At 51.5% G+C, this 57,671-nt stretch carries 48 protein-coding genes, 1 pseudogene, 1 riboswitch and 1 other annotated feature (1 of these 51 running past the window's edge); of the genes and pseudogenes, 37 read left to right on the forward strand and 12 right to left on the reverse strand.

Annotation, left to right across the window (positions count from 1 at the left end; genetic code table 11):
* The 3 genes and pseudogenes from HMPREF1141_RS15190 to HMPREF1141_RS15200 all read left to right on the forward strand — a co-directional run.
* Positions 1-603, forward strand: a pseudogene (locus tag HMPREF1141_RS15190) (calcium/proton exchanger); the annotation flags it as partial.
* Between the two features lie 478 nt (positions 604-1,081).
* Positions 1,082-1,894, forward strand: a complete 813-nt coding sequence (locus HMPREF1141_RS15195) for an enoyl-CoA hydratase/isomerase family protein (protein WP_009066187.1) — start codon at positions 1,082-1,084, stop codon at positions 1,892-1,894.
* A gap of 363 nt (positions 1,895-2,257) precedes the next feature.
* On the forward strand, positions 2,258-2,959 hold the full coding sequence (locus HMPREF1141_RS15200) for a hypothetical protein (RefSeq protein ID WP_009066145.1): 702 nt from the start codon (positions 2,258-2,260) through the stop codon (positions 2,957-2,959).
* Between the two features lie 48 nt (positions 2,960-3,007).
* Here HMPREF1141_RS15200 and HMPREF1141_RS15205 read toward each other — a convergent pair whose 3' ends face one another.
* Positions 3,008-4,255: a hypothetical protein gene (locus HMPREF1141_RS15205; RefSeq protein WP_009066151.1), complete on the reverse strand. Its 1,248-nt coding sequence runs from the start codon at positions 4,253-4,255 to the stop codon at positions 3,008-3,010.
* 101 nt (positions 4,256-4,356) lie between these two features.
* Here HMPREF1141_RS15205 and HMPREF1141_RS15210 point away from each other — a divergent pair, with 101 nt between their 5' ends.
* The 11 genes from HMPREF1141_RS15210 (at position 4,357) to HMPREF1141_RS15265 (ending at position 14,259) form a co-directional block, all read left to right on the forward strand.
* A complete protein-coding gene (locus HMPREF1141_RS15210; protein ID WP_009066196.1) occupies positions 4,357-6,687 on the forward strand; it encodes a xanthine dehydrogenase family protein molybdopterin-binding subunit in 2,331 nt (776 codons plus the stop codon).
* On the forward strand, positions 6,684-7,523 hold the full coding sequence (locus tag HMPREF1141_RS15215; protein ID WP_009066218.1) for an FAD binding domain-containing protein: 840 nt from the start codon (positions 6,684-6,686) through the stop codon (positions 7,521-7,523). The genes HMPREF1141_RS15210 and HMPREF1141_RS15215 overlap by 4 nt, the downstream gene beginning before the upstream one ends.
* Positions 7,510-7,998, forward strand: coding sequence for a (2Fe-2S)-binding protein (locus HMPREF1141_RS15220; protein WP_009066214.1), 489 nt, complete (start codon positions 7,510-7,512; stop codon positions 7,996-7,998). Before HMPREF1141_RS15215 ends, HMPREF1141_RS15220 begins: the two co-directional genes overlap by 14 nt.
* Before the next feature lie 124 nt (positions 7,999-8,122).
* The gene (locus HMPREF1141_RS15225; protein ID WP_081488029.1) at positions 8,123-9,022 is read left to right on the forward strand and encodes a YIEGIA domain-containing protein; all 900 of its coding nucleotides are present in this window, start codon (positions 8,123-8,125) and stop codon (positions 9,020-9,022) included.
* A gap of 14 nt (positions 9,023-9,036) precedes the next feature.
* Complete coding sequence (locus tag HMPREF1141_RS15230) at positions 9,037-9,237, forward strand: hypothetical protein (protein WP_242824619.1); 201 nt, start codon at positions 9,037-9,039, stop codon at positions 9,235-9,237.
* A gap of 76 nt (positions 9,238-9,313) precedes the next feature.
* A complete protein-coding gene (locus HMPREF1141_RS15235) occupies positions 9,314-9,820 on the forward strand; it encodes a DsbA family protein (RefSeq protein ID WP_009066177.1) in 507 nt (168 codons plus the stop codon).
* A gap of 159 nt (positions 9,821-9,979) precedes the next feature.
* Positions 9,980-10,094, forward strand: a riboswitch (FMN riboswitch).
* A gap of 145 nt (positions 10,095-10,239) precedes the next feature.
* Positions 10,240-11,340, forward strand: coding sequence for a bifunctional diaminohydroxyphosphoribosylaminopyrimidine deaminase/5-amino-6-(5-phosphoribosylamino)uracil reductase RibD (ribD, locus tag HMPREF1141_RS15245; RefSeq protein WP_009066137.1), 1,101 nt, complete (start codon positions 10,240-10,242; stop codon positions 11,338-11,340).
* Positions 11,322-11,960 carry a riboflavin synthase gene (locus HMPREF1141_RS15250; RefSeq protein WP_035317280.1) on the forward strand — a complete coding sequence of 213 codons (639 nt, stop codon included), beginning with the start codon at positions 11,322-11,324 and terminating at the stop codon, positions 11,958-11,960. The genes ribD and HMPREF1141_RS15250 overlap by 19 nt, the downstream gene beginning before the upstream one ends.
* A 12-nt stretch (positions 11,961-11,972) precedes the next feature.
* The gene (locus HMPREF1141_RS15255) at positions 11,973-13,172 is read left to right on the forward strand and encodes a bifunctional 3,4-dihydroxy-2-butanone-4-phosphate synthase/GTP cyclohydrolase II (RefSeq protein WP_009066237.1); all 1,200 of its coding nucleotides are present in this window, start codon (positions 11,973-11,975) and stop codon (positions 13,170-13,172) included.
* Positions 13,173-13,196: 24 nt separating this feature from the next.
* Entirely contained in the window at positions 13,197-13,664 is a 468-nt protein-coding gene (gene ribE, locus HMPREF1141_RS15260) for a 6,7-dimethyl-8-ribityllumazine synthase (protein ID WP_009066166.1), read from the forward strand.
* Positions 13,665-13,992: 328 nt separating this feature from the next.
* Entirely contained in the window at positions 13,993-14,259 is a 267-nt protein-coding gene (locus HMPREF1141_RS15265) for a hypothetical protein (protein WP_009066202.1), read from the forward strand.
* Positions 14,260-14,498: 239 nt separating this feature from the next.
* Here HMPREF1141_RS15265 and HMPREF1141_RS15270 read toward each other — a convergent pair whose 3' ends face one another.
* Positions 14,499-15,596 (reverse strand): hypothetical protein, encoded by a 1,098-nt coding sequence (locus tag HMPREF1141_RS15270; protein WP_009066164.1) that lies wholly within the window; start codon positions 15,594-15,596, stop codon positions 14,499-14,501.
* Between the two features lie 278 nt (positions 15,597-15,874).
* On the opposite strand from HMPREF1141_RS15270, the gene HMPREF1141_RS15275 reads away from it, so the two are divergent.
* The 3 genes from HMPREF1141_RS15275 to HMPREF1141_RS15285 all read left to right on the forward strand — a co-directional run bounded on the left by HMPREF1141_RS15275 (position 15,875) and on the right by HMPREF1141_RS15285 (position 19,263).
* Positions 15,875-16,111, forward strand: a complete 237-nt coding sequence (locus HMPREF1141_RS15275) for a hypothetical protein (protein ID WP_035317282.1) — start codon at positions 15,875-15,877, stop codon at positions 16,109-16,111.
* Positions 16,112-16,277: 166 nt separating this feature from the next.
* Positions 16,278-16,616 (forward strand): four-helix bundle copper-binding protein, encoded by a 339-nt coding sequence (locus tag HMPREF1141_RS15280; protein ID WP_009066149.1) that lies wholly within the window; start codon positions 16,278-16,280, stop codon positions 16,614-16,616.
* A 232-nt stretch (positions 16,617-16,848) separates the two neighbouring features.
* Positions 16,849-16,914 (forward strand) — a sequence feature (sodium ion sensor (DUF1646 type); this cis-regulatory element may regulate processes involved in with the transportation of sodium ions).
* Between the two features lie 264 nt (positions 16,915-17,178).
* On the forward strand, positions 17,179-19,263 hold the full coding sequence (locus tag HMPREF1141_RS15285; protein ID WP_009066118.1) for a sodium-translocating pyrophosphatase: 2,085 nt from the start codon (positions 17,179-17,181) through the stop codon (positions 19,261-19,263).
* 93 nt (positions 19,264-19,356) lie between these two features.
* Here the strand turns inward: HMPREF1141_RS15285 and HMPREF1141_RS15290 are convergent, their stop codons facing one another.
* The 8 genes from HMPREF1141_RS15290 to HMPREF1141_RS15325 form a co-directional block, all read right to left on the reverse strand.
* Positions 19,357-20,175 (reverse strand): protein-glutamine gamma-glutamyltransferase, encoded by an 819-nt coding sequence (locus HMPREF1141_RS15290; protein WP_009066198.1) that lies wholly within the window; start codon positions 20,173-20,175, stop codon positions 19,357-19,359.
* Positions 20,172-21,164 carry a hypothetical protein gene (locus tag HMPREF1141_RS15295; RefSeq protein WP_155863674.1) on the reverse strand — a complete coding sequence of 331 codons (993 nt, stop codon included), beginning with the start codon at positions 21,162-21,164 and terminating at the stop codon, positions 20,172-20,174. Before HMPREF1141_RS15295 ends, HMPREF1141_RS15290 begins: the two co-directional genes overlap by 4 nt.
* Positions 21,165-21,406: 242 nt before the next feature.
* Positions 21,407-22,315 (reverse strand): AraC family transcriptional regulator, encoded by a 909-nt coding sequence (locus tag HMPREF1141_RS15300; protein ID WP_009066152.1) that lies wholly within the window; start codon positions 22,313-22,315, stop codon positions 21,407-21,409.
* A 201-nt stretch (positions 22,316-22,516) separates the two neighbouring features.
* Positions 22,517-23,623 carry a type I phosphomannose isomerase catalytic subunit gene (locus tag HMPREF1141_RS15305; protein WP_009066181.1) on the reverse strand — a complete coding sequence of 369 codons (1,107 nt, stop codon included), beginning with the start codon at positions 23,621-23,623 and terminating at the stop codon, positions 22,517-22,519.
* Positions 23,624-23,638: 15 nt separating this feature from the next.
* Positions 23,639-24,376, reverse strand: a complete 738-nt coding sequence (locus tag HMPREF1141_RS15310; protein WP_009066223.1) for a hypothetical protein — start codon at positions 24,374-24,376, stop codon at positions 23,639-23,641.
* Entirely contained in the window at positions 24,373-26,619 is a 2,247-nt protein-coding gene (locus HMPREF1141_RS15315) for a pyruvate formate lyase family protein (RefSeq protein ID WP_242824620.1), read from the reverse strand. Before HMPREF1141_RS15315 ends, HMPREF1141_RS15310 begins: the two co-directional genes overlap by 4 nt.
* 44 nt (positions 26,620-26,663) lie before the next feature.
* Positions 26,664-27,563, reverse strand: a complete 900-nt coding sequence (locus tag HMPREF1141_RS15320) for a glycyl-radical enzyme activating protein (protein WP_009066170.1) — start codon at positions 27,561-27,563, stop codon at positions 26,664-26,666.
* Between the two features lie 314 nt (positions 27,564-27,877).
* Positions 27,878-29,023 carry a substrate-binding domain-containing protein gene (locus tag HMPREF1141_RS15325; RefSeq protein ID WP_009066143.1) on the reverse strand — a complete coding sequence of 382 codons (1,146 nt, stop codon included), beginning with the start codon at positions 29,021-29,023 and terminating at the stop codon, positions 27,878-27,880.
* A 178-nt stretch (positions 29,024-29,201) separates the two neighbouring features.
* Here HMPREF1141_RS15325 and HMPREF1141_RS15330 point away from each other — a divergent pair, with 178 nt between their 5' ends.
* The 6 genes from HMPREF1141_RS15330 to HMPREF1141_RS15360 all read left to right on the forward strand — a co-directional run bounded on the left by HMPREF1141_RS15330 (position 29,202) and on the right by HMPREF1141_RS15360 (position 36,347).
* Positions 29,202-29,999, forward strand: a complete 798-nt coding sequence (locus tag HMPREF1141_RS15330; RefSeq protein ID WP_009066147.1) for a sugar phosphate isomerase/epimerase family protein — start codon at positions 29,202-29,204, stop codon at positions 29,997-29,999.
* Between the two features lie 73 nt (positions 30,000-30,072).
* A complete protein-coding gene (locus tag HMPREF1141_RS15335; RefSeq protein ID WP_009066169.1) occupies positions 30,073-31,080 on the forward strand; it encodes a Gfo/Idh/MocA family oxidoreductase in 1,008 nt (335 codons plus the stop codon).
* Positions 31,081-31,776: 696 nt separating this feature from the next.
* Positions 31,777-32,952 carry a site-specific integrase gene (locus tag HMPREF1141_RS15345; RefSeq protein ID WP_009066216.1) on the forward strand — a complete coding sequence of 392 codons (1,176 nt, stop codon included), beginning with the start codon at positions 31,777-31,779 and terminating at the stop codon, positions 32,950-32,952.
* Between the two features lie 351 nt (positions 32,953-33,303).
* Entirely contained in the window at positions 33,304-35,055 is a 1,752-nt protein-coding gene (locus tag HMPREF1141_RS15350; protein WP_009066203.1) for a HAMP domain-containing methyl-accepting chemotaxis protein, read from the forward strand.
* 61 nt (positions 35,056-35,116) lie between these two features.
* The gene (locus HMPREF1141_RS15355; RefSeq protein WP_009066252.1) at positions 35,117-35,629 is read left to right on the forward strand and encodes a chemotaxis protein CheW; all 513 of its coding nucleotides are present in this window, start codon (positions 35,117-35,119) and stop codon (positions 35,627-35,629) included.
* A gap of 88 nt (positions 35,630-35,717) precedes the next feature.
* Positions 35,718-36,347, forward strand: a complete 630-nt coding sequence (locus tag HMPREF1141_RS15360; RefSeq protein ID WP_009066205.1) for an HD domain-containing phosphohydrolase — start codon at positions 35,718-35,720, stop codon at positions 36,345-36,347.
* Positions 36,348-36,491: 144 nt separating this feature from the next.
* Here the strand turns inward: HMPREF1141_RS15360 and HMPREF1141_RS15365 are convergent, their stop codons facing one another.
* On the reverse strand, positions 36,492-38,435 hold the full coding sequence (locus tag HMPREF1141_RS15365) for a methyl-accepting chemotaxis protein (RefSeq protein ID WP_009066225.1): 1,944 nt from the start codon (positions 38,433-38,435) through the stop codon (positions 36,492-36,494).
* A gap of 565 nt (positions 38,436-39,000) precedes the next feature.
* Between HMPREF1141_RS15365 and HMPREF1141_RS15370 the strand changes: the two genes are divergently transcribed.
* Positions 39,001-39,945, forward strand: coding sequence for an AEC family transporter (locus HMPREF1141_RS15370; RefSeq protein ID WP_009066157.1), 945 nt, complete (start codon positions 39,001-39,003; stop codon positions 39,943-39,945).
* 156 nt (positions 39,946-40,101) lie between these two features.
* On the opposite strand, the gene HMPREF1141_RS15375 is transcribed toward HMPREF1141_RS15370, so the two are convergent.
* Entirely contained in the window at positions 40,102-40,992 is an 891-nt protein-coding gene (locus HMPREF1141_RS15375) for a LysR family transcriptional regulator (protein ID WP_009066239.1), read from the reverse strand.
* 123 nt (positions 40,993-41,115) lie between these two features.
* Here HMPREF1141_RS15375 and HMPREF1141_RS15380 point away from each other — a divergent pair, with 123 nt between their 5' ends.
* The 13 genes from HMPREF1141_RS15380 to HMPREF1141_RS15440 form a co-directional block, all read left to right on the forward strand.
* Positions 41,116-42,468, forward strand: coding sequence for an MATE family efflux transporter (locus HMPREF1141_RS15380; RefSeq protein WP_009066246.1), 1,353 nt, complete (start codon positions 41,116-41,118; stop codon positions 42,466-42,468).
* 398 nt (positions 42,469-42,866) lie between these two features.
* Positions 42,867-43,352 carry a methylglyoxal synthase gene (locus HMPREF1141_RS15385; RefSeq protein ID WP_009066111.1) on the forward strand — a complete coding sequence of 162 codons (486 nt, stop codon included), beginning with the start codon at positions 42,867-42,869 and terminating at the stop codon, positions 43,350-43,352.
* Between the two features lie 19 nt (positions 43,353-43,371).
* Positions 43,372-43,605: a PTS sugar transporter gene (locus HMPREF1141_RS15390; RefSeq protein WP_009066160.1), complete on the forward strand. Its 234-nt coding sequence runs from the start codon at positions 43,372-43,374 to the stop codon at positions 43,603-43,605.
* 304 nt (positions 43,606-43,909) lie between these two features.
* Positions 43,910-45,373, forward strand: a complete 1,464-nt coding sequence (locus HMPREF1141_RS15395) for a UDP-N-acetylmuramoyl-L-alanyl-D-glutamate--2,6-diaminopimelate ligase (protein ID WP_009066250.1) — start codon at positions 43,910-43,912, stop codon at positions 45,371-45,373.
* The gene (gene murF / locus HMPREF1141_RS15400; RefSeq protein ID WP_242824621.1) at positions 45,370-46,785 is read left to right on the forward strand and encodes a UDP-N-acetylmuramoyl-tripeptide--D-alanyl-D-alanine ligase; all 1,416 of its coding nucleotides are present in this window, start codon (positions 45,370-45,372) and stop codon (positions 46,783-46,785) included. Before HMPREF1141_RS15395 ends, murF begins: the two co-directional genes overlap by 4 nt.
* Before the next feature lie 1,205 nt (positions 46,786-47,990).
* Positions 47,991-49,619 carry an ATP-binding protein gene (locus HMPREF1141_RS15405; RefSeq protein WP_009066206.1) on the forward strand — a complete coding sequence of 543 codons (1,629 nt, stop codon included), beginning with the start codon at positions 47,991-47,993 and terminating at the stop codon, positions 49,617-49,619.
* Positions 49,597-50,286, forward strand: a complete 690-nt coding sequence (locus HMPREF1141_RS15410; RefSeq protein WP_009066219.1) for a response regulator — start codon at positions 49,597-49,599, stop codon at positions 50,284-50,286. The genes HMPREF1141_RS15405 and HMPREF1141_RS15410 overlap by 23 nt, the downstream gene beginning before the upstream one ends.
* 271 nt (positions 50,287-50,557) lie before the next feature.
* Entirely contained in the window at positions 50,558-51,760 is a 1,203-nt protein-coding gene (locus HMPREF1141_RS15415; RefSeq protein WP_009066183.1) for a sodium/glutamate symporter, read from the forward strand.
* Positions 51,761-52,339: 579 nt separating this feature from the next.
* Positions 52,340-53,335, forward strand: coding sequence for a TAXI family TRAP transporter solute-binding subunit (locus tag HMPREF1141_RS15420; RefSeq protein ID WP_009066139.1), 996 nt, complete (start codon positions 52,340-52,342; stop codon positions 53,333-53,335).
* Between the two features lie 647 nt (positions 53,336-53,982).
* Positions 53,983-55,176, forward strand: coding sequence for a glycine betaine/L-proline ABC transporter ATP-binding protein (locus tag HMPREF1141_RS15425; RefSeq protein ID WP_009066188.1), 1,194 nt, complete (start codon positions 53,983-53,985; stop codon positions 55,174-55,176).
* Positions 55,169-55,999, forward strand: coding sequence for a proline/glycine betaine ABC transporter permease (locus HMPREF1141_RS15430; protein ID WP_009066253.1), 831 nt, complete (start codon positions 55,169-55,171; stop codon positions 55,997-55,999). The genes HMPREF1141_RS15425 and HMPREF1141_RS15430 overlap by 8 nt, the downstream gene beginning before the upstream one ends.
* Positions 56,000-56,107: 108 nt before the next feature.
* A complete protein-coding gene (locus HMPREF1141_RS15435) occupies positions 56,108-56,983 on the forward strand; it encodes a glycine betaine ABC transporter substrate-binding protein (RefSeq protein WP_009066120.1) in 876 nt (291 codons plus the stop codon).
* Positions 56,984-57,259: 276 nt separating this feature from the next.
* A protein-coding gene (locus HMPREF1141_RS15440) for a glycine betaine ABC transporter substrate-binding protein (protein WP_009066130.1) crosses the window boundary here: on the forward strand, positions 57,260-57,671 show its 5' end (the start). 464 nt of this gene lie beyond the right edge of the window; 412 of the gene's 876 nt are visible here — the first part of the coding sequence; the start codon lies at positions 57,260-57,262; the stop codon falls past the right edge of the window.

Genomic DNA, 57,671 nt, shown 5'->3' on the forward strand with positions numbered 1-57,671 from the left:
AACGCGGTAAAGGAATTCAGTCTTGCGCTGGCGATCGTCATGCTTGTGCTGTACATATTGGGGCTGATTTTCTCTTTGATTACGCACAGGGATATCTTTTTAGAGGATACCGACGACGGTGAGGAAGAGGAAGAACCGGAATGGTCATTGAAAAAGGGTGTCGTCATTATGGCCGCGGCGGCGGTGACCGTGGCTGTGATGAGTGAAATCCTGGTCAGTACTGTGGAGGGTGCCGCAGAGCAGTTCGGTCTGGGGGAAGCGTTCATCGGCATCATCCTGATCCCCATACTGGGGAACGTGGCGGAGCATGCTTCTGCGTGCCTTATGGCGATCAAGGGGAAGATCAACATCAGCATCGAGATCGCGGTCGGTTCCAGCATGCAGATCGCGCTGTTCGTAACGCCGCTCATGGTCATCTGGAGCGCGATTCTCGGGAATACGATGGAATATGTCTATACCTCGATGGAGCTGCTCGGGATTGTCATCAGCGTCATCCTCACCGCCACGGTGTTTATGGATCACAAGGTCAACTGGCTGGAGGGCGCAGAGCTCATGGTCGCCTATATTGTTTTAGCCGGGGCCTTTCTGGTGTTTGGAACTTAAATATCCTCAAAGAACTGTTCACTTTTTCATTTCAACTGTATAGCCGGGCATCATTTTTACAACCAGACAGGCCCGTTTGCGCCCATTGCCGATTCATAGAAAAGGGTGAGAAATTGATAGGAAAAAGTATCTTACTAATTTTTTTTAAAAAGTGAACCGAGCCTGAAATCTTTTTATGTTTTAAATCTTTTTCGATATTGACATAAATTGGAATTGAATGTAATCTTATTTTTACTAACATTTTCTTTCTATAATAAGGAAAACCATGAGTGTGCCGAACAATAAAAAGCTTTCCATTTTGTAAAAACAAATTAATAGCAGGCCGAGAAAACTGGAAAAAAGATATGCAGAAGTCACTCGAACAATTTGAATCGACAATAGCGCACGGAGTTCTTCTGAAAGGTGAAAATACTAGGGAGCACTTGCTTTATCTAACTGCATATGCCAATACTGCCAATGGGAAGAGAGGTACAACCAGATGCCGGATTTCATTTATGAGGTAAAGGATCATTTGGCACGCATTACCATGAACCGCCCAGAGCATCTCAATTGTTTCAGTGAGGAGATGATTCAACTCTGGACAGCTGCACTGGAGGATATCCGTGATCGGGATGATATTTACGTCGTTCTTCTGTCGGGAAACGGAAAGGCGTTTTGCGCAGGGGGGGATGTAAAGGCCATGGCGGCCGGGGAAGGCTTCTTTGAGAGTAATGACGATATTACTTCCACTGCGCTTGCCCGAAAAAACGTTCTTTGGAGGGGGATTCAGCGCATCCCGCTGATTCTGGAGGAAATCGACAAACCGGTTATCGCGAAGATTCATGGTTCTGCTGTGGGGGCAGGATTGGATATGGCCCTGATGTGCGACATCCGCATTGCTTCGGAAAGCGCGTCGTTTTCAGAAAGTTATTTCAACGTTGGAATCGTGCCTGGCGACGGCGGCGCCTACTTTTTGCCGCGCCTAGTGGGGCGGGACAAAGCGCTTGATCTGTTTTTGACTGCACGGGTGCTCAAGGGCGCTGAAGCGGAAAGAATCGGCCTTGTTACACATGTTGTGCCCGATGACCAGCTGGATGACTATGTTGAACAGTATATTCAGAGGCTGATGGATGCGCCGCAGCAGGCCATGCGGCTGACAAAACGCGCGATTGACCAGAGCGAGCAGAGCACGCTGCGCTCCTCACTGGATTTGGTATCTTCCTTCATGGGAATTGTGACCGAGCTGGATGATTACCGCACGCGGACGGCTGCTCTGGTGGAGCGCCTGAATCAAAAGTCCAGCAAAAAATAATTATCGGTTCGTAAAACAATGTATTGTACTTATATCGAAGAACCCGGCTTGCACTATTGCGCAGGCCGGGTTCTTCGTCTTCGGGCGGAAGTAAGAGCAGATTAGTGCGTGATCTGTTCTTACTTTTAAATTTTGAAACAAATATACAAAAAGGGAGTCTTTGCAAAAGAACATCACCCTATGATAGGAACGATCATTTGGTAATACAGAACGCCGCCCCTGTTCATATCATTTGTTCTTCAAATGAGCTGAAATAAGTGGGATCGATGTCATAATCGGCCTCGTTGAAAAATAAATATTCTTTTTCAAATATTTTTTTATAGAATTTCATATATTTATTAAAAAAATATGGAGGAGAGAATTTTGGAACGAAAAGAGAACGGAAAAAACGATTTGTACTACATATTCCTATGGGGCGCTTTGTGGGGGATATTTGAAGCTACGGTAGGATATTTACTGCATTTGATATCATTTAGTATGAGCTGGCTCGTATGGTACCCTGTCGCGTGCTTTTTTATGGCGAACGTATACCGCGTCACCAATAAAATATCCTCGATTATATGGGTAGGAATCTTATGCTCGTCAATCAAACTGCTGAACCTGATGCTGCCGGGGCGTATCGATAAAGTCATCAATCCGGCTATTTCTATTGTTTTTGAAGCTCTGGCAATGGCTGCAATCATTTATGTGTTCCAGAGAATGAAAAGTGGAAAATCGAGCAATATCCTTCAAAACGCGGGTATGATTCTTCTCATGAACATCGGCTGGCGGTTATTGTACACCGTATATTTGCTGTTCATCGTTCCTGACTGGATACGCGAAGTTTCAGTAGTGGCCGATACAGGGAAATTCATCACGTTCTTTGTGGTGCAAAACCTGATGACAAGTATTTTGATTACAATCGGATACTACTTTAGAAGTTTCCTTTTCAAACCCATCCGGCTGATTGAAAAAAAGATAGAATCTTCTTCAAACCGCATTCCTCTCCGTCTAAGGCCCGTGATCAGAAGCAGTACCATTTGTATATTGCTTGTTGCAAACATCGCTCTTGAATTGTTCCTTTGAAAAAAGCTCCATCCTCAATTGAGGATGGAGCTTTTTTCTTACTTGTATTTATACGGCAGGAGTACGAGCAATCTCGGTATTATCTTTTGTGTTGTCTATCAGTCCTTGAACGGGATTCGGTTTTGATTCCGCGCGGTAATCGACGTTGAATTTGTTTTGATGCTGTACAATCACATTGTGGCTTGCTACCGCATTCACATCGCTGTTTACGCGATTCTGGTAAATAAAAAACTCGTGATTCTGCGGGAGCTGATCAACAGGTACAAAATTTTCTCTGTTTGCGGTCAGGCAAATCTGATCCTTCAGCACCTGCCGGACATAGTCCCTGGTATCGTGAATTTGTAAGAGCTTCGGAAATTCTCCGCCGGGAATGACTTGCTGCCAGTCTTTCTTTTCATATTGATTTAACAGCTCCACCGCCTTGTGCAGATGCGAGATTTCCTGCTCCAGATGAAGCTCCCATATCGATTTGACATTGGGGTCCAGTTCATCCTGATAGAAAGAATAGTACAGGTAACATTCCGTGTATTCATGCAGCAGCAGGTTTTCAAGCCAAGTGGCGTTCGGGTCGAGCAACGAGCCATACTGGCTGACGTGCTGTTCCTCGATCATTGCAATTTCCAAATAAAGCTGCCGGCCCAAATCGTTGTAATAGGTGTTGCCGACATTCATATAAAAGTTCATGGTCTGCTGCTCGCCGGCCGTAATGATCAGCGTGTTCAGCATCGTGCGGATATCCGCCGTTTTAAAGTCGACAGGATGCTTGACGGATTCATACGGGAACCGGTGTTCAGCGATTGTCGGGCGCCCCGGGGTGATATCCACATAGCTTTTCACCAGCTGCTGGGCGGGTATCTGGGAATCCAGATCAAGAAGATTGGAGTAGCGGTATAAGTGATCAAAATCTTCTAAAAGGGCAAAGTCCAGGGCTTGTTTTACGTAGCTGTTCGGCTCATTTTGTGCCAGCCATGCCGTTAAATCGACAGCGACATGCTCATACCCAATGGTCGTTTCCAGTTGTGTCTCATCGATCGGCTTGAGCCAGTTGATGCGTTTTTGCTGCTGCTGCTCCACACGGCGGGACAGAGCCAATTCGCGCCGCAGATCATTATTGGGACAGTTTCGATGAAATTGGTGCTTGAATAATGCGGCTTCTACTTCAATTCCATTCATCAGTATGATGCGAACCTTCGTATAGGGGTCGACTGTCATTTTGTTATAAGGCGTCGGGTACACAGAGGACCAGTTTAGAATACCGTCTGCAACATGGCCAGACTTTTGCTGAAAGGGATTCATTGGTTTAATCCTTCTTTCTTTATTATCTTTCTTACATTTTTTCTATAATTTTTGGAAATATACGATTAAGAAAGATTAAACTGATGCAAAGTTGGTGTGATATGGTTACGGCCATCGGAAAAAGCATACAGCGTAAGGATGCGTGGGAGAAGGTCACCGGTTTCGCCCAGTATACGGATGATTTTCCCACCACGGGGGTGCTTTGCGCCAGACTGCTCACAAGCCCATATGGACATGCCCGTATTCTGAAGATCGATACGGCCAAGGCTTCGGCGGTCAAAGGGGTAAAATCGATCCTGACGGGTGACGATTTTAAGGAATTGCACGGCCCTTTGCTCTTGGATCGTCCCGCTCTGGCGCAGAATGTGGTGAGATATGCCGGGGAACCGGTCGCCCTTGTGGTCGCACAGGAAGAATCCATCGCGGAGCATGCGGTGCGGCTGATCGAAGTGGAATATGAGCCTCTTCCGGTTTTATTAACGCCTTCCGAGTCTTTGTCGCAAGGCGCTGTTTTGATTCATGAAAAAGTAACCGGATATAAAAGAATGCTGACGGATATCTACCCCGAAGAAGGAACCAATATCGCCAGCCGTTACCATATACAGAAGGGCGATGCCCCGGAAGCATTGAAAAAATGTGAATATATCGTTCAAAAGCAATTCTCTTTGCCGCCTTCCGACCACCTCGCAATGGAGGTGCGTACGGCGCGCGCGGAAATCAGTTCAGACGGCCAGGTGCGGATCATGACGTCCTCTCAGTCACCCTATGCGGTGCGTCAGCAGATATCGGGCGCATTCATGATACCGGCCGGGCAGATACAGGTGACAGTCCCCTTTATCGGCGGCGGGTTTGGGGGAAAATCTGCCGTCATGTTGGAAATACTGGCGTTTTTGGCTTCCAAAAGTGTAGGGGGCAAGGCGGTTCGCCTGATCATCACACGGGAGCAGGATATGGCTGCTCCGCCGAGCCGGATCGGGCTGGAGGCAGATATTACAATCGGCGCGGACAAAGATGGGAAGATCCAGGCGGCTCAGATGACCTTCCGCCTGGACTGCGGTGCGTATACCGATATTTCGCCGTATATGGCAAAGGCCATTGCGGCAGACTGCACTGGACCTTATCATATGGAACATGTGTTGTGCGATTCTCTGTGCGTGTATACCAATCATACTTATGCAACCGCTTACCGGAGCTTTGCGCATGAATCGTACACCTTCTGCATGGAGCGGGTGATCGATCTTTTGGCAAAGCGCTGTGGGCGGGACCCTCTGGAGTTCCGTTACCGCAACGCGATTCACGCAGGCAGCACCACCCCAACGCAGGTGCCGTATACCGAAAGCCTGATCGGCGATTTGAGAAAATGCCTCAGTAGGGCAAGGCAGCTCTCGTTATGGGATGCCGGGAGCAGAACCGCAATCAAGCAGAATACGGTGAAGGCAAAGGGGATAGCCTGCTTTTGGAAGACCGAAAATCCCCCTACCGATGCCATTTCGGGGGCCACCGTCACCTTTAACACAGATGGGAGTGTCAATCTGGTTACCGGGGTTGTCGAGATGGGCTCCAATGGCCAGACCCATCTGGCGCAGATCCTCGCGGAAAAATTGGGTATCCCCTGCGAAAAGGTACACGTGGTGCTGAGCGTTGATACCCGTGCAGCTCCGGAGCATTGGAAAACGGTAGCGAGCCTGACCGAATATATGGCCGGGAAGGCTGTTTTGCGTGCTGCCGACGATCTGCTGCAGCAGCTTCGAAGCAACGGGTCACAGGTTTTTGGCCGCCCGATTTCAGACATTGAGGTGTCTCACGGGCGCGTTTATTCCATTCGGAATCCGGAGCGCTTCATCGAGTTCAAGGATATTGCGCAGGGGTATCAGGCGCCCGACGGCACGTCGATCGGGGAGCCGGTGCTGGGGCGGGGCGGAATGATGCTCAAAGGCCTCAGTATGCTCGATCCCCAAACGGGGAAAGGGAAAACGGGGCCTGCGTGGACGCTCGGCGCTCAGGTGGTGGAGGTCGAAGCGGACATCACGACCTTCAGCTATCGTATTGTCTCCGCTTTAACCGTGATGGATGTTGGAAAGGTGATCAATCCGGAATCGATGCGCTCCATGGTAGCGGGCGGAATGGCAATGGGAATGAGCATGGCAAGCCGGGAAGCCGTTTCTTATGACAGCCAGGGGGTACCGCAGGCGCCGACTCTGCGCACCTATAAGCTGATGCATGTTGGGCAGGAGCCGGATTATCAGGTGGACTTTGTGGAAACGCCGCAGGACGATTCCCCCTATGGAATGCGCAGCTATGCCGAACATGGGCTTATTGCCATTCCGGCCGCACTTGGGAACGCGCTGTCCAATGCGTTCGGGATAGAAGAGGTAACGCTGCCGCTGACTCCGGAAAATATATGGAAAGCATCACAGAAGGAGAAGCCATGATTCCATTTGATTTTGTTTATTGTCGTCCCGATACGCTGAACGAAGTGACAGACACATTCAAACGGTATCAAAACGAAAATAAAAAGGCCATTTGCTATGGTGGCGGGTCTGAAATCATTACGATGTGCCGGGTAAGCAGCATTCATCCCGACGTGGTCGTCGATATCAAAAACATTCCCGAATGCAGGGTTTTAGAAAAAGACGATTGCTTTTTGAATATCGGGGCGGCCTGCACGCTCAACCAGATCAAGGAATCAAAGCTGTTTCCGCTGCTGGGGCTTGCCTGCGGCCGGATCGCGGATCACACCAACCAATGCAGAATTACGTTGGGCGGGAATCTGTGCGGCACCATTATTTATCGTGAGACAAGCCTGCCGCTGCTGTTATCCGACGCAGAGGTGACCACCAGCGGGCCGGATGGAATTCGGCGGGTTCTTTTTCAGAACATCTTTGACGGCAGAGTCCAGCTAAAGGAGGGGGAATGGATCGTACAGGTGCATATTCCCGTGTGGGCACTGCAGGCGCGTCATGCCCATATCAAAAAGACCGCCCAGGAAAAAATCGATTATCCGCTGGTCAATGTCACTGCGATCTGGAAGGATGACGTCCTGCGTACGGCGTTTTCCGGAATCTGCTCCCGGCCTTTCCGCAGCAGTCAGATAGAGGCTGTGCTGAACGATCATGGGCTCTCGCCCGAGATTCGCGCGGAAAAAGCGGCTGAATTATTGCCGGAGCCGCCTTATCATGACGTGGAAGGCTCGAGTGAGTACCGGGCCTTTGTATTCAGGAACACATTGTGCGAGTTGTTGGAGGCATGGCAGAATGATAGAGCTTGAGGGAAAAACAGTCATATCGCTCAATGTAAACGGGGATTCTCACGAGGTAATGGTGAGACCCTCCGACCTCCTGCTGGATGTATTAAGGGAACAGCTCGGGCTGACCAGTGCGAAGGCGGGGTGCAAAAACGGCGACTGCGGCGCCTGCACGGTGATGGTCGACGGCTGGCCGGCAAAATCCTGTCTTATGCTGGCGGTGGAGGCTCAGGATAAAAAAATCACCACAGTAGAGGGGCTCGGCGGCAAAGCGGCCGTACAAAAAGCCTTCGTAGAGGCAAACGCATTTCAGTGCGGGTACTGCACCTCCGGGTTTTTAATGGTGTGTCATGCGTTGATGACGCAGCACCCCATCATGCCGGACGAAATTGTCATAGAAGAATGGCTGCAGTCCAACCTGTGCCGCTGCACCAGCTACCAGGAGATCAGAAAAGCAGTTCATTTGATGTATGATTCTTTGCAGGGCGCTGATATTTGAATCAGACGCACCGCTTTTCCTTATCCGCAAGCTGTTTTGACAGCGGAGGAGCGGCAAAGAGGGCACAAGATGAGATTTTCCGTTACTACACGATTCTGATACAAGTTTGGGGGATGCTTTGAGAATGCCAATTCATGAGGAGATGTTGAGCATCACATATGCCTGGGCAATCGGGCTGGGAATTGTGGTGGGCACGATCGCGCGTGCCATCACGCTGGTGGTGGATTATAGGCAGACGCCAACCTATCCTGACGGTCAGTTCATCCATCTGTTTGCCGGGTTTATTGCCGCCGCGCTGGGGGCTGTCGCCATTCCCGCGCTGCTGGAAAAGGATTATGCGGCCTTTACCTTTCTGGCGTTGGCGGTACAGCATTTTCGGGATATCCGCAAAATGGAGCAGGAGAGTTTAAACAATCTGGAGCTTTCCGGGTATGCCCGCCGCGGGGACGCGTATATCGACGGGATTTCAAAAACCTATGAGGCGCGAAACTACATTTCAATGATTTCCTCTATGATCGCATCCTCCGTCGTGTTGTTGATGGAGAGCCTGCCGCGCGCGCTTGCGGTGATCACGGCCGCCGCGCTGGGGATGCTGTCGGTATTTTTGCTCAAACGGTTTACGCGCGGAAAACGGGTGGGGGATATCTGCGTTATTCAGCAGGGGAAGATTCAAATACAGGGTTCCAACTTATTTGTCGACGATGTTTACGTCACCGGTGCGGCAGGCTCGCCCGTTGCGCGGGAATTATTTCTCCAACAGGGGCTGGGCGTTGTGATTACCCCCAAAAAAGAGCAGTTTCGTGCCACGTTGGAAAACGCCGGGCAGCGGCAGGCCATTTTGTATGAGGCGGCCAGCACCCTGGGTGTCAAGACGTATCAGTATGTCAAGCGAAGTGTGGAGCAGGATAAGATGGTGATCGCTTTGGTGCCGGTCGACCGCGATATCGGGCGGATGATAGCGGCGATCCAAAATACGCCCGTGTTGGAAAACAGCCGCAAGGTACGCAGGATCATGTCCCGTTAGGAATCAGGAAAGGAATGAGGAAAATGACAAACGACCCGCAGATTCTGGTGTACTTTACAAATCAGCCGGATCAAATTGTCGGCGGGGACCCGCTGTGCCTGCACATTCAGGATCAGGAGCAGCGCGAGCGGATGATCGTGGAAATGGCCAGGCTGTTTGAAGCCGGTGTGGTTCATCTTCCGAATGGCGACGCAATGATCGTAATGGGCTTATGATCGAAAGGAAAAGGTCGGCAAAAAACAATTTGACATTTTTCGCTCTCCGTTTTATTCTGTGAATGGGGTGAATGAAATGAAACAGGAATTAGAAGTGTTCTTTGACTATGCCTGCCCTTATTGCCTTCGGGCGCACGAGTATTTAACGGAGCTTATGCCGCAGTATCCTGACATCAGCGTCGTTTGGCGCCCCTGCGAAGCACACCCCAGGCCTGACCGATATGGCCTGCACAGCGACCTGTGTATACAGGGTTATTTCTTCGCTCTGGAAAACGGGGTCGATGTTTTGGCGTACCATGCTCGCATGTATCGGGCGGCTTTGAAAGATCGTATCGATATTGAGAGCGTCGATGTGCTCACTGATTCCGTGCGCGATCTCGTCAATGCGGACGCTTTCCGGCTGGCGCTGCAGCAGGGGACTTACCAAAAGGCGCTGGCGGAGTCGAATCAGCTTGCGTTTGAGCGCTCCGGCGTGTGGGTCGTGCCGGCATACCGGATGGAAGGCCGAAAGATAGATGCCGTTGAAAATGTCGGCGTTTCCAAGGAACAGCTCCGGCGTTTTCTGGATCAGGCAAATGGGTGAAATCCATGCGAGCGCGCAATAGAAGATTCACTTAGAACAAAGAGGGAATTCCGTTTTTTACGTTCAAAAGACAGAGCCTTGTTCCTATAAAACGGTTCCCTTTGATTCGCTTTTTTCTTGACAAATACAAAACAAGTGATATGATAAATGTAATTGAATAAGGATCTTCAGGGCAGGGTGCGATTCCCTACCGGTGGTAAAGCCCACGAGCCGCAAGGCATGATTCGGTGTAACTCCGAAGCCGACAGTATAGTCTGGATGAAAGAAGATAAATGGATACAGGATAACTGTGTGTATGAAATTTTGCTCTGGAATAGTTTTATTCCAGAGTTTTTTTATTTCATCATCGGTTACTCTCTGTGCCGCAGAAATGCCCTGAACGATTTTGTTCAGGGTATTTCTGTTTTTGGAGGTGTGATATGACGGATACGGAATACATGAGCCTGGCCGTCGAACTTGCAAAGAAGGGCTGCGGATGGGTGAATCCCAATCCGATGGTGGGCGCGGTGATTGTAAGGGACGGTCAGATCATCGGGCAGGGGTATCACGAAAAGTACGGTGCGCTCCATGCGGAACGAAACGCGCTTGCGAGCTGTGAATCCCCTCCGGCCGGCGCCACGATCTATGTGACCCTTGAGCCGTGCTGCCACTACGGCAAAACGCCGCCTTGTACCGACGCCATTCTGGAAAGCGGCATTCGCCGGGTGGTGATCGGGTCCCGCGACCCCAATCCGCAGGTTTCGGGGAAGGGGATTGCGATTCTGCGCTCCCACGGAATCGAGGTGACGGAAAACAGATTAAAAGACGAATGCGACGCGCTCAACCAGAGCTTCTTTCACTACATTCAAAAAGGGACGCCTTATGTGGTGATGAAGTACGCGATGACGCTGGATGGGAAAATCGCCACACATCAGGGTAAATCCCAATGGATTACCGGGGAAGCGGCGCGCCGGCGCGTTCATGAAGACCGGCACCGGTATTCTGCCATCATGGTGGGTGTCGGCACTGTTCTCGCGGATGATCCCCTCCTGACCTGCCGGATGGAAAACAGCAGAAATCCCCTGCGGATCATTTGCGATACCAGTCTGCGAACACCGCTGCAGGCGAGGCTCATCACATCGACAGCGATAGCCGGTACGCTCCTTGCCACAGCGGTAACAGACCGTGAAAAACACCGGCCTTATCTGGAGGCGGGCTGCGATATTGTGGTAATTCCCGAAAAAGAAGGCCACATTGATTTAAACTGTCTGATGAGGGTGTTGGGCGAAAGAAAAATCGACAGTGTTTTGCTGGAGGGCGGCGGAACCTTGAACTGGTCTGCGCTGCAAAGCGGGATCGTGAACCGGATTCAGGCTTACATTGCCCCCAAGCTGTTTGGCGGCAGCGCAAAAACGCCGGTGGCGGGCCCCGGGGTCGATTCCCCGCAGGAGGCTTTCCGGTTGGGCAAGCCGACGATCACACAGCTCGGGGAGGATATTTTATGGGAAAGCGAGGTGCTTGCATGTTCACAGGGATCATAGAAGAGGTCGGCAAAGTACAGAGCATCCGCAAGGGCAGGGATTCCGCCGCCGTCTCGATTGACGCAAGAATGATTCTGGAGGGGATTCGCCTTGGGGACAGCATCGCGGTCAACGGCGTCTGCCTTACCGTTACTTCCTTTTCGCAAAGCGGCTTTACCGCCGATGTGATGCATGAAACCCTGAACCGTTCTTCTCTGGGGAGCCTGCGTGCGGGAAGCCCGGTCAATCTGGAACGGGCGATGCCCGCAAACGGTAGGTTCGGCGGGCATATTGTCTCGGGGCATATCGACGGCACCGGAACAATTTCCGTTATAACAAAGGACGATAACGCCATTTGGTACACCGTGAAAACGGGCCCCCCTATTCTAAGGTACATCATTGAAAAAGGCTCGGTTGCCATCGACGGTGTCAGCCTGACAGTGGCCAAAGTTCATAACGATGGATTCAGCGTATCCATCATACCGCATACCGCGGCACAGACCATTCTGCCTGAAAAACGCATCGGCGACATCTTTAACCTGGAAAACGACTGTATTGCAAAATATGTGGAGCGGCTTCTGGGTTCCCAGTCGCCAAAGACGGCGATCACGACAGAATTTCTTGCAAAACACGGCTTTTAAGGAGGAAATAACATGTTGGAGTACAGCACCATTGAAGAGGCTCTGGAAGAGCTTCGGCAGGGCAGAATCATTCTGGTTACCGATGATGAAGACCGCGAAAACGAGGGCGATTTTATTTGCGCCGCCGAGTTTGCCACTACGGAAAACGTAAACTTCATGGCGGTGCACGGTAAGGGCCTTATTTGTATGCCCATGAGCAAAGCGCTTTGTCAAAAGCTGCAGTTCCCCCAGATGGTCAGCGACAATAAAGATAACCATGAAACGGCGTTCACGGTTTCTGTTGACCACACGAGCACCATAACCGGGATTTCGGCCGCCGAGCGCAGCATCACCGCCATGAAATGCGTGGAGGAAAACGCAAAGCCGGAGGATTTCCGCCGCCCCGGCCATATGTTCCCGTTGACGGCAAAGAAAAATGGCGTTCTGGAGCGGAATGGGCACACCGAAGCCACGGTGGATTTGATGCGGCTGGCCGGTTTGAAGGAATGCGGCCTGTGCTGTGAAATCATGCGGGAAGACGGAACCATGATGCGTACGCCGGAGCTGATGGAGCTGGCGAAAAAATGGGGCCTTAAAATGATCACCATCAAAGCCCTGCAGGAATACCGCAAAAGAAATGACAAGCTGGTTGAGCAGGTTGCCTGCGCATCCCTTCCCACAAAGTACGGTGATTTCAGAATTTACGGATACATCAACAAGCTGAATGGCGAACACCATGTGGCGCTGGTGAAAGGGGAAATCGGCGACGGCAGAAACCTTTTGTGCCGTGTGCATTCCGAGTGCCTGACCGGCGACGCGTTCGGCTCTGAGCGCTGCGACTGCGGTCAGCAGTTCGCGGCGGCTATGGCGCAGATCGAGAAGGAAGGCCGCGGCATTCTGCTTTACATGCGTCAGGAGGGCCGCGGGATCGGGCTGATCAACAAGCTGCGCGCTTATGCGCTCCAGGATCAGGGGATGGATACGCTGGAGGCAAATCTCGCGCTGGGTTTTTCGGGGGATTTGCGGGAGTATTTCATCGGTGCGCAGATTCTGCGTGACCTTGGGGCGAAGACCCTGCGCCTGCTCACCAACAATCCGGATAAGGTCTATCAGCTTTCCGGCTTCGGGATGGAGATCGTGCAGCGCGTTCCAATCCAGATGGACGCCACCGCACACGATCTGTTCTACCTGAAAACGAAGCAGGAGAAAATGGGTCATCTTTTGAACTTTTGATATTGAAATAAAGGAGAGTCAGGTATGAAAACATTTGAAGGGAAACTCGTATCCAGGAACATCCGCATCGGCATTGTCGCCGCCCGTTTCAATGAGTTTATCACAAGCAAGCTGCTGAGCGGTGCGCTGGATGGACTGAAACGCCATGAGGTCGGGGAGGGCGATATTGACATCGCCTGGGTTCCCGGAGCTTTTGAAATTCCGCTGATCGCCTCTAAGATGGCCAAAAGCGCGAAGTATGATGCCGTCATCTGCCTTGGTGCGGTCATCCGGGGCAGCACAAGCCATTACGACTATGTGTGCAGCGAGGTATCGAAGGGGATCGCCCATGTCTCCCTGCACAGCGATATTCCCGTTATGTTCGGAGTGCTGACCACGGAAAATATTGAGCAGGCCATAGAACGGGCAGGTACAAAAGCGGGCAACAAAGGCTTTGACTGCGCTGTCGGCGCGATTGAAATGGTCAACCTGATTCGTGAAATCGAAGAATAAAGCAGAACCAACTGGAACAGACCCATTTCGTTTGAATCAAAAAATAAAACAGGGCAGATGCTTTGCCTTCTTCATAATAGTAATCTTCCGCTTTGGAATCCCCAGAGGATAAAAAGTGAGTGCTTTTGGAATAGATCTCTATTGTTTCAGTCAATTCGTCGCAGGCAAAAAACAGATTCAACCATTGCGTTTGGACTGCACGGCAGAATACAATGATTGGCTGGCAAGAATTTATCATGAAATAAAAAATTATTTGCGAATAAACAAATAATTTCTGGATTTTGGATAAGACTAAAAGCGTACTTTGATTTCAAAGGAGATTATTAGGATGAATACAAATGACAATTTAGAAAACACAAAGAAGCTCAATCAGCAGTCCCGCCAGAATGCGTCCAGCCAGAGTTCATCCGGCCAGAGCTCTTCCAGCGTGAGCAGCATGAATTCCAAGGCTGAGCAGGAAGCTCGTCAGCTGAACCAGCAGTCTCACCAGAGTTCGTCCGGCCAGAGCACTTCCAGCGTAAGCAGCATGAATTCTGCGGCTGAGCAGGAAGCCCGCAAGTTGAACCAGCAGTCCCATCAGGGCACATCCAACTGAATATTCTATGAAATGCCCCTGTCCGTAATGCTTGAATGCGGACAGGGGCATTTCTATTTGTAAAACAGCCGCCGACGATAAAGGCGGAGCCTAAAGCCTTCACGGGAAAAAGGGCAAAAAAACTCCTTTTGATGCTTCCGGCAGCAGGGAAACATCAAAAGGAGGGTATTCAAAGAGGAATGAATCAGGGTTCAGCACATACTCGATAGGGATACAAGCATATAGTTATAGCAGTCCAGCTACTTTGCCAGCGCCAGAATCTGTTCGCAGATTTCTTCTTCCTTTTGCTGTACGCGCTCAAAGTCCATATGCGGGATGTAGTGCCCTTCCAGTTCGTCATGCAGCTTTTTCGTTTGGGCAAGCGCTTTTAAGGCTTCGCCCAGCAGCGTATCAAATGTTTTAGAGTTGAACTCTGTCGCATCCTTCTGCGGTTCGGTCAGCGCGGGGTCGATATACTGCGTCAGATCCAGTATCGTCTGGCGGCGGTCTTTCAGCTCGAAGCCGTCTTTCTCAGAGAGAAACGCCAGCTTCAATTCCGGAATCAGCACATGCTCGATACGAGTTTCCGGCGTAAGCGGGGAGTAATACAGCTCTACGTCCAGTCCGCGAAATATCGCCTCGTCGGTCACTTTTTTCAGCATTTCGTTCACGCCGACGCCCCACAGGCTCCGGATGGAATACACCTTGTCTGCGCTGTTCGCCAGCGATTCCAGATGATTGACAACACCCGATGGAGTGATGGCGCTGGCAAACAGACGGCGGGTTTTGCCCAGCCTGCCGGTTACCGCCACTTTCTCCAGTTCGCTGTCGATGATCCGCTGCGCCTGCAGAAGCGGGCCGGCTTTCTCTGTTGCGGATTCGAGCGTTTCCAAAATATCATCCATCAGGCATTTGGCCGCCGCAAGGTATTGATAGGCATGCTTGTATTGCCGCTTGATATCCGCGTTGATACGAATGATCTCATCGTGGTTCTGGCGGATAGCCTCCGCGTTCCAATACTCTCCCAAATTGATGATCTCGTCGACAGCGGCGGGGTATACCGGGTCAGTGACATGTGGGGCCGTGCCGTCGATGAGCGCTACGCCCAGCGCCGGAATCACCAAACAATCCAGCGAATCCGGGTCTGACGCGCAGTGCATGTACTCAAGATGGAATCCTTCCAGCGCCATCCGCTCGCCGATGCGCTTTAAAAAGGTAGATTTGCCCACGCCGGGGCCGCCTTTCAGACAATAGATACGCCTGGCCTTTGTCGGCGGCAATATATAAGCGAAATAAGAGAAAAAGCCTTGGCTGCTGTTGTTTCCGGGGAACATGTGACGAACCAGATTATCTGCCATAGTAGCACCTCGCAATACTTAACAGTATGTGTATTTTTCCTTTATCATACTATGCATGGTCGGTATGCCCAGTACCTATATTCTGAAAAATAAATATCTCGGTGGATCGGGCCTTGACGATAGGCAGCGTCCGTTGTTTTACAGGATCAGCGGCGCTCTGCCACGCGGCTGTATGATTCGGCCAGTCAAAACTTGCATATTCAAAAACCGACAGGCAATAATAATGGCTGATCAGAAGTTCATGCAAAGGGTGAAATTTTAATATAGGATGTGATGCTATGACAAACAGAGAAATCGGGAGACTCTTAAATTTGTTTGAAGTCGGGGAAGCAACGGGACACAATCTCATTTTATCCAAGAAAAGCCCTGTTGTTCACAAAGTGAGTGAAGAGAACATTCAGGAGCTTCTTGAAAAACATGTCATCTCTAAAATCAGAGAAGGGCAGGCCGGAGAAGATCAATACATGATCACGGAATTGGGACTGAGAGTCAGAAACGGGCAGGCAGAGGTTTAACTTCTGCTTGCCTGTTTTTTTAGCCGAAGAAGGATAAGCTGTGTTTTCTAAGGAATCTCCCCACCCCCCTGGGGCATATTGCTGACAGAAAGCGATTGATACACATAATACAACGTCATACGTGAACACTATCAGCATCAATGATTCCAAAAGGAGATGTCTGTCTATGAGTATTGTGGGAAAACCCCTTAACAATTATCAGAAATGTATCGACGCCTGCCTTCGCTGCTTTCAGGCGTGCCATGAATGCGCGGTCCTTTGCCTGCAGGAGCCGGATGTGGCACAAAGAACGAATCATATCGGCATGATGTTGGAATGTGCAGGTTTCTGCCAGGAAGCAGCCTGCCTGATGACCATGAATGCAAAGCACGCAAAAGAGATGTGCCAGCTGTGCGCCACGGTTTGCGAGGAATGCGCAGCAGGCTGCGCTCAATTTAAGGACGAGCATTGTCAGCAGTGCGCCGATGAATGCCGCAAATGTGCCGCGGAATGCAAGGCCATGTGAATGATGAATCGCTGATCAGATAAAAAGGAACCGTCACATGACGGTTCCTTTTTATCTTCTGAACGATCACTCATCGGGTGGGGAATCTGCATTTTCCTGATTGACCAATTTGTGAAGTTTCTTACAAAGAATTGATGAAAAGTGGAAATAGATTTCCTTCATTTTATTCATAAGTGTTGACAAGCCTGGGATAAAGTTGTAAAATTAGCACAATTAAATATTGAAAAATTCCGGTTGGGCAGATGTTCATCATGTATTGATATCTGTTTTCAAGATTTGTAGCTTAGGGTGGAGGCTTCGTAAGAAGCTCCCACCCTTTTTTGTATTGAAAACAGTGTGTCTGCATCAACGAGAAAAGGGGGGGGGGCTTCTGCTGGCTGGCTCTGACAATTTGTGTACATAACTCTTGTGACAGTGATTCCAAGATCAATGTTTTTGCTTTCCGCAGCATTCGAGACTGTTGCGGGAATTTTGCTGCCTTTCATTGATTTTGAATTCATTGTCGGGTAAAGAGTTTCTGTTCTCCATAGTTCGAAAGGAAAATGAAAAGGAGTGAACCCCCATGCAAAATATGTTTTGGGTTGGTTTCGTCGGATTTGTACTCGCTGTCTTTTTTGCTTACCTGCAAAGAAACCGGGTGATGAGTTATTCTGAGGGAACCGAGAAAATGCAAAAAATAGCCGCGTCGATCCGTGAAGGTGCGAACGCCTACTTAAAGCACCAGTATTCTACGGTTGCAAAGGTGTTTGTCGTGGTGTTCCTTGTCCTGTTGGCAATGGCCTTTGGCACCAACGGGCAAATGCTTTCTAAATTTACCCCCTTTGCCTTTTTAACGGGCGGTATCTGGTCGATGCTGGCAGGCTTTATCGGGATGAAAATCGCGACCAATGCCAACGCCCGTACCGCGCAGGCCGCCTCTGAAAGCCTGAACAAGGGCCTGCGTGTCGCGTTTTCCTCCGGTTCCGTCATGGGCTTTACCGTAGTGGGGTTGGGGATTCTGGATGTTTCCATCTGGTTCCATCTGCTGCACTATGGCTTTGGCATCACGGACGCCACTCAATTGGGCAATATCATGGTAATGAACGGCATGGGCGCTTCCTTTATGGCGCTGTTTGCCCGTGTGGGCGGCGGCATCTATACCAAGGCAGCCGATGTAGGCGCCGACCTGGTCGGCAAGGTGGAGGCCGGTATTCCAGAGGATGACCCCCGCAACCCCGCTACAATTGCCGATAATGTAGGCGATAACGTCGGCGACGTGGCCGGAATGGGCGCTGATCTGTACGAATCCTATGTGGGCTCTATTTTGGCGACGTTCGCGCTGGCCGCCGCTGCCGGCTACGGCTTTGAGGGGATGCTTCTGCCCATGCTGCTTGCGGTATGCGGAATCGTATGCTCGATCATCGGTTCGTTCTTTGTCAAAACAAAGGAAGATGCGACCCAAAAGTCTTTGCTGACCTCGCTGCGTACCGGTACCTATCTGGCCGCCGGTCTGTCCGCGATTGTCGCGGCTCCTCTGACTTATTACACGGTGGGGAATTGGGGCGTTTACGTTGCCGTTCTCTGCGGCCTGATCGGCGGCTGCGCCATCGGCTACTTCACAGAATATTATACCTCCGACACCTATAAGCCGACTCAGGAGCTGGCCGCCTCGTCCGAGACCGGCTCCGCCACGGTGATCATCGGCGGCTTGTCCTTGGGAATGCGGTCTACCGCCGCATCTATCATTATTGTCGTTGTCGCCGTCATCATCAGCTTCTTTGCTGCCGGCGGAGCGGTCAGTTATAACATGGGCCTGTATGGAATCGGCATTTCTGCGGTTGGAATGCTCTCTACGCTCGGCATCACCCTCGCTACGGACGCGTATGGCCCCGTGGCGGATAACGCGGGCGGCATTGCGGAGATGGCGGGTCTGCCCGAGCAGGTTCGTGAGCGCACCGATGCGCTGGATTCCCTGGGGAATACCACTGCGGCGACCGGAAAAGGCTTTGCCATCGGTTCCGCTTCGCTGACCGCATTGGCTTTGCTGGTGTCTTACGTGAACATTGTGACGGAGAAGGGCTTCACCATGAACCTGTCTCTGACCAATCCTACGGTTCTTGTAGGGCTGTTCATCGGCGCCATGCTGGCGTTCGTATTCTCTGCCTTTACAATGAGTGCGGTTCAGGTTGCAGCGCAGTCCATCGTGATGGAGGTACGCCGCCAGTTTAAGGAAATCGCCGGGATTATGGAAGGCAGAGCGGAGCCAGATTATGCCGCGTGCGTCAGCCTTTGCACCAAAGGCGCTCTGCGTGAAATGGTCGCTCCCGCGCTTCTCGCCATCATTGTCCCGATCGCTACCGGATTGGTTTTGGGTGCGGAAGGTGTGGTTGGTCTGCTCGGCGGCGTGTCCGTGACCGGTTTTGCGATGGCCGTGTTTATGTCCAATGCCGGCGGCGCATGGGATAACGCCAAAAAGTACATCGAGGCCGGACACCACGGCGGCAAGGGTTCCGATTGCCATAAGGCGGCCGTGGTAGGCGATACGGTTGGTGATCCTTTTAAAGATACCTCCGGGCCGTCCTTGAATATTCTGATCAAGCTGTGCTCTACGGTTTCTATCGTGTTCTCCGGTTTGATCCTTTCCTTTAACCTGTTGGGTCTGATGTAACAGAATCGATAAAAAGGGAGCGGGGTACTGACTTCATTGAAGTCAGTACCCGCTCTTTATTGCTATAATAGCGAGAACCCCGTATTGAATCATCTAGCCTGAAATCGGCTGGGGGAAAGGCCGCCAGTTCAGGACAGAGGGTTGTGTGGAGGAGGAACTTTGGGATGCCTTTTCCAGCTTTTTAAAGTCAGGGCGGGCCGCGGAATTCTCGATGAAATGAGCTGATTGAGTTGCGCCTTCTATCCGGTTGGCATTCAGAATGCGGATGATCCGGTCGGCGGTGGTGATCCCGATTCCATGCCCATAATACAGGCCGCCCGGCAGGATGATGACATTTTCGCCCTGCAGTTCCGAGACTTCCGGGTCGACTTCGGGATTAATGAAGTAGCACCGGTCTCCCAGCAGGATATCAGCAACGGGTTTGGGCGCGCCGGTTTCCCGGAGCAGGGGATCTAATTTATGCCAGTTCATCAGGTAGATCGAGGGAAACAGGCGGTTGAAGGTCTCTTCCGGAAGAACCTCCAGCAGAGCCTTGTAATACACAATTACCATGGCGGTCGCGCATTCCGTACCGTACTTGCGTCCGTTGTTAAAAATATCCCGGATCGCGTCGCTGGGCTTTACTCCGTCTTTCAGAAGGAAACCGCCGTTGCTGGTTCTTTCCCAATAGTCCGGGTTGCATTCCGACTTATGGAAAACGGCAAATTTCATTCCGCTGCTGTTTAGCTGCTTTGCCGCGTTCACGATTTCCCTGCGCATGGAAAGCTCAAATTTGAGCTGATCCAGTGTGTCGTACCGGTAGTTCTCCGTGCTTTTGGACATCTGCTCCAAAAGCTGCCTTTCGATACTGTTTTCGGGGTACTCCCCGGTGATGTCAGAAAGAGGAAGAGAGGAGCCGGATACCGTAATCATTCGTCTCCCTCCAATCTGGTCTTTGCCGTCTTGATCTGCTCTTTCACAGGCGCATGCAGCCATTCTTTCCAGGCCGGCACGCTTTTGCTGCAGATTTTCTGCGAGTAATCGGATAAAGCCTTCTTCTCCTCAAAGCTCAGCTGCTGGAAAGCCGCGATGGATTCATTTTCATCGTCGTCCAACGAAGAAATCGGCTCTTTGCTGTAGGAGGGGGTTCCTTTTTGAAGGTATTTCCGTTCCAGGTCTACGGCACAAAACGTCGGCTTGCTCGTATACTGAAAGGTTTCCTGCGTGAAATACAGATAAGGCAGATTTTCTTCCAGCCAGTGAAGATAGCCCTCGTGCCGCCCTTTGCCGTCACCTCTCACGGCCTGAAGATCGGTTTTATCAATGTTTAAAAGCTCGGCGGCCAGCTCGGCGTCTTTCGGTTCGGAGGACACAAGGCGCTGCGCGACCAGCTTTAGTATCTGCGGGTCCTGGAAACGGAAGAGCGCCCAGACCAGGTCATGGATATAGCGCCCGTCCCGGTTGCGTTTGAAAATCAGATCAACCACCAGCGGCAGGATATCGGCATCTTTATGAACCGTTATCAGCACCGATGCGGCCACATCCAGTATCTCTTCATAATCGTCCTCAGGAATTTCCTCGGCAGAGCCGGTTTCCAAAATCCATTTGAGAACGGGATACGCCGAATTCTGCTTGGGCGACAGAGAATTGGCTCCGGGCGTTTTGGGCCCTTTGACCCGGTTTGCAATCTGTAAGGCAGTCATATTGCGCGAGTTTAAATATCTCTGAGCGCGCTGCTGCAGGATTGGTTCGCGCAGTATGTACAGGCTGGGGAACATCAGCCGGTCGTCGTTGAGCATGGTGGCCGCACGCCTGACGTCTTTCCGGAAAATCTCAAGAAAAGTGCCCTTGCATTTTTCGGTTCCTTCGGTCATCCGGATCTGATCCAGATAGCTGTAATCATTCAAATGATCTGCGTTCATAAAATCAACTCCGTCTTCTGTTGTCTTCCGTCCGCAGATAGAGCTGACGGGAATATACAGGATTTTAATGCCTGATACCATCATATTAAGGCAGGGTGTCCTTGTTTCTTAAAAAGACGGAAAAGACGAAAATAAAGGACGCAAACCGATCCGGCGCCATGACAAAGCGATCCCCCCGCCAGCTCAGCCGGTGGAGGGATCGCTCTAAAAGATAGAATTGCCGCAGTCAGATTTCGTCCGCACTATTCCAGTGGGGGAAACAGGCTGTTGTTTTCATGAGACGTTTGATACTGCTTTGGGCTTTTTCCCGTATGCTGTTTAAAGGAATGGCTGAAGTGGGCCAGACTGTTGTAGCCCACGAGGGCGCAGACATCATCCACCGAATACTTGTTTAAAAGCAGCTCCTTCGATTTTGCAATCCGGCAGCTGATGAGATACTGGGTAGGGGTCATGCCCATCACCTTTCGGAACAGCTCGCACAGGTAAAATTTATTGATATAAAATTTCTGTGCCAGGAAATCCAGAGACAGTTTTTCCATGTAATTTTTATGGATATACTGGATGATTTCGTAAATGCGGCCATAGGTTCCGGTGTCCATATCACTGCACAAATGATGCTGCTCGCGATAGATGCGGTTGATTTTGATCAGGAGCTGGCCGAATAGAAATTTGATCATCAAGTCCTGGCCGAACAGGTCCTGCGGCTGGCTCTGCTCTTCCCCGAAATGGTTCTGCTGATAATTCAGCTGGCTTAACAGCACCTGAATGTCCTGCGCTTCTTCCGGGCTCAGAAACAAAATATTGGCGTCCGCAAACGGGCGAAAGAAAAAGCATTCCAGCAGATTGGTGGACGCGGAGGAAAAAGGCTCAATCAGCTCCGGCTTAAAATACAGCACATAACGGTCATTCAGCTTGGCCTGCGGCAGCATGCGCAGAAGGTGCAGGTCCATGTTGTTGAACAGCAGCAGTGTGTTGGGGCGCAAAATATAGGTTTGATCCTGTATGATGCACTGAATGTCGTCCGACAGGTTTAAGAGGATTTCAAACACGTCGTGAATATGAAAATTGATTTTTTCGCTCTGCGTGGTAACCTTGTGCTCCACAGAGAAATCGCGGATGAAATTTTCTTTGTACTGAGCATATCGCCGCATGATAACTCACCGCCTGACTGCGATTATTTCATTTTCATTATACCAAATAAACGCCGTAAATAGTGATAGAATAAAATCATTTTTTAGAAAAATATAACTCAGAGTGCTGCTGTAATAAAAATTTGCTTTACGAAAGAAATCTCTAAAAGGACAGCGATGATGCAGTTCATCGCTGTCCTTTTCGTTGATTTGGCGGAGCGTTCAAAGCGGGCCGAAGCACTGCAGGGTTTCCAGCGGTTCGCCGCCGTCGGAAAACATTTCGCAGTCCCCGGATCCTGCCGAAAAGAACACCTGCCGCCCGGGGTAGAGCCGGATTTCCGCCGTGCCGCAGACGAGTCGGCCACTCCCGGATAAAACATACAGAACAGAAAATTCGCCGCTTTGCCGGATGTGCGCGTTTGACGGAACCAAAAGAGAATCCATGCGGAACATGGGCGTGTTGGCATAGCCGATGATCTGTGTGCGCAGCACGCCGCCGTTTTTCTCCGCCCGGCCGGGAATCTTCCACTTTTTCAGGGTTTCCTCATAGGAATAGCCGGTAAAGTCAAAGCAGTCGAACATCTTTTCAAAGCCGAGGCCCTGGTGGCACATGGAGTCCGCAATCAGCAAACCGGAGGGTGTGCTGCGCTCCACGCGGATGGTATAGTCGGTCGGTTCCTGAATCTCCGCCAGAAAGCACCCCGCGCCGATGGCGTGCGGTGTGCCGCCCTCGATCAAGAAGGTATCTCCGCGGCTGACCTCGAAACGGTGCATGCATTCGAGCATGCCCGGAATGTCCTGCCGCTGGAACAGCTCTTTCCAGTATTCCCGGGTGACCCCAGGTCGAAAACCCAGGTAAATCGCGGGATTTTCTCCGTCGATCTCCCTGCCGCCAAGAATATGCCAGCATTCCGTCTTTCCGTATTCCGACTGAAACAGGGTCTTCGCCTGCTGGCGGCTGGGATGCACCTGAATGGAAAGCCGCTCGCTGGAATCGATCAGCTTAATGAGCACGCCCATCTGCCCGCCGCGCTGTGCGGACTTTGCCCCCAGGTACGCCGCCGGATCACTCTCGATCAGCTCCCGCAGGCTTACCTGCGGGGCCTCTTCCGGGTGGCTGAGCCCTTCGTCGAGAATGTGTTCCCGTCCGGCGTTGCGCGCGGTGACAGTGGAAGCGATCCATTCCTCCGGGAAGTGCGTATCCTCCTGCTCTGGCCGGCCGTGCAGCGCGTCCAGCAGCTTTCCGCCCAAATAGGTGCGCCAGGCGCGGGGATTATCGAGCGCGAACGGCGCGCCGGCCAGCGCCGGCAGACTGTCAGATAATTTCATGCCAATCCTCCTGCTTTATACGGGCTTATGCACTTCGTCCAGATAAGTCAGCCCGCTTTCGTCCGGGATGAAATCGATCCACAGGTAATGGGCGCACTGCGTTTCTCCCACAAAGACCCCGTGGTTGCTGCCGAGCGGGATATGCAGAATGGTGTCGCTCTTCATGGGGTGCTGCAGGCTGTCGATCAGCAAAATGCAGTCGTTCTCCGAAAAGCTGTAGAAGAATTGATCCAGCAGGGGGTGTGCGTGCTGGCCGATCAGGTCGGTGCCGTGCGTTTCCACCGAGCCCATGGCAAAGCGGGGCAGAACGCGGTGCGGCACGATCGCGCGGCTGATCGTTTTTTCGCTCTTGAAAGGGTCGCGGTATTTCTGCGCCTGCTCATAGGTTTGTGTAAACGGGAGGGCGGCGCTTTCCATTTCCTGAACCTCTTTTTCCGTCAGCTTCCAGCGGATTTCCAGCACATGCGCGTCCTCCAGCGCCGTGATCGTCACAGCCTTCTGCGGATGCTCTGCGTAAACGGCTTTTTCGGAATACACCGTCTGCCGCTCGCGGCTTGAAAACTCCAGTTTGCCCTGAATCAGGAATAGCACGCGCAGGGTATCCCCGGTCGCTTCCAGCGTTTTGCTGCTTCCCTGCTGCAGGATGTGCAGGCAGGGGAGCGCCCCCGGAATCTCCTCCGGCAGCAGGGCCAGCTCCGCCTGTGTCGTTTTGCCAAGGTCTAAAATCTCCTGCTGAATATCAGATGTTTTCATTTCCTTCGCGTCTCCTTTTCAATCACTTGCCGCTCTTCCTCGGATCCCGCGTTGACGGCCAGCACCCTGTCTACCACAAGCTGCCGGAACTCCGGCGACAGCATGGAGAAGAAAGCGGTGAAGCCCGTGACGCGAACGACCAGATCGGGGTAAAGAGAGGGATTTTGATGTGCCTGCAGGATTTGATCCTTATCGATGATGTTGATGTTCAGCAGAGTGTTGCCCTGCTCAAGCAGCGTGCGGATCAGGCTGACCATTTTATCCACAGCCTCCGGGCTGTTTGCAAGCCCGGGATCAACTTCGAGCTGGAAGGGGGCGGTGTTGCCGTAGCCCGGCTGGATGGCCGCGATGGAATTGGCGATCGCCGTGACTGCACCGTCCTTGCGGAAACCGGAATGCGGGTTCGCCCCGTGGCTGATCGCCTCGCCGTCGTGCCGGCCGTTCGGCGTCGCGCGGATATTGCGGCCGAATTCCAGCGTGTTCGACCAGCTGAACCAGCCGGGGATGAAGCAGATTTCGGGGTAGAGCCTGCTCTGCTCCCGCACCATGTCAGAGAAAGTTTTGCTGATGCGCTTTGCCCAGGCGTCGCCCGCCGTATCTCCGCCGCAGTAGCGTTCGCTGTGCAGCATCATCTGGCGGACGTATTCCCCGTCAAAGTCGGAGTAGTTGAACTGCATGTGGCGCGTCAAATCCTCAAAGGAGATCTTGTTTTCCTTCTCGATGCGCTGCTCGCACGCGGCAAAGCTGTCCGCCACGGTGGCCAGCCCCGCACCGTCGATGCACATGTTGAAATACCGCGCGCTCTTTGTAATGTCGCGGCCCTCTTCCACGGGGCCGTGGCTGAGCAGGTTGCAGATCAGCTCCGGCTCATTTTTCTCCTGATACTTCAGGTGGAACAGGATACCCTTCGCGGTAACGGCGACCGCCTTGCCCAGGTGCCGCTCAAAATACTCCCACAGCAGGGCGACCGAGGGCTCCTCCTCGTGCTTCATCATATCGTAATAGGCCACCTCGAACACCTTGGCAGTGTTGACCTTAACCAGGTCGTTGAGCGTGTACTCCATGCCCGGAATGCTCATCCAGTGGCACCCGCCCGCAAGGCGGCGGCGCGCCAGCTCTTTTGTGTACCCACATTTGACAAAACCGTTGACAAGGCTGTTGTCGCCGGAAAAGCGCGGCCAGCCCGTTTTGTTTTTGAACAGATATTCCACGCCCTTGCGAATCAGCTCTTCGTCGGAATCGTCGTGCACCCGCACCGTCAGGTTGCAGGCAATGTTGATCCAGTCGGCGGCATCCAGAATCAGGTAACTGATGCGCGAGGTCATGTCCTTACCGCTTTCATCCGGCCCGCCGAGCTGGTAATAGCGGGTATCGTTCAAAAACAGGCAGGCAATATAGAACTTGGCTTCTTCCTCGGTGATCCGGCCCGCTTTCCTATCCGCTTCGAAGAACGGGCGCAGCAGCTCATCCAGCTGGCCGCCGGAGGGGCCGCGGTTGTAAAGGCGGGAGAAAAAGCTGAACCAGCACATCCACTGAATGGCCTCCCGCATCGTGGAGGGGCTCTGGTCGCTGATTTTCAGGTTGACCTGCGCCATCTCCTGCAAATTCTTTTTCAGGTACGGGTTGCGCTCCTGCTCCGACAAGACCTGAATCTCGCCTGCCATCCGTTTCAGGAACGCGATGATGCATTCCACGATCTGCTCCTCGCTGTCGTAGAATTCCCGGCTTTCCGGCGCGGGGTTTTCGGCGCGGCATTTTTTGAGCTTTTCCAAAATGCCGCGCCAACCCAGCTCCAGACCCATCTGAATATCCGGCGTAAAATGCCCATCGCTGCCGATGCCGCAGACGATGTTGTACTTGCTGAATTCCTTTTTCAGCTCCGTATAAGGGTAATCCGGGTTCCAAATCTCGCCCTTGGCGCGGGTCATGAAAAAGAAGCCTCTGCCGACGAACGCGTCCAGCGGGTCGCAGTATAACGGGTGCTGGTTTAAAATACGGGTATAGTTGAGCGTCCAGCCCTTGTAGCCGTAAAACGAGCCGTTTTCATGGGTGGGCACAAAATCAAAATGGACATTCTCCGGGGGAACCACGCGCCCGTAATCGTCCTCATCCAGGCCTCCCTCGCGGTCTATTTTCTCCTGCGTCTGGCGGAGCTTGCGCTGCTTTAACAGGCGGATGCGCTTATCATATGTGAACACTTCTTCTTCGGGAAATTCATTGATGAACTGAATCTGTGACATCATATCTTCTTCCTTTCTTCGGGTTTTCATCGGGCCACTGTTTGATGTTAAGCAAATTTGACCGCAAGATGTTTCTGCTCAAGAGCGTCCAGCAGTACCTGCACCTGCTGCTGCGGGAGCGGCCGGTGCTCGGCGAACGGGTTTTCCCTTGAGAGCGCGTCGTATTTTCCGTTCCCCAGCGGGTTAAAATTGAGAAGCTCGTAATACTGAAGATTGTGCAGGCCCTGTAAAAAGTCCGCGATCTGCTCCAGGTTTTCATCGCTGTCGGTAATGCCGGGGATGAGCGGGGTGCGCACGATAAAGGGGATGCCGAGCTCATCCAGCAGTTGGATGTTTTTCAAAACCTGTTCGTTGCCGATCCCGGTCCAGCGCTTGTGTTCCTCGCTGTCCCAAAGCTTTAAGTCGCACATCACGAGGCTCGTTTTTTTCAGAACTGGTTCCATCACGCTGAACGGGGAGGCCAGATTCGTTTCGATCGCGGTATGGATTCCCTCTTTCCGGCACGCGTCCATCAGGGAGAGCAGGAACTCCGGCTGACAGAACACTTCTCCGCCGGAAAAGGTAACGCCACCCATGGAATCGATATAATAGGCGCGATCCTGCAGCACCTCGCGCATGATTTCTTCGACCGACATCAGCTTTCCAGACATCTGTAGCGCCTGCGCATAACAGACGGCGGTGCACTTGCCGCACCGGATGCACAAATCGCGGAACAGACGGTGCTCCCCTCCAATCAGCTTATGGGCCTTGGAGGGACAGACGGAAACGCATTTATAGCAGTGAATACAGTTCTGCGGATAAAAAAGCAGCTCTGGCCTGCTGTCGATGGTTTCGGGATTATGACACCACGCGCAGCGCATATTGCAGCCTTTCAAAAAAACGGTGGTGCGGATGCCCGGCCCGTCGTTCAGGCTGAACCGCTGGATGTCTGTAACCAACCCTTTCATATTTCATTCCTCCATCAAATCAACAAAAGATTGTTTGTTGATTTGATTATAGTGGATCGGCCCTTTCCAAATTTTCGAAAAGAGTTTCAATATTTGCGTTTTTTAGGGTTTTGTAAAATCTTATCGGTTACGGGGGCCGTTTGATCCGGGGAATCTGGCAAGGAAAATGCGCTTTTAGTTCGGAACGTCAAAAAAACCGCAGGATACGGAAAACGTATCCTGCGGCTTTTTAGAAAATGAAATGGTTATGATGATAAGCGGCATCCCGGCGATTCCGCGGCGGACTTGCGGGAAAATGTTTTTACAGATGTAAGTCAGGGGGCAGGGGCATTCAGCAGCTCGTCAAACGCCTGATGGTTGGTGACGTACCGTTTCAGAATTCGTTCCAGCTCCTGGCGGGAGGAAACACCCGCGGCCTGATACATCTTTTTCAGGCGGTAGCGCAGGGTACCCTGTGAAATAAACAGGGCCTCTGCCGTGTCCTCCAGACTGCTGCCGAGAATGATCTCCCGGATGATCCCAAAATCCAGCTGATCGCACTGGAGCAGGCAGTTTTCCAGCCCGCGGATGGTGCGGTTCACCTTGCCGATCGAAAGCTCCGGATGCTCGCGCGCCGTGCTGCTGTGAAAGCTTTCATACGGCGGCGGGTTCTGATACGCGGTGCTGCCGCGGCACACCAACTCCCCGTGCAGAAGAATGTTGATCGCGTCCAGATTGGGGTTGTGCTCCAGCAAATCCCAAAGGTTTACCGCCTGCACGCCAACTTCAAAATAATTATGCTGAAATGTGGTCAGCGCGGGGGTGGAGCACATGCTTACCAGCATATTGCCCATCCCGACCACGTAAAGCGATTCCGGCACTCTGATTTTATGCCGCCGCGCGGCCTCCAAAAGACAGACGGCAATGTAGTCGTTCGGGCAGATCGCGCAGTCGTACTTCTGGCTGTTCTCGCAAAACAGCTCGATGGCGCCGATAATGTCGTCGTCGATCAAAAACACGTCTTCTTTGCCGGCCTCCATTTTCAGGGATTCCGTGACGGAAAGAAACGTGTGGTATTTGGTGTTGTCGTTGCTGGAGTTGCTGTTGATCCCCACCAGCGCTGGCTTTTGCCTCCCGCACTGGTACAAATAGCAGACGATCGTTTCCATGAAGGCGTTCTGATTAAAAATCACGGCGCTGATCGTTTCGCCGAATTCCTCCGGAACCGTGCCGATCAGGATCGGCTTGATCCCGCAGTCCCGCAGCCGGGAAAGCACGCCGAGTGTCCAGTCGCTTCGGGAGGAAACCACAATGGCTGATTTGGTTTTTCCCCGGCAGTCAGAAAGCTCCTCCGGGCTGATCAAATGGAGCGGCAGGCGCTTTTTGGCGGCGGATTTCTGCAAGCCTAAAATCCCTTTTTCAAACCATACGGGCATGACATAGGCGGGCTCTACCAGCACAAAAATACCGTTGGATTCCAAGGCGGATTCCCTCCATTTTTAGATAATTTATTATTATATACCAGATAAACAAAACGGTCAATGATAATTTTTGTGACTATTGCGGCGGGAAATTCGCCTTGTCGTTTCCATCCGGGCGATTTTATAATGAAGGCACAAAACAGAATCGGAAAAAACGAAGCAGGGAGGAGCACAAGACATGAGGTTTGGATTTTGTACGGATTTTGCGGCGGCGACAAGAACGGCGGTGGATTACGATTTGCTGCGTCGCATCAAAAAAGCGGGGTACGATTTTGCGGAGTTCCCGCTGATGCTGATCGAATCCCTTTCGGAAGAAGCCTTTGAAGAAATGGTGTCCGGGATGAAAGAGATCGGACTTTCTAACGACGTTTGCTGCAACTTTTTCCCGGAGAGAGTTCGCCTGACCGGCCCCGACGCGGATCACGGAGTGATCCGCGATTATCTGGAGCGCGCCATGGGGCGGGCGCACCGGCTGGGAACGAAGAAGATCGTATTCGGCAGCTGCCCGGCCAGAAATCTGCCGGAGGGCGTTTCTGAGGAAGAGGGCTACCAGCAGCTGACGGCGGTTCTGAAGGAATGCGTCATCCCGCTGTGCGCCAAATACGACATCCTCATCGTGATGGAGGCCATCTACAGCGGCCCGTGCAACTTCATCATTACCCTGCCGGAGGCCATGGAGCTTGTGCGCAGGGTGGATTCCCCCTACGTCGCCATGCTGGCGGATACCATGCACATGGCCTACAACGCGGAGGACCCGCAGTATTTGTACCAGTGCTATCCGAGTCTCAATCATGTTCATGTGGCGGAAAAAGACCGCATCCTGCCGGAGGACGGCTACAGCGAAGAGGTCAGCGCCGTGCTAAAGATTCTGGCGGAAAAGGGATATGACAAAACGATCAGCTTCGAAGCAAAAGGCGGTGTCGGGCCGGAAAGCATGGGCAAGGCGCTCCGGCTTTTGAAGGCTCAGCTTTCATAAAAACGGGGAATTCAAAACAGGGGAATTTGAATCGGCCTGTCAACAGAAAATTGATTTTAGGGAGGAAATCGTCATGTCTATCAAAACCGCAATCATTGGCTGCGGCAGAACCGCCAATGCGCTGCATCTGCCCATTCTGCTGGAGAATCCGCAATTTCAGATCGTGGGCACCTATGATCTGATTCCCGAGCGCGCACAGGCGATGGCCGGCAATTTTGAGGGGTGCCGGGTATTTGGCTCGTATGAAGAATTTGTGCAGTCTGCGGAATATGATTTTGCCATCGTTCTCACCACCAGCTGTACGCATTTTAACATCGTAAATGACTTGGTCAACGCCGGCAAACGCGTGCTGATTACCAAGCCATGGGTCATGAATGTGAAAGAGGCGGATGAACTTATGGAGGTCATCCGGCAGAAGAACGGCGTGGTGCTTCCCTGGATGCAGCTGCACTGGGCATATGACCAAAGACTGCTCAAAGAGCTGATCGACAAGGGTACCATCGGCAAGGTGTTCGAGATACAGCGCAGCCAGTACACGTTCGGCAAACGCAGCGACTGGCAGATGTACCGCGAATACGGCGGCGGATATCTTTACAACTGGGGCCCGCATCTGGTGGCCGGGGTGATGGATCTGGTTGGTGAGCCCATCCGGCAGGTGTATTCGTGTAAAAAGCAGATCATCAACCCGGGCGATATGGAGGATATGTTCTTCGCCATGATGAAGTCGGAGAGCGGCGTGCTGGTCAACGTGGAGCATACTATTTCCACAGATACCCTGCCCAACTGGATCATCCGCGGGGAGAAGGGAACCATCACCATGCGCGACACCAAAGCGCAGGTGGATGTGATTTCTTACCCCGAAAACCAGGACCCCGATGCTTACAGGTGCGAATTTAACGTGGACACAACAGAGTACACGGTGGAAACCCTCTCCAAGCCGGAGGAGATTTACGACCATATCGCAGATGTTCTGAACGGAAAAACCAAATTTGACGTCAGTCTGGACTTTACTTATGAGCTGACCAGAATCATCGACGCCATCCATGAATCCGCGGATCAAAACATCCTGGTGAATTTGTAAAAATCAAAAGAAAGCCGTCCCGATTCCTTCACGGAACCGGGACGGCTTTCTTTTTTTGCCTCTCATGCGATTGTGCGAAAGCCCTCATCCGGCAGCTTGAATAAAAAGTTAACAAAAGTTAGAAAAAAGCATGGAATATCCCCTCAATGCGATCGATTACTAGTATAGGACAGAAGGAGACGGTCAGCCCGGGCAGCGAAAGCAATTTTTTAAACTGTGTGATACCGACAGAGGCAGAAGAGCTCCGTCTATTCAAGTGCATCGGCGAAGGGCTTTCTGGCGGTAAAAGTACAGATCAAGAGATTCTCTTTCCCAATCTGCAAAATGGGGAAGGAATTTCTTGATCTGTATTATTGTGCAGAACGGAAAACACCATCATTCTTTAGCTTGCTTTCGGCCGATCGCACAGTACTTTCTGCCGCAGATCATGCCTGCCCAAGCAGCTTTTTTGATTCCCTGAAAATGCTCAAATGGACAAAAAACAGTCGCAGTTTATCTAAGACCGAGACCCCTCAGTTTGACACACTACGACAATTTTCATTATATATGATCTGATTTCGCCTGTCAATCTCGCTAAAAAAACAATCATTGCGGACGATAATCAGATGAATTTTAGTGAAAAACGCAGATTTTTTCGTTTGTACGAAAAAATGCGCCGTCAGCACAAGCGTCACATCTGAAAGGAGTCATCAGGAAATGGCACGCAAAGGAGAAAACATCTACAAACGAAAAGACGGACGATGGGAAGGGAGAGTCATCAACCCGCAGGGAAAGTATCAATACTTTTACGCCAAAACCTACCGGGATGTCCGTGCAAAAATGAAGAACCTTCAGGAGCAGAACAAAGCTGCTAATCAGAAACCGGTCTGCGTCCAAACGAACGCCGCAGATTTATTTGAGGAATGGCTGGCGGGCGATACGGCCAGCCGCTTGAAACCATCCACTTATGAAAGCTATTATTACTGCATGCAGGGATATGTAATCCCTCATTTCAGCCTGCCTGAAAACGCACGGTTGTCAGAAAGATCGATTACCGCATTTGTCCGATCGATTCATGGGAATGGGGCCATCTCTGGGTCGTATCAGAAAAAAATTCTGTCCATTTTCAAAACAGCCCTGCGGGAAATCTCGAAAAAATCGCCCGAATACACGCCTTTCATTGAAGCGGTCACACTTCCCAAAGTAAAGCCCTGCACAGAAATACCGGTTTTCTCCATGAAAGAACAGCGGCTGATCGAGTATGCAGTACAGTCCTCAGCCGATCAAAGAGCACTGGGGATCATTCTTTGCTTTTACACCGGTATCCGCCTTGGCGAGCTGTGCGCCTTGCAGTGGGGCGATATTGATTTTGAAGCCGGTACAATGTCTATTTCCCGGTCCGTAGCACGCATCCGGAATTTTGAGCCGGACGGAAATAAAACGCAGCTCTATGTAGGTACCCCGAAAAGCAGAACCTCCTGCAGAAAAATCCCTCTTCCGGCATTCCTGTTGAAGCTCGTGGAGGAAAACCGCCTTGGCCCGATGATAGAAAACTGCTATGTGCTTTCGGGAAGCACCGAGCCCTTTGATCCCCGTGTATATCAAAGGCTGTACAAAAAGCTGCTGAAAAAAGCGGGGATACGAACACGTAAATTTCACGCGATCCGCCATACCTTTGCAACAAGAGCTCTGGAGCTGGGGGTAGACATTAAAACCCTCAGCGAAATTCTGGGCCATTCCAATGTCAGCATCACGCTGAATGTCTATGCGCATTCCCTCATGGAGCAAAAGAAAAAAGCGATTGAGAAACTCAATGAAATGCATGTTGCACATATGGGAGCTTCTTCATTCGCCGTCAGTTCTGCCGTCATGGCTGCGATACCTGCCGTGTAGACCCGCAATCTGATTGGGGGGCGTACAGTCTTAGATAAACTGCGACACTACATAACAGTCAGCCAATTTTATTATATCCTCTGCAAAGAGGAGAATTCTGGGGAAAAGTCTGCACGGTTAGTAGCAGCATAACAGCAGAGAAACAGATTGAAAAACATTTTTCAAAATAGTCATACCTTGAGGGGGTGCCAAAATGAAGGAAAAGAAAAATGGAATTGAGAAAAGGCGTTTATTTGAACAGAGGTCAATGAAAGAGAAGCTAAGGTTTCTCTGGAAGGGATGAAAGGAATCCAGAAAACAAAAGGCTGATCTCGAAAAAACACTCAAATCAAATAAAGGAAGGCGATATACGTGAAAAAATTCAAGGATTTCAGCATATCCCGCAAATTGTCAATCGGCTTTCTCGCCATGATTCTGCTGATACTTGCCGTAGGCGGGATCGGAACCTTCGGGATGATCCATATCAACAACATGGACACCTACCTGTATGAAAAACAGACTGCGCCGATCGACAATCTGATTCGTGCCTATGAGGCGATCTATCAAAGCCGGGTCGATGTGAGAGAGGCAATTATTGAATCGAATGATCCGTCAAAGGTCGAGGAATATAACAAGAGCTGCAAAAACAATATGCAGACATTTCTGGATGACATGGAGATTTATCGCCCGACCATCACTACTCAGGCAAGCCTTGATTTGGTAGATACGGTTGAAAAGCTTTTCAATGAATCGTATGTTCCGGCGGTTGAAAAGGCGTTCGAGCTGGCACAGGCAGGCAACCAGCAGGCTGCGGCGGCAGCACTGCATTCGGCAACGAATGATACTACCACATTATTTCAAAATATGAAACAGCTTGTGGAAAACCGGATGACTTCGGCAAAGAGTACCAGCGACTCAAACGGCCAGTCCGCGATCGTGCTGACGATTGTACTCGCCATTTTTGTTGTTTTGGGCGCTGTTGCGGGAAGACTTCTCGGCTTGCGGATTTCCCGCATGATTACGAAACCCATCGAGCGGATTGTGGATGCGGCCGGTTCTATCGCGCTGGGTAGAGTGGATGTTGATCTGGGCGATCTGAATTCCAAAGATGAGACCGGCCAGCTTGCCGCCGCGTTTACAAAAATGCTGGAGGGCATCCGCAAGCAGGTGATCGCCGCAGAGGTGATCAGCAAAGGCGACTTCACGCAGACGGTTCCGCTTCGTTCCGAAGAAGATGCTTTGGGGCTGGCGCTGGAAAGGATCAAGAACGATCTGAGCAATACGCTGCAGATGATCAGCATGGCGGCAGACCAGGTCAACACCGGGTCCGAGCAGGTTTCCTCCGCGGCGCAGGCGCTGTCCTCCGGCGCTACGGAGCAGGCGGCTTCCGTAGAAGAGCTCAATGCTTCCATTGTGAGCGTTGCCCAGCAGGCTTCGCACAATGCCGTCAGTGTGAGCAACGCCACCAATTATGTGGAACAGGCTGTCAAAGGCATGTCGGACAGCCACGAATACATGCAGCGCCTGGATGGAGCCATGCACGAAATCGGGGAAGACTCGCAGCAGATTTCCAAAATCACAAAGCTGGTTGAGGATATCGCTTTCCAGACGAATATCCTGGCCCTGAATGCCGCCGTAGAGGCCGCCCGTGCCGGCAGTGCAGGAAAGGGCTTTGCCGTGGTCGCGGATGAGGTGCGCAATCTTGCCGCAAAATCTGCGGAGGCGGCAAAGCAGACGGCGAACCTGATTCAAAAGTCGGTGGCTACCGTGTCGGAAGGGGAGCGGCTCGCCGCGGAAACCTTGAAAGCTTTGGGCGAGGTGTCCGAAAAAGCGCAGATGGTTGATCAGACCATCCGGGAGATAGAAGCTGCCTCCTCGGCGCAGGCGGTGGCGATCGAACAGATCAATCAGGGGCTGTCGCAGGTGTCTGCCGTGGTGCAGAACAACGCTGCAACCGCAGAAGAAAGCTCCGCTTCCAGCGAGGAGCTCGCGGCTCAGGCGCAAACCCTGCAGGAAGAGGTGTCGAAATTCAAGCTGGCAGGCGCACAGAGCCACGCCTCTTTCGATACGCAAAAGCGCCGACAGACCGAAGCGGCTGAAGCGGAGCCCTGGTTTTCTTTCTAAGACGAGGGAATAATGGCACTGCCCCGTAGCGGAGGATAGCAAAGAAAAGGAGGTTTTACAGATGGGACAACCGGTTGGATGGGACACAAGGCGGGAAGACGATACAGAAGGACGATATTTGACCTTCTGGACAGACGGCCAGCTTTTTGGGGTTTCAATTACAGACGTCGTTCAGATCGTTGGGCTGCAGGAGATGACGGAGCTTCCGGATTACCCCGATTATGTCAAGGGTATCATCAATCTGCGCGGACAGATGATTCTGCTGATCGACGTGCGGCTTCGCTTTGGAAAAGCAGAAATACCGTACAATGACCGTACCTGCATTATCATTATTCATGTGGGCCACAGCAATTTTGGATTGATCGTGGACGAGGTGGATGAGGTGACCGATATTTCTCCGGATAAAATCGCTCCCCCTCCTAAGGTCAATACGGAACAAATGGATACTTATCTCACCGGAATTGCCCAATTGGCGGGCGGCTCCCAAAAGGACAGGATTGCCCTGCTGCTTCACACAGCGAAAATTCTCGGTGAAACTGAATTGTCGGTTCAGCCCCAGACGGTTCGGGGATGAGAATCGAAACCAGTCGATTTCCCAGTCAATAAGCGCACATCAGCAGGAACGGTAGAGTGCCTCAGAAGCTTCTAAGGAGGGAGAATCGTTGAAAATCATCTATGAGAATTTAAGCGCGGAAGAGATTCTGCATATGCTCCCTGAAGAACAAATCCGGCATAGCGAGAATGTGGGCAAGCTGATGGAGGGATTCTCAAAATGGCTGCACGCATACGCAGCGGATGAAATGTACCCATATTTCAGTCTGGCCGCCTATTATCACGATATCGGCAAAGTGTGTGTTCTCCCCAGCCTTCTTACAAAGCAGGGAATTCTGACCCCGAACGAATACCGCATTGTCCAGCAGCACACCGTATTCGCGCAGGAGCTGCTGGATCTGGCCCGCAGGGGGAAGATCACCGGGATACCCGAGGGCCTGATTCCCTTACTCCGTGATGCCGCAGTTTATCATCACGAATGGTGGAACGGAAAGGGCTATCCTTTTGGATTAAGGGGAGAAGCGATTCCCCTGGTAGCCCGGGCGACCGCGATCTGCGATTCCTATGACGCGATGGTAAGCGACCGGGCCTACCGATCCGCATACTCGCACGATTACGCGTGCAGCGAGCTGGAAAGAGGGGCCGGCCGGCAATTTGAGCCCGCGCTGGTAACCCTGTTTCTGGATCATGAGGCCGAAATCCTCCGCATGCTGGATGAAATGCACGCTTCCGGCGAATAGCCGCGTTTCCGGTACGTTTTATTCTGCGCTTTCTCTTCCTTTAAAGAAAGCAAAAAAGTACGCCTTGAAACGGCTTTGAAAGCCCGATCAAGGCGTACTTTTTATTTCTATGATTCTAAAGACAGGTCTTGCGGCGGTGGGGGATCATAACTGGAATTTTTCTACCAGCTCTTTCAGAATCTGAGCCTGCCCGGAAAGCTCCTCGCTGGCCGCCGCGCTCTCTTCCGCGGTAGCCGAGTTGGTCTGTACCACGCCAGAGATCTGATTTACGTTTTGTGTGACCTGATCGATCTGTTCCGACTGATGAGAAGAGGCCTCAGAAATCCGTTCCACATTATCGGTAACCACCTGAATGCTCTGCACAACCTCAGCCAATGCCTGTTCGGTGCTGTCTGCAATTACGGTACCCTTTTCCACCTGTTCTCTGGAATGATTGATTAAAAGCGCGGTGTCTTTTACTGCCTGAGCACTTTTTGTTGCAAGGTTTCTCACCTCGTCCGCAACTACCGCAAAGCCCTTGCCGGCCGAACCTGCCCGGGCTGCTTCCACAGAGGCATTAAGGGCAAGGATGTTTGTCTGGAACGAAATATCCTCAATGGTTTTCACGATCTTTTCAATCTCGTTGGAAGAATCATTGATTTTGGACATCGAGTCGACCATATCCTTCATGTACTGGTTGCTTACTTCAATCTTCGAACATACCGCCAATACTCTCTCGCTTGCATCGCCCGCGTGCTGTGCGTTGATTTTTACGTTTTCTGCGATTTCAGAGATGGCAGTAGACAGTTCTTCAATAGAGCTGGCCTGCTCCGTAGAGCCCATAGCCAAAGACTGCGCGCCGGTTGCAAGCTGTTCAGAACCGCTTGCAATCTGGTCTGAGGCCTGATTGATCGAGCTCATCGACTCGTGCAGCGAATAGGTGATGTTTTCCAGAGACTCCTGAATCGGCACAAAATCCCCGTTGTATTTTAACTCGGTTTTCACCAGCAGATTACCGTTCGATACCTCGTGCAGAACATGTGTGATTTCTGCAATATAACTGCGCAGAGACAAAACTGTTTTCTTTAGAGAATCGGCCAGAATACCGGTTTCATCCTGTGCATCTACCTCTACTGTGTCTGAGTGCAGGTCGCCTTCCGCCAACTGTTCCAGTCTGCGGCAGACAAGGGTAATCGGGTTTGCGATGGATTTCGCCGTTGACCGGGTGAACAAAACGCCCAGCAGAATGCAGACAATCGACGAAATCAAAAGGCCGATGATCGTATATTCAATGGAAGAGGTCATTTCCTTGATGGGCGCCACGATGCCGAAGGACCAGCCGTCTGTTCCGGGCAGGGGGGCATGGTAGCAGATACGGTCCCCTGTGCTGTAAGAATAAATGGTGATGCCGCTCTGTGTCAGATCGGCGTATTTATAAATTTCAGCGGTTTTTCGCTGGTCGACCTTTTCCGGCGCAATGTTGCCGATCAAAACGCCGTCTTTATTGATGATAAACGCACTGCCTGTTTTGCCCACGACAACATTCTGAATGAAGGGGCTGTAAACATGGGCGTCCATTGTCGCCATCAGCACGCCCTTGAAATTGTCGTTAGACATCGGCGTACAGGCGATCACGCAAAAGTTGCCGTTAATATCTTTCATTGGTTCCGAAAAATAGGTTTGTCCGGCCAGAGCCGCCTTGAAATATTCCTGGTCCGCAACGCTTTTGCCGTTTAGATCAAGGTCTGAACTCACAATTTTTCCATCCTGGCCGACAAGGCTCAGCGACTGGTAGCCGTAAGAGCTCATCTGCTGCTCCAATATGTTTGCGATGATGGGTTCGGTCAGTCCCGGGGCCCCAAGGGTGTTGGAGGACGCGGCAGATTGGAGAGAACTCTTCATATTATCCAGACCATAGGTGATGGATTCCGTCAATATCTTACCCATCGAGTTCAGATCGCTGTTTACGTTTTGGGTTAATCCCTGGTAGCTGGAATAGACGCCAACGCCAAGGCTTAAAAGGGCTGTCAGCACTACAACAGGAATTGTGTTCAAGATCAGTTTTGTTTTCAGGGATTTGATTTTGCGTGTAATTGATAATTTTCGCATTCCAGAGCTTCCTTTACCGAGTTTTTTCAGAATCCTTCTTTCTTTGGTATAGTTGATTCGCTTGAAAGGTGTACTTGTATTTGCGAGGATGTTTTTGTTTCGCAAGCGAAGGCAGGCTGGCGCCTGGCGAGGAGGACAACGCAGCGCAGCGAAAAACAGACCGCAAAGACTGGACGATCTTGAAGTGAATCAAACTATAGAGGATTGTCTATTAATAATGTCGTCCTGTAAAAGCTGAAATCCAATTACAATAGTTACTAAAGGAAAATTTTTCCAATAAATATGCCGGTTTTTCTAACTGAAAACCGTGGTGGCCCGCAAAAATACTGGAAAACAGCGAGACTTCTCTTTCCGGCCGAAAGCGTTTGCGGTACGGTTAAATACCTTTTTTTAAGGGCCGTAAAAGCGCTGAAAATGGGTGGATGGAGGGATTCAGCGGTAAGTGCGCACTTGCACTTATTGAAAACAGTGTTATAATTTGGTTACGGGTAACCATAAAATGCTGGCATCCTATGATCTTAGCAGAGCGGTCATCTGAAATTTGCAATACGGGAAGTTTGTGTACATGATACTGACATTTTTACACGCGATCGAAAGCATTCTGACAATCATCATTATGTTCATGACGGGCTGGCTTCTGACCCACGTTGGTTGGTTGGATGAAAAAACCAGTCTTATTTTTTCGAAAATTATCGTGAATGTTTCGTTCCCCTGCTACATGCTGTGGAATCTGATGTCGAACTTCGATAAGGCGAAGCTGCAGGAGCTTTCGGGCGGACTGATAATCCCCATCACATCGATTGTGCTGTCGTATTTTATCAGTGTTCTCGTCAGTAATCTGCTCAAGGTAGACCCCAAGCGAAAAGGTGTTTTTCGCTGCATTTTCTTCACCTCGAACACGATCTTTATCGGGCTGCCGGTCAATCTGTCCTTGTTTGGCGCGGAAAGCACCCCGTACGTTCTGATTTATTATATTGCAAACACCTGCTTTTTCTGGACTCTGGGCAATTACGAAATCAGCAAAGACGGCGATGAGGGAAGAGAAGCGGGAAAATTCTCTTTCAGCACGCTGAAGCGGATTTTCAACCCGGCCCTCGCGGGGTTTGTGGTCGCCGTGATCCTGATTCTTCTGGACATTCAGCTGCCGCGGTTTGTGATGGACAGCTGTAAATATATCGGCGAGCTGACGACTCCTCTCGCGATGTTCTTCATCGGGATTGTGCTTCACTCCACGCCGCTGAAAAAGCTGCGGTTCGACCGTGACCTTGTGGTTCTGCTGCTGGCACGTTTCCTGCTCTGCCCGGTCGTTGTGATCGCGCTGGAGCTGTTGATTCCGATTCCGCCCATGATGGCCAAGGTGTTTGTCATTCAGGCCGCGATGCCCGCGGTTACCAGCACGGGGGTAATCGCAAAGCAGTATGGCGCGGATTATGAATTCGCCACAATCGCGACGGTTGTTACCACCATTGCGAGCATGATCATCATCCCGATTTACATGATGCTGATTTAACGCTGTCAAATTAAGCCGTCCGCCTTCCTGAAAGGCGGCTGGCTCTTCAAAGAAAAGGCCCGGAGATCAAATTATACATTTGATCTCCGGGCCTTTTCTCGTGCTGCGGAAATGCTTTCTCAAAAAGCTTCACTTTTTTATGTAGGATGAAACCAGTTACAAAAATGATTCAAGAACGTCGTTTTTTTGCAGGATGAAATCCAGGTCGCTCAGCAGCTTCTGCACATATTCATTTTTCTGGTTTTTCGGGATCACATAATAGATGATCCGGTCCGACGGACCGTCGAGCAATCGATGCAGGGAGATTTGCTGATTCTGCATCAGCCTGCCGGCTACCGTTGCGGGCACAACCGCCCAGGTGTTTTTCTCGTTTAATAAATCCTCCAGCAAAGACATCTGGTCCAGAATGACTTTGGAAGCCGCGTTTGAACCGAACCAGTAATCGTGCCATAAATCATACTCCGGGTTCCATGGCAGGCGGATTTCCTGTCTCGCGTTCAGGGCGGACGGATGAACTTCCTTTTCCAACCCGGGCACTCCGTTTGACACGAGCAGCATCTTTTCGCGAAAAGCGGGAATGGTCTCTACCGTTCTGGAAAACTGCGTGTCAGAAATAAAGGCCATATCGGTCTGCCGGTTTTCTATATACTCGTAGGCTTCTCTGGAGTGATGATTATGGAATACCAGGCGGCAGTCGGGGTTGTTCTTCATAAAGCGCAGAAAAACAGGGGGCAGGATATACGCGCACACACTGCCTACCGAAGAGATATGGAATACCTTGCTGCTGTCAAACTGCGCCAGCTCTCTGGCCTCAGACCACACAGCCAGCATTTTTTCGGCAACCGAAACAAACGCCCTGCCGCGCGGGGTCAGTTCAACGGAACGCATTCCCTTGCTCCGCCCCATCAAACGGTAGCCCAGCTCGGCCTCTAATGCGTGAATGCGTCTGCTGAGCGCCGGCTGTGTGATGTAGAGCTGTTGAGAAGCGGCGGTAATGCTTCCCGTTTTGACTACCATCAGAAAAGCCTGCATTTCTAACTCTGTCATCTGATCACCTGCTCGTAAGATATAACTGTTACGTTATATTTTATCATTAAAATAAGCATTTTTCAAATGTATTCTCTTGTGATACCCTTACTGTGAAAGATTTGAGATCACGGAGGAGTCACGATGACACACAGTATGGACTTAACCAGGGGCGATATGAAAAAAGAGCTGATTGCCATAACGATCCCGCTGATTATCGGCAACATACTGCAGCAGCTTTACAACACCATCGATGCAATTGTAATCGGCCGGTATGTCGGCGACGTCGCCTTTGCCGCGATCGGGGTGGCCGGCACGGTGATGAACCTGTTTATCTTTGTGCTCAGCGGCTTCTGTGCGGGAATTTCGGTCGTTTTGGGTCAGCTGTTCGGGAAAGAGGATATGGAAACCTTTCGCACCGAATTTTATCTTTCAACGGTTTTTGGCGTGGGGTTTACCGCGCTGATCAGCATATGCGGCATTGCGTTTGCAAAGCCCCTGCTGCACCTGATCCAGACCCCTGCCGATGTGGCCGAGTACTGCTATCAATATCTGGTCATCATTTTTGCGGGCCTGTTCGCAAGCTATTTATATAACCTGTGCTCGGCTGTTCTGAGGGCGGTCGGGAATACCAGGGCGGCTCTTGTCATCCTCGCGGTTTCCATTGTGATCAATCTGGCTTTGGCGCTGCTGTTTGTGGGCAGTATGCACACCGGTGTGGTCGGGGCGGCTTTGGCTACGGTGATTTCCCAGCTGATCTCCGTTCTTCTCAGTTTTCTGTATATCCGCATCCAGATTCCCGATTTGATGTTCCGGCGGGCCGACATGAAGTACGACCAATCGCTCATGAAAAAGACGGTCAATTTCGGTTCTGCGTCTGCGTTTCATCAGTCCAGCCTTTATATCGGCAAGCTGCTGGTGCAGGGCGCGGTCAACTCGATGGGCATCGACATGATTTCCGCCTATACGGCGACCACCAGAATCGAAGGCTTCATCAATTCCTTTGGGGACAGCGGCGCGGCGTCCACTTCCATCTTGATCGCCCAAAACAAAGGCGCGGAAAATGAAAAGAGGGTGAAGGAGGGGCTGCGCACCTCACTCGTGATGATGACCGTGCTCGGCATCGTTCTGTCGATTTTGATGGCCGCGACAGCGGGCACCACCGTTTTCTGGATGCTTGGCAGCACGGAGGGTAAGGCGTTTGAGTACGCGGTGCAGTACATGCAGGTCGTTTCCATTTTCTATATTCTGAACTACATCGGGAGTGCGTTCGTCGGCTATTACCGCGGCGTGGGGATGATTTATGTTCCTGTAATCGGCACAACGCTCCACATTACCATCCGCGTGATCCTTTCTTATATGTTCGTGCAGACGTCGGGGCTGTCGGCGGTAGCCTATGCCACCGGCATCGGATGGATCGTCGTCACCATTTATCAGGCTGTGGTTTATGTGACGAGGGTCAAAAAAATCCGTTTCAAAACAAAGGCGCAAGAGTAAAAACTCTGTTTTTCAGCAAGGGCACAGGGCGGGTTAGGCCCCGGTGCCCTTGCTGCTTTATGGGGCATTTGTGATTGTGCGGCCCCTTGGCTGCCACAGAACGTTGTTCCGGGTACACAGACGGAACGGAATCGCGCTGAAAAACGAAAAACGTTGCGTAGTTTGCCCGGATGTTTTTTCCCTTTGGGCACCATTTTCAGGCGAAATTTACCTGGCCCTCGGACCGGAGAAACAGAGCGCTTTTTTAAAGTGGGACAACTTGAATTTTTCTCAATCTTTGGTATAATGAGATTTAAGTTTCGCCATGCTTTAACAGGCACACACACACACTGAAAATATGTTTTCTTTTCACAGTCCGGTCAAAAGCATCCACCGAAACAGAAAGACAGGTGAAGAGTGTGAATGAAGAATTTATAACTTTTACCATCGGCAAGCAGAAAACCATCGCGCTGATCGCCCACGACGGCAAAAAGCGAGAGATGATCGACTGGTGTGCCGAAAATCAGGAAATCCTGAAGGGCCATTTTTTATGCGGAACCGGAACCACAGCAAAGCTGGTTGCAGAAAAAACAGGTCTGCCGGTAAAAGGGTATAACAGCGGCCCGCTGGGCGGCGATCAGCAGATCGGCGCCAAAATTGTAGAAGGCAGCGTCGATTTTGTTGTCTTTTTTTCCGATCCGCTGGAAGCGCAGCCCCATGATCCCGATGTAAAGGCCCTGCTGCGAATCGCTCAGGTCTACGACATTCCGATTGCAAACAATCGCGCCACCGCAGACTTTCTGATTCATTCCGATTATATGAGCCGGGAGTATCAGCACAAGGTCATCAATTTCAAGCAGTCGGTGATCGATCGGGTCAATGACGAAAATTTGTTTCAAAAATAAGCACGCAGGGGGAACAAGTATGCTCACAACAAAAATCCTGATTAACACGGTAGAAAAGGTAAAGCAATTTTCATCCATCGTTTCCAGACAGAACGTGGAATGTGAAATTGTAGAGGGGATTTATATTATCGACGCAAAGTCCATCATGGGCATTTTCAGTATCGATCTGTCTGAACCCGTAGAGCTTCGGATTCACTCCGACGACGCGGCGATTCTGGATTCCCTGAAGGAGTTTATTGTTCAGGAGGCCTGACACAAACCGCTTAGGTACGGCTGAAACCAGCCGTGCCTTTTTTTATACGCTTTTGCAAAAAGCAGGGGATTTTTCTAAGGGAAGCGCCGGGCTTTTTTGTTGACAGCGTGAGAAGAATCGCCTATGATGGATACATGTTCCGAATTTTGGAAAACAATAAAAAATATGGTGAAAAATTTGGTTGACTGCGTAATATTGATATAACTGAATCAATACTAATATAGCAGGGCCAATGCGCTGTTTTGGATGAAGTGCGCCTGGGAAAACCGGCGCTTTTTCAATGGCAGAATCAGGGGGTTGTATCATGCGTTTAATCGATTTGCTGCAGGGAATGCAGTATTCCGCTGTCGGTGACCTTCAGGTACCGGTAGAGGATTTGATTTATGATTCCAGAAAAGTCAAGGCGGGCTGTGCGTTTGTGTGCCTGCGGGGCTCTCATGCGGACGGCCATCAGTATGCGGAGCAGGCCGCAAAAAGCGGCGCAAGCGCAATTATTGCAGATCACCCGCTGGAGCTTCCGGCACAGGTGCCGGTCGTCGTTGTGCCGGATACTCGCCTGGCGCTGGCAGTGATGTCTGCGGCACTCTTCGGGCATCCCGCAAAGCGGATGAAAACTGTCGGCGTGACCGGCACAAAAGGGAAGACGACCACCACCTATATGATCCGCGCGATTCTGGAGCAGGCGGGCATTAAAACCGGGCTGATCGGCACCATCGGTGCGGTGGTCGGCGACCGGGTGATCCCGACGGAGAACACAACGCCGGAATCCTACGAGGTTCAGTCCTTCCTCAAACAAATGGCGGATGAAGGCTGTCAGTGCGTCGTGATGGAGGCCTCCTCCATCGGCCTGAAGGCGTACCGCACTGCGGGCTTTATGTTTGACATCGGCCTGTTCACAAACTTTTCTCCCGATCATATCGGCGGCGACGAGCATGCCTCTTTAGAGGAATATCTGGAGTGCAAGAGCATGCTGTTTCGCCAATGCCGGCTGGGAATTGTGAATATTGATGATCAAAACTGGGAGGGCGTTGTAAAGGATCACACCTGCGAGCTGGAAACCTACGGCTTTTCTCCCGAGGCGCAGCTCCGGGCGGAAAACGAGGGCCTTGTGTCCCGTCCCGGCTATTTGGGCGCGCGCTTTGATCTGAGCGGCTTTTTGAATTTCCCCGTAGCGGTGGATATTCCCGGAAAGTTCAGCGCCTACAACGCTCTGGCCGCCATAGCGGTGTGCCGCCACTTTGACGTGACGCAGGAGCAGATTCAGCAGGGGCTGAGCACCGTTAAGGTCAAGGGCCGCGTAGAGCCGGTGCCGGTGCCCGGCGAATACACGCTCCTGATCGATTACGCGCATAACGCGGTCAGCATGGAAAACATTCTCGAAACCCTGCGGGAATATCATCCGCAGCGGCTCGTTTGCCTGTTCGGCGCGGGAGGGAATCGCGCGAAATCCCGGCGCTACGAGATGGGCGAGGTCTGCGGTCGTCTGGCCGATCTTTCCGTCATCACTGCCGACAATTCCCGGTTTGAGGATGTCATGGACATCATTGCGGATATTAAGATCGGCATGGCCAAAACCGACGGAGAATATGTGGTGATCCCCGACCGGCGCGAGGCGATTCGTTATTGCCTCCAGAACGCCCAGCGGGGGGACGTGATCGTGCTGGCCGGAAAGGGACACGAAGATTATCAGGAAATCCGCGGCGTCAAGTATCCGTTTGATGAACGGGTCGTGGTGGCGGAGCTGCTGAAAGAAATAGAGAAAGCGTGAGTGGAACCATGAAAATGCTGGCCAGAGAGATCGCTCAGGCATGCGGCGGCAGGATAATCGGAGGAGACCCGGAGCGGGAAGTGACTTTTGTAACGACAGACAGCCGAAAGGTTGGGCCGGGTGCGCTGTTTGTGCCGATTGTAGGCGAGCGGGTGGACGCGCATCGCTTTCTTCCCGGGGCGGCCGAGGCCGGGGCGGCGGCTGTTCTGACCCAGCAGCCGGAGGAACAGCGTCCCGAGGGCGCCTGCGCGTGGATTGCCGTAGAGGATACCAGAGCGGCACTGCAGCAGATCGCAGGGGCGTACCGTTTCCGCTTTCCAATTCCGGTGGTCGGCGTGACCGGCAGCGTAGGGAAAACCACGACCAAAGAGATGCTTGCGCTGGCGCTTTCGGCGGAGCGCAACGTGATGAAAACCGAGGGCAATTTCAACAGCCAGCTCGGCGTGCCGCTCACAGTGTTCCGTCTGCTGCCGGAACATGAGGCTGCAGTGATCGAGATGGGAATGAGCGAGTTCGGCGAAATGGCCCGCCTGGCTCAGGTGGCAAGGCCGACCTGCGCCGTCATGACCAATATCGGGATTTCTCATATTGAAAACCTGAAAACGCAGGAAAATATCCGTGCGGAAAAGCTGCACATTACGGATGCCTTTACGGAGGATTCCGTTCTGTTCCTCAACGGGGACGACCCGCTGCTCGCGCAGCTGCGGGGGACATTACCTTTTCACATCGTCTTTTTCGGCACGCAGCCGTGGTGCGATGTGCACGCGGAGAAGATCGTTTCTTTCGGCGGCACAACAGACTTTACCGCTGTGTCGCAGGAATTCCGCATTTCGGTGACTCTGCCGGTTCCGGGGGAACATAATGTGCTCAATGCGCTGGCTTCTCTGGCGGTGGCGCAGTATTTGGGCGTTTCACCGCAGAAGGCGGCGGAGCGGCTGCAGACCTATTCGCCTCCGGCTATGCGTCAGCAGATTCATCAGGTGGGCGGCATTACGGTCATTGACGATTCCTATAATGCAAGCCCCGATTCCATGCGCAGCAGCGTCAATATTCTGATGGACCTGAAAGGCACAGGCCGGGCCATCGGCGTGTTTGCAGATATGCTCGAGCTCGGCGATTATTCCCGTCAGGCGCATTTTGACGCGGGCGTTTACGCTGCGTCCCGCGGAATTGACGCATTGTTCGTCATCGGCGAGCAGGCGCAGGAGATTCGCTGGGGCGCCCTTTCGGCGGAGTGTCATCTGCCCGTGTTCTCTTATCTGTCCAATGAGCAGGCTCTGAAAAAGCTGCTGGAGTATCTGCAGCCCGGGGATGTTGTGATTGTCAAGGGCTCCCGCGGCATGAAAACCGACGAGATCGTCCGGGGGCTGCTCGCGAATGAGGGAAAAGCGGTACCGGCCGCGACGGTGTGACGATAGAAAATCATAGATAATCTTGATGGGAGTGAAGAACTCCCGGGGCTGATGATAAAGAAAAGAAGAAGCGCTGCCGCATGGCAAACGCTTCTTCTTTTCTCTTGGTATGAGTTGCCTCATATGGAAATTCTGCTGGCACAGGGATTACCCTTATGCCGGGATGAAATTTTTCTTTTTTATCTTGATAGGAAAGAGTGATTTTTAGCGAGTGCCCCCGCGCGGGATTTTCGCTTGCGCGGGCCTTGCCCCTCGTGCCGGGGCGGGCCCTTCCCTTCTTGACGCGCAAAGAAAGGAAGCAAAGATTCGCCAAAGGGGAGAGTTTCGATTCTCTCCCCCTTGGAACCCCCTCTCAACGACCAAAGGCGCTGCCTTTGGAAACCGGGAGAGGCTCCCGCTCTGGTTCTTACTCACGCACAGGCACGGCCTGCGCGTGAAGCGAGTGAATAAGGGATTTGGCGTGCGCAAAAAGGTACGAGAAGTTGCTGCACTGTGAAACACCTCTGCTAACCGATAGATCAAAACTCTCGTCAGGCCGCTCTCTGCGAGCCAACGAGAGCACTCCGAAAATGCCCGCCGACAGTCGGAACAGCAAGACTGATTTCCCGCTGTAGTTCGGAGGGTGGGCATTTTCATTGGAGTGCCTTTTCAGTAGCTTTCGTCGGTGTGTTTAGGAACCGTTCCCCAAACAGATTCCAAAGGTGTCCTTTGGCGAGCCTTTGCTTACTTTCGCCTCGTAGCGAAAGTAAGTGCCCGCCCCGGCACGAGGGGCAAGCCTGCGTAAGCAGAATTTCTACGTAAGATAACTCACAGAAAAAACTATTTTGCCATCGAAAAGAAAAAAATTCCACCCTGACCGAGGGGTAAACTGACGAAAAAAGAATTCCCCCCTTGGCAAAGCCGCACGAAGAAAAGCCCAAAATGGAACCGAACGAAACAAATACTCTTTTCCGGCATAAGGGACAAGCTCGTGTCAGCAGAACTTCCTGTGTGGGAAGCGCGTAAAAAATAATCTATTCTTCCGTGGAAAAAATATGGTATAATAGCCGCAAATGGCTATTATACCATCGATTGATCAATATACCGCAACGGCGCTTTGCGCCTGTGGTGTATGGTGCGTCATGAAAAGGTGCGGGGTTTTGATTTGTGGATTGAGGGCGCTTTTTTCTGCTCGAATAAAAAGCTGCCGGTAATTGGGAGGAGCTATGTATCACAAGAAGAAAAAAAGCGAGCTGGAACGCATGCTGTACCGGGGATTCATGCTGATTTCCACTCTGGTGATTCTGCTTTCACTGGGCGGGACGCTGTATTTTGATATTGTCCGCCAGCAAAAAGAAATGGATACCATGATCAGCGGTATCGCGGCTTATATATCGGAGGGAACAGATGTGGTGACCATGCTGGAAAGCGGTTATCCCTCGCCTTATGTCAAGCAGTCTCTGGACGCGCTGTATGCGACGATCCCTAATATCAGCGTTGCCGAGGTCTGCAATAAAGACGGAGTCCGGTTTTACCATACCGACCGGCAAAGTACGGGCGAATCTTATGTAGATGGGGAAGAGATTCCCATTCTTCAGGGCAGCAAGCCGTATATCACCATCGGGTATGGCACAAAGGGCGCTCAGCGGCGGGCGTTTCATGCCGTTCACAACGCCAAGGGAGAAATCATCGGCTTCGTGATGGTTTCGGTGTTTGTCGGGGTCATTTCCGCCCGTGTGCAGAGCATTGCGCTGGTGCATCTGATGATCCTGGGCGTGATGCTGATCATCGGCTTTTTCCTGAGCCATGCCATTCTTCGGATCATGAGAAAGACCCTGATGGGTTTCCAGCCGGAAGAACTGCTGCGCCGTTACCTGCGGCAGGATGTTGTCCTCAGCGCGGTGGCGGAGGGGCTGGTCGCCAGCGATACGGCGGGGACGGTGCTGTTTGTCAATTCGGCTGCCCGCGGTTTGATCGGGGAGGATAAGGTGCTCGAGGGGCGGCCTGTCTCGGAGCTTCTGCCGGATACCCGGCAGGAAACCGTGCTGCGCACCGGCCAGCCGGAGGAACGCCGCTCCTGGATCGTTGGGGGGCATTCGGTACTGGTCAACGAGGTGCCCATCCGCAAGGACAACGATTCCCCCGCGGAGGGGGTTCTCACGGTTCTGTACGACCGCACCGAAATGCTGCATATGTCGGACGAGCTGTTCGGCGCCCGCAGCATGATCGACGCGCTGCGCTCCTACAACCACGAGTTTTCAAACCGCCTCCATGTGATTTTGGGGTATCTTGAAACCGGGCAGATCGAGCAGGCGATCGGTTATATTGTGAACAGCAACCTGATTACCGGTCAGGTGATCTGCCAAACGGCGGATCAAATCCGTGTGTCGGAGCTTTGCGCGCTTGTTGTGGGCAAAATGATGCACGCGGCCGAGCAGGGAATCCAGCTCAAATTGATGGGCGACAGCTGCTGCATTGAGCAGGACCTTCTGATCCCCGTGGACGACATGACGACGATCGTCGGGAATCTGCTGGAAAACGCCATCGAAGACCTGAACCTCCACGAATCCGAGCTTCGGGAGATCAAGTTTGGCCTGTACTGCCGGCCGGACTGCAATATTCTGGTCTGCGAGGATACCGGCCGGGGCATTTCCCACGAGGTGATGGAGCACATGTTTGAAAAGGGCTTTTCCACCAAGGGAAAATACCGCGGAACCGGTCTGTATTTGGTGCGCCGCATCGTCCGGCAGTACGGCGGCCGGATCGACATAGAGACAGAAGGGGGCGAAGGCACCGTCTTTACCATTACTTTCACCAGAGAGGAGCAGAAGGATGTATCAGGTAATCATTATTGAGGATGATTCCATGGTGGCGGATATCAACTGCAGATATATTGAAAATACTCCCGGCTTTGCGGTGCAGGCGGTTTTTCAGAATGGCGCGCAGGCGCTGGAATATTTGAAAGGGCACGATGTGCCTTTGATTATTCTGGACTACTATACTCCCGTCATGAACGGAATGGAGTTCGTGGACCGACTGCACGGAATGGGAAAGGCTCCCGATATTATCATGGTTACCTCGGCCAGCGATGCCCAGATTGTCTGCCAGATGGTTTCGCGCGGTATTCTGGATTATCTGGTCAAGCCGTTTGAATACCATCGCTTCCGCGAGGCTTTGGATAAATTCCGTCAGTCCCATGAGCGCTGGCATACCCATGACGGCGCCCTGCGGCAGGAGGAAATCGATGAAATGCTTTGCTCCAGTGCGGGCAAAACGGCGCCGTCCCAAATTCTGGCCAAGGGCCTGAACGACAGCACCATGAATATGATCCGCCGTTTTTTGATGGAAAACAGCTCGTCCATGTTCACCAGTGAAGAGATCGCCGAGAGAGTGCACCTTTCGCGGATCACGGTGCGCCGCTATATGAGCTTCATGGTAGAAACGAACGAAATCACCAGCACAATCGATTATCAAACGGGGGGCAGACCGGCAATCAAGTATTCTTTTAGTAAAATGAAATAAAAATTAAAATGTATTTGTTGCGATATGTTCAAGTAGCACAATTACTTTAGCTACAAAAGAATTACGATAGTTACTTAAAATTGAAATAATTCTTTTCTCTCCTTATACTCAAATTATATTCGAGGTGGCCGGGGAAGCTTCCGAGAAAACAAAGAAAGGTGGGTGAGCTTTTTAGCAGAGACCTCGGTTTTTTTGGAAACCACACACACCATGACAGAACGGGACGGCGGTCCCGTTCCAGTTTAAGTACCTACATAAGGGAGAGGATTTTGTGGTAGAAATTTCTTTTGACGTAATGCAAAGCTGTGCGATCGCAGCTTTGGTCGTTCTGGTTGGTCGCTGGCTAGTCAAACAAAGCAAGTTTTTGCGTACCTACTGTATTCCAGGCGTTGTCGTATGTGGCTTGATTGTCAGTATCGTTCTTTCACTGCTGAAAAACGGCGGTATTCTTACCATCAATTTTGATGTTAAGGTGCTCAAAGAATTCTTTATGGACATCTTCTTTACCGCCATTGGCTTGACCGCGTCGGCCAAGCTGATCAAAAATGCCGGCGGAAAGCTCTTGATCGGTATTACGATCACAACAATCGGTTCCATTCTGATTCAAGACGTGGTAGGCGTTCTTTTGACAAAGCCCTTTGGCCTGCATCCGCTGCTCGGCCTGGGTCTCGGTTCCCTGTCTCTGATGGGCGGCGTAGGCACCTCTGGTGCGATCGCTCCTCTGTATGAAGAGCTCGGCGCGGCCAATGCAGTTGTTATCAGCGTTATGGGTGCCACCTTCGGCATGATCTTTGCCAGCCTGGTGGGCGGCCCTGTTGCACGCTGGCTGATTAAGCGCCACAATCTGAAGGCCAATGCCAATGAAGTGGACGCCAGCAAGCAGGCCGATAATGAGGTTACCCCTCTGAACACCAAGAGCCTGATGGGCAGCGTATGCCTGGTTGTTATTTCCGCAGGTATCGGCTCTTATATCGCGATTGCGGCCGGCAAAGTCCCCGCTATTGAATTCCCCTATTTCGTAGGCTGTATGCTGGGTGCTGTTATCATCCGCAACATTCTGGATGCCGCGAAGTTTGAGGTTAACGAGGTTGAGGTTGATACCGTTGGATCAATTACTCTGGATCTGTTCATCGCGATGACCATGATGACCATCGATGTTACAAAGCTGGCCGATGTGGCTGGTCCCTTCGTCATCATTCTGGCCTGCCAGATCGTTGTTATGATTCTGTGGGTTGCTTTGGTCACCTACAACGTATGCGGCAGAGATTACAACGCGGCTGTTATGACAGCGGCTCATGTGGGTATCGGCCTTGGTTCCGGCCCCAACGCCATGACAAATATGCGCGCGGTTATTTCGGAATATGGCCCTGCCAACGTTGCGTGGGTCGTCTTCACTCCCTTCGCACTCATTGTCCTGGATATTGTCAATCCGATTCTCTGCAGTGTGATTGCACCCTGGGTTGCTACTTTGTGAGTAACCGCTTCCTAAATTTTGATTACGGGTTCATTACCGTTTGAGTAGGCTTTTACTAGATCCTACATCAAACAATAGTTATTTGGTTTGTAGAAGGCAGGTTCTTTTGGAACCTGCCTTTTGCATTTTTTAAAAATACAATAAAATACAAAAACGGCGGTTCGGCAGAATGTTTGATTTTTTCCGTCTGAAATTTACTTGGAAATCCATGGCCTGCCATGGTATAATATACAAAAGTATATATTATATATAATTTTATAAATATATCATAACGGTGTTTTTCCATCTCCGGTATGAAACTCACTCAGCTGAAGAAAGGTTTGGGTCAACTAAATCATCAACTCGTTAATTCCGAAAATATGGGCGCGGCTTTCGTGTTTGATGATTTATGATATAATAACCTCACACTACAAGCAAAAGCAGAGCTTTTGGCGGCTGAGAGCATGGAATCATCAGTTTGGTGGTTGCGGTACTTGCGCAATCCTGTTTTGGAAAGCGGCCTCAAACTTATGATAATAAATTGGAAACAAGCTTGCGGCGTTTGTTCCAGTTATTTTATAACAGGGGAGGGCGATGTCAATGAGTACAGGCAGTTGTTTTAAAAAATTGGCTGCAGTATTGTGTCTTCTTGGTTTAACGGCTTCGGGGTGCCAGCCGGCGGACAGTGGCTCATCGGCCGCCGTTACGCAGAAGGAACAGCCCATTCAGGTGCTGACCATCGGTACTGCAGACAGCGGCGGTACTATGTACCCGGTAGGCCGTGCCATTGCACAGGTCATCAATGAGAACATACCCCAAATGAAAATCAACATTGGCGCATCAAACGGTTCTCTTTCCAATGTGGAAGGCCTGCGGGGCGGGCAGATCGATCTTGCTCTGGTCAGTGCGGATGTGGCATACTGCGCTTACCGGGGCGAGGATGAATTTTCGGGGAAGCCAATGAAAAATCTGCGCGCGATCGGTGCGGTGTATTTCAGCTGCTCCAACTGGATTACGAAAGATTCCCTGAATGCTGTCTATGTACATGATCTGTTGGGGAAGCGGGTTGCTGTGGGGCCGGAGAATTCCACCACGGATCTTTCCGCTAGAATTGCCCTGCAGGTTGTCGGAATCAATTCGAACAATACAAAGCTGGAAAATTACGGCCTTGGCTCCGGCAGCAAAGCGTTGGGCGAAGGAAAGCTCGATGCCGTACATGGAATGGCCGGCGTCCCCATCAAGGCGATGCAGGATTTGGCGAAGAGTGTTCCCTGCCACCTGCTGCGCTACACCGATGAAGAACTGAATGAGATACTGGATGACAACGACCAGTATCGCAAAGCGGTGATTCCCGCCGGCACCTATTACGGTCAAAAAGAAGACGTGCCCACCTTCGGCGTGAAATGTGTGCTCTGCGTCAATGAAGATATGGACGAGGAGCTGGTCTATACGATCACAAAAATTTTGCGCGAGTCTGTAGAGGATTTGGATGAGCTCCATTACTCCATGGAGAGTATGAAGGATCTCGATTTTGTTACAAAGGACCTTCCGGTTCCGCTTCATCCCGGCGCAGAACGTTTTTACAACGAGAATTAGATGTCTCTGCTTTGATGGGCAGAAGCAACCAAGGCTTTGTTTGTCTTGAGGTTCAAGGTCCTTTCAGTCGTTGGCAGATTGTTGCCGTTTACGGCGACGGTGTAAGGTATCTAATAAGAAGCCGGTTAGAACTGAAAAAGGGTCCGAACGCATTTTGCGTTCGGACTCTTTTTTGCCGTCTTGCTTTCTTTCAAAGCTTACAGTCAAAAATCAAAACAATATCTGGATGGTGCATTTCTGACCGATCAGGCAGTTTCTGCCGCATTCCCGCGGAACGAAAAAGCCCCATTTTCCTGTCCTAAACTCAAAAATGAATTATCTAAATTGCAGTTATGCAAAAAATAAAAAGGAAAGAATACAGGAACTTTTTTAATTTCCGCAAAAATAATAAAATTAAATTACAATATTTGGAAATTAAGCATAAAAATGTAAATGTTCGTGTTCTTTTCCCCTCATTTTTTTAGCCGAAATTGGATAAATTAAATAAAACTGAAATCCGATGACAGAATTTTAATTTGACAAGAATTTCATATTTGAATATAATTGTACTAACAACTTAGTATTGCGTTAAGAGTTGTTACTATACAGGCGTTTTTAGATAAACATAATAAAGGCTTGATTCAATACGAATTGGGGGATGAGCGGAAATGACAAAGGTTGAGATCAAAAACTTGTATAAGATATTCGGTGCCACCCCGAAAAAGATGATTCCGTTTTTGCAGGAGGGTGAAACAAAAGAGTCCGTTTTAAAGAAGTACAAGCACAGTGTTGGTGTGAACGATGCTTCCTTTGCGGTGGAAGAGGGCGAAATCTTTGTGGTCATGGGTCTTTCCGGCAGCGGAAAATCAACGCTGATCCGTTGTTTGAACCGATTGATCGAACCCACCTCCGGTCAGGTGATGATCGATGGGGAAAATATCGTAGAGTTTGATGCAGAGAAGCTGCGGGCGGTTCGCAGAAAAAAGATCGCGATGGTTTTTCAGAATTTTGCGCTTTTGCCGCACCGCACCGTAGCGGAAAACGTGGCCTTCGGCCTTGAGATTCAGAAAGAGGACGAAGCGGTCCGCCGGAAAAAGGCGGTGGATATGCTCGAGATCGTCGGACTGAAAGGATACGAAAACTCCTATCCTTCTCAGCTTTCCGGCGGTATGCAGCAGCGTGTGGGACTGGCGCGGGCACTGGCTACCTCGCCGGATGTTCTGCTGATGGATGAGGCGTTCAGCGCGCTGGACCCGCTGATCCGTAAGGGAATGCAGAACGAATTGATCAGTCTGCAGCGCAGACTGAAAAAGACGATCATTTTTATCACGCATGATCTCGATGAAGCCCTGAAGCTGGGCGACCGCATCGCCATCATGAAAGACGGCGTGATCGTACAGATCGGTACTCCGGAAGAAATTCTGAGCAATCCGGCGAACGAATATGTCCGCAAGTTTGTGCAGGGGGTCAATCGTTCCAAGGTTCTGACCGCGTCGTCGATCATGAGAGATACGGATACGGTAATAACGGTAACCGGCGGTGCCCGTTTGGCACTGCGCCAAATGCGCGAAGCGGCAATTTCGAGCGTTTATGTTACCGATAAGCAGGGCCGGCTGCTCGGCCTGGTCACGATCGACGATGTCACCCAGCTGATCCGGGAGGGGAAAGATGACCTTTCCGGAATTTTGGAAAAAGAAATCTGCACCGTCGGGCCGGACGTTCTTGTGGAAGAGATTCTGCCCCTGTTTTTAAAGACAAAATATCCGGTGGCCGTAGTTGACAGCGAAAACACGCTGCTGGGGCTGATTTTCAAGGTTTCGGCTCTGGCCGGAATCGTAGGGGAGGGAAATGGGAATGATTAGATTGCCGATCGGAGATTATGTGGAGAGAGGTATCGATTGGCTCACAGTCAATCTGGCTCCGTTTTTTACTGGAATCAAGGAAGGGCTTTCGGGCATTATCAACGGCTTTGATTTTATCTTCAATGGGATTCCGTTTTTTATTACAATCGCGATTCTCGCAGTGATCGCCTGGCGGCTGGCCGGGCGCGGGACGGCAATTTTTACAGTGATAGGGCTTTTGCTCATCGTTTCGATGAATCTGTGGAAGCAGACGATGGAAACCTTAGCGCTGGTCGTTACCGCAACTCTGATCGCGCTGCTGCTGGGACTGCCGCTTGGCATTTGGATGTCCCGCAGCGATAAAGCAAACGGCACGATTCGCCCGATTCTGGATTTCATGCAGACCATGCCCGCGTTTGTGTACTTAATCCCCGCCGTGTATTTCTTTGATTTGGGCGAGGTACCCGGCGCGGTGGCAACCGTTATTTTCGCAATGCCTCCGGTGGTTCGTCTGACCAGCCTCGGCATTCGCCAGGTGCCGGTCGATGTGGTGGAGGCCTCCAAGGCGTTCGGCGCCACCTCCGGCCAGCTGCTGTGGAAGGTGCAAATCCCCATGGCGATGCCGACCATTCTGGCCGGATTGAACCAGACGATCCTGCTTTCGCTGTCCATGGTCGTTATTTCGGCTATGATCGGAGCCGGCGGGCTGGGCAACGTGGTGCTTCAGGGCATCACACAGATGAAGATGGGCCAGGGCTTTGAGGGCGGCCTCGCGGTTGTGATTCTGGCCATGGTGATCGACCGCATCACCCAGAGCCTGGGCAAAGCAAGAAAGAAAGGCTGATCTGCAGCGCAATAAATGCAGAAGACTTCTCCCCTGAAAACCCGCGGAGAATCAAAAGCTTTTTCATAGTGACATGAGAATAAATACGAAAGATCAAAGGAGGAAGTTATGAAAAAAGCAGTAGCAATTGGAATGAGTGTGGTCATGCTTCTGGGCGCGATGGCGGGCTGCAGTCCGTCGGGCAGCAGCTCGGGCGCGTCTGAAAAGAAAACGGTAAAACTTGGTTATGTCAACTGGTCCGAGGGAATCGCGATGACCAATCTGGCCGCCGCGGTTCTGGAGGATGAAATGGGCTACAAGGTAGAGCTGACGATGGCGGATGTCGCGCCGGTCTTTACTTCCGTGGCCAGCGGAAATACAGATGCCTTTATGGATGTTTGGCTCCCGGTAACGCATGAGGATTATATGAAGGAATACGGCGATAAGCTGGATGATCTGGGCGTCAGCTATGAAAACGCGCTGATCGGCCTTGCAGTGCCGAGCTATGTGTCGATCAACAGCATCGAAGAGCTGAACGCCAATAAAGATCAGTTTGGCGGCGAGATCATCGGCATCGATTCCGGTGCGGGAATCATGAAGGCGACGGACAAGGCGATTGCCGACTACGGTCTGGATTATAAGGTTCTGCCCGGCAGCGGCCCCACCATGACGGCGGCGCTGAAAAAAGCGATCGATGCGAAGAAACCGATCGTGGTGACGGGGTGGAAGCCTCACTGGATGTTCGCCCGCTGGGACCTGAAGGTTCTGGAGGACCCGAAGGGTGTTTATGGAGCCGCGGAAAATATTCACATTGTTGCCCGCAAAGACCTTTCCAAGGATATGCCGGAGGTTGTGGATTTCCTGAAAAACTTTAAAATGAGCGAGCAGGAGCTCGGCGACCTGATGGGCGCAATCGAGGACAAGGGCGGCGAGCCGCTGGATGTCGCGAGAGAATGGGCCAAAGAACATCAGGACCTGATCAAGGGCTGGATTCCTGCAAAATAATTGCCGATAAGCAAATAGGAACTGTTGCACAGCGGAGGCTTGCAGCAGTTTCTATTTTATACGCAGAAGATTTTGATATCGGCTTGCAAGAAAGCTTGAGATATATTTTCGGGCAGACCCTCTGCCCAGGAGAGGAAAAAGCGGATCCGCCGCATGATCGAAGCAGGGTATGTCCGGTTATAACGGCAGTTGATTTCATGCTCTTGGAGGGAAAGAAATCCACAGCCTCTTTCATTGGGGCGTGATGATTCAGAGAAAAATCGAAGGAGGAAGGTTATGAAAAAGGCAGCAGCAATTGGAATGAGCGTGGTCATGCTTCTGGGTGCGATGGCGGGCTGCAGTCCGTCGGGCAGCAGCCCGGGCGAGTCTGAGAACAAGACGGTAAAATTAGGGTATGTCAACTGGTCCGAGGGAATCGCGATGACCAATCTGGCCGCCGCGGTTCTGGAGGATGAAATGGGCTATAAGGTAGAGCTGACGATGGCGGATATCGCGCCCGTCTTTACTTCAGTGGCCAGCGGAAATACGGATGCCTTTATGGATGTTTGGCTTCCGATAACGCATGAGGATTATATGAAGGAATACGGCGATAGAATGGACGATTTGGGTGTATGCTACGAAAACGCCATGATCGGTCTTACGGTGCCAAGCTATGTTCCGGTCAACAGTATTGAAGAGCTGAACGCCA

Source organism: Clostridium sp. MSTE9, from assembly GCF_000277625.1.
Taxonomy (GTDB): Bacteria; Bacillota; Clostridia; order Oscillospirales; family Acutalibacteraceae; genus Faecalispora; species Faecalispora jeddahensis.

Excerpts from the sequence above, each read along its gene's own strand:
- HMPREF1141_RS15410 (WP_009066219.1), top strand. The coding sequence starts at position 49,597 with ATGTATCAGGTAATCATTATTGAGGATGATTCCATGGTGGCGGATATC.
- HMPREF1141_RS15235 (WP_009066177.1), top strand. The coding sequence starts at position 9,314 with ATGAAACAGGAATTAGAAGTGTTCTTTGACTATGCCTGCCCTTATTGC.
- HMPREF1141_RS15330 (WP_009066147.1), top strand. The coding sequence starts at position 29,202 with ATGAGGTTTGGATTTTGTACGGATTTTGCGGCGGCGACAAGAACGGCG.
- HMPREF1141_RS15435 (WP_009066120.1), top strand. The coding sequence starts at position 56,108 with ATGAAAAAAGCAGTAGCAATTGGAATGAGTGTGGTCATGCTTCTGGGC.
- HMPREF1141_RS15290 (WP_009066198.1), bottom strand. The coding sequence starts at position 20,175 with ATGATTACGGTATCCGGCTCCTCTCTTCCTCTTTCTGACATCACCGGG.
- HMPREF1141_RS15310 (WP_009066223.1), bottom strand. The coding sequence starts at position 24,376 with ATGAAAACATCTGATATTCAGCAGGAGATTTTAGACCTTGGCAAAACG.
- HMPREF1141_RS15335 (WP_009066169.1), top strand. The coding sequence starts at position 30,073 with ATGTCTATCAAAACCGCAATCATTGGCTGCGGCAGAACCGCCAATGCG.
- HMPREF1141_RS15265 (WP_009066202.1), top strand. The coding sequence starts at position 13,993 with ATGAATACAAATGACAATTTAGAAAACACAAAGAAGCTCAATCAGCAG.
- HMPREF1141_RS15390 (WP_009066160.1), top strand. The coding sequence starts at position 43,372 with ATGCTCACAACAAAAATCCTGATTAACACGGTAGAAAAGGTAAAGCAA.
- HMPREF1141_RS15395 (WP_009066250.1), top strand. The coding sequence starts at position 43,910 with ATGCGTTTAATCGATTTGCTGCAGGGAATGCAGTATTCCGCTGTCGGT.
- HMPREF1141_RS15230 (WP_242824619.1), top strand. The coding sequence starts at position 9,037 with ATGAGGAAAATGACAAACGACCCGCAGATTCTGGTGTACTTTACAAAT.
- HMPREF1141_RS15210 (WP_009066196.1), top strand. The coding sequence starts at position 4,357 with ATGGTTACGGCCATCGGAAAAAGCATACAGCGTAAGGATGCGTGGGAG.
- HMPREF1141_RS15285 (WP_009066118.1), top strand. The coding sequence starts at position 17,179 with ATGCAAAATATGTTTTGGGTTGGTTTCGTCGGATTTGTACTCGCTGTC.
- HMPREF1141_RS15215 (WP_009066218.1), top strand. The coding sequence starts at position 6,684 with ATGATTCCATTTGATTTTGTTTATTGTCGTCCCGATACGCTGAACGAA.
- HMPREF1141_RS15300 (WP_009066152.1), bottom strand. The coding sequence starts at position 22,315 with ATGCGGCGATATGCTCAGTACAAAGAAAATTTCATCCGCGATTTCTCT.
- HMPREF1141_RS15225 (WP_081488029.1), top strand. The coding sequence starts at position 8,123 with ATGCCAATTCATGAGGAGATGTTGAGCATCACATATGCCTGGGCAATC.
- HMPREF1141_RS15365 (WP_009066225.1), bottom strand. The coding sequence starts at position 38,435 with ATGCGAAAATTATCAATTACACGCAAAATCAAATCCCTGAAAACAAAA.
- HMPREF1141_RS15355 (WP_009066252.1), top strand. The coding sequence starts at position 35,117 with ATGGGACAACCGGTTGGATGGGACACAAGGCGGGAAGACGATACAGAA.
- HMPREF1141_RS15295 (WP_155863674.1), bottom strand. The coding sequence starts at position 21,164 with ATGAACGCAGATCATTTGAATGATTACAGCTATCTGGATCAGATCCGG.
- HMPREF1141_RS15405 (WP_009066206.1), top strand. The coding sequence starts at position 47,991 with ATGTATCACAAGAAGAAAAAAAGCGAGCTGGAACGCATGCTGTACCGG.
- HMPREF1141_RS15425 (WP_009066188.1), top strand. The coding sequence starts at position 53,983 with ATGACAAAGGTTGAGATCAAAAACTTGTATAAGATATTCGGTGCCACC.
- ribD (WP_009066137.1), top strand. The coding sequence starts at position 10,240 with ATGACGGATACGGAATACATGAGCCTGGCCGTCGAACTTGCAAAGAAG.
- HMPREF1141_RS15280 (WP_009066149.1), top strand. The coding sequence starts at position 16,278 with ATGAGTATTGTGGGAAAACCCCTTAACAATTATCAGAAATGTATCGAC.
- HMPREF1141_RS15370 (WP_009066157.1), top strand. The coding sequence starts at position 39,001 with ATGATACTGACATTTTTACACGCGATCGAAAGCATTCTGACAATCATC.
- HMPREF1141_RS15250 (WP_035317280.1), top strand. The coding sequence starts at position 11,322 with ATGTTCACAGGGATCATAGAAGAGGTCGGCAAAGTACAGAGCATCCGC.
- HMPREF1141_RS15430 (WP_009066253.1), top strand. The coding sequence starts at position 55,169 with ATGATTAGATTGCCGATCGGAGATTATGTGGAGAGAGGTATCGATTGG.
- HMPREF1141_RS15375 (WP_009066239.1), bottom strand. The coding sequence starts at position 40,992 with ATGACAGAGTTAGAAATGCAGGCTTTTCTGATGGTAGTCAAAACGGGA.
- ribE (WP_009066166.1), top strand. The coding sequence starts at position 13,197 with ATGAAAACATTTGAAGGGAAACTCGTATCCAGGAACATCCGCATCGGC.
- HMPREF1141_RS15320 (WP_009066170.1), bottom strand. The coding sequence starts at position 27,563 with ATGAAAGGGTTGGTTACAGACATCCAGCGGTTCAGCCTGAACGACGGG.
- HMPREF1141_RS15255 (WP_009066237.1), top strand. The coding sequence starts at position 11,973 with ATGTTGGAGTACAGCACCATTGAAGAGGCTCTGGAAGAGCTTCGGCAG.
- HMPREF1141_RS15275 (WP_035317282.1), top strand. The coding sequence starts at position 15,875 with ATGACAAACAGAGAAATCGGGAGACTCTTAAATTTGTTTGAAGTCGGG.
- HMPREF1141_RS15270 (WP_009066164.1), bottom strand. The coding sequence starts at position 15,596 with ATGGCAGATAATCTGGTTCGTCACATGTTCCCCGGAAACAACAGCAGC.
- HMPREF1141_RS15345 (WP_009066216.1), top strand. The coding sequence starts at position 31,777 with ATGGCACGCAAAGGAGAAAACATCTACAAACGAAAAGACGGACGATGG.
- HMPREF1141_RS15195 (WP_009066187.1), top strand. The coding sequence starts at position 1,082 with ATGCCGGATTTCATTTATGAGGTAAAGGATCATTTGGCACGCATTACC.
- HMPREF1141_RS15305 (WP_009066181.1), bottom strand. The coding sequence starts at position 23,623 with ATGAAATTATCTGACAGTCTGCCGGCGCTGGCCGGCGCGCCGTTCGCG.
- HMPREF1141_RS15220 (WP_009066214.1), top strand. The coding sequence starts at position 7,510 with ATGATAGAGCTTGAGGGAAAAACAGTCATATCGCTCAATGTAAACGGG.
- HMPREF1141_RS15205 (WP_009066151.1), bottom strand. The coding sequence starts at position 4,255 with ATGAATCCCTTTCAGCAAAAGTCTGGCCATGTTGCAGACGGTATTCTA.
- HMPREF1141_RS15380 (WP_009066246.1), top strand. The coding sequence starts at position 41,116 with ATGACACACAGTATGGACTTAACCAGGGGCGATATGAAAAAAGAGCTG.
- HMPREF1141_RS15420 (WP_009066139.1), top strand. The coding sequence starts at position 52,340 with ATGAGTACAGGCAGTTGTTTTAAAAAATTGGCTGCAGTATTGTGTCTT.
- HMPREF1141_RS15315 (WP_242824620.1), bottom strand. The coding sequence starts at position 26,619 with ATGATGTCACAGATTCAGTTCATCAATGAATTTCCCGAAGAAGAAGTG.